Below are 57671 nucleotides of genomic sequence, written 5' to 3' on the forward strand. Positions count from 1 at the left end.
CAGGTTTTATAATTACGAAAAAGCGCTCTCGTTATTTATTAGAGAGCGCTTTTTTAGTATCTCTAATCCAATAGAGACAAAAGATTTAAATCTTTCCCCACATTAAAATCCGCTTGTAGGGGAAAAAAAATGGACGCTCATCGGGCAAGACTTGAAATAATTTTTGTTGATACCTTTGCACAAACTGCTCATAGGTTTGACTATCTAATTGCGATTCATAAGCTGTGAGTAATGTGCCACGATACCATTCCACAACGGCTTCTCGTGAAGGCAATACATGGCCGTAAATTTGTAACTTCACTTGTTGCTGGACAAAGCCTAATTTATAAAGTAGTTTGGCGTATGCTGATGGAGTCAGTACTTCCAAGCGTCGCGTATATCCCCCTAATTCTTGACTAAACTCTTTGGCTGTCTCCACTGCTAACTGATGCACTGGTTCATCGTCCATCGTGGGAATTTGTACAGCTAACTGTCCACTGGGTTGCAGCTTGTCTCGCAACTTCTCAAATAAAGCCTCATGTCCTGTCAACCACTGTAAAGCAGCATTAGAAAACACAACATCGAACTTTCCTTCACCTGGGCTGTCTTCAATACGTCCTTGCTCAAATCGCAACCTATTACCTGCAAACTGACTAGCCACAGACAGCATTTTCTCAGAAGCATCAATGCCCAATGTCTCTTTAGCTGCTAATGTGTCATGGAGATACTGGGTTAACTTTCCTGTTCCACATCCTAAATCTAAAATTCGTAGGTTCTCTTGGGGTTGTACCAAATCTACTAAGTCATAAAACGGACGACTTCGTTCTGCTTGAAATCGTTCATATTGTTCTGGATTCCATTTGTCTGGCATTTTGATACCCTAGATTGCATTTCTTGATTTTGAATTTTTTATGACTAATTATTTCCGTTCTAATGTTGAGGCTATGGCTAGCTACGTTCCTGGTGAACAGCCACCACGGGGAACACAGGTGATTAAACTCAACAGTAATGAGAACCCCTATCCACCTTCGCCTGCGGCGTTAGCAGCACTACAAGATATTGATGGTGAATGGTTGCGGCGATATCCAGAACCCCTTGGGGGAGAATTTAGAGAAGCTGCGAGTAAAGTTTTAGGTGTTCCTAGTGATTGGCTCATTGTTGGTAATGGCAGTGATGAAATATTGAGTATAGTCATTCGTGCCTGTACTGAACCGGGACGGAAGGTGGTCTATCCTATGCCTACTTATGTGCTTTATCGCACATTAACTCAGATGCAGGCGGCGGACATTTTAGAGATTCCCTATCAGGAAAACAATGTTTTACCAGTGGCAGAATTGATTGCTGCTGATGGTGCGGTGACATTTATTGCTTCTCCTAATAGTCCATCTGGTCATATTGTTCCAAATGATGACTTACGAAAGTTAGCTAGTGAGTTATCTGGAGTTTTAGTCATAGATGAGGCTTATGTAGACTTTGCTGAGGAAAGTGCCTTGGATTTAGTTCAGGAGTACGAAAATGTGATTTTGATTCGGACACTTTCTAAGGGGTATTCCTTAGCTGGATTGCGTTTGGGGTTTGGTGTAGGGAATCCCAAATTATTGGATGGATTGTTTAAAGTCAAAGATAGCTATAACATTGATGCGATCGCCTGCAAAGTTGCCGCAGTGGCCATTACTGACCAAGCTTATAAAAATTCTTGCGTGGCTAAGGTCAAAGCATCTAGAACTCAGTTAACAAAAGACTTAAAACAATTAGGTTTCCATGTGTGGGATTCCCACGGCAATTTTTTACTGACTAAGCCCCCTGAAGGAAACGCCGAATACCTCTATCAAAAACTCAAAGAACAGAAAATATTAATCCGCTACTTCCAGCAACCAGGACTAGAAGATAAACTACGCATCACTGTAGGTACTGATGAGCAAAATCACATCTTAGTAAGAGCGTTGAGGAATTTGTTGCGATAATTCTACTGATTAAGCTGATGCCAGACAAAACAAAAGTACGAAAACTGGCTGCTTGATACTCAAATCTTTGCGGTAGGCTCCCGCACTAGCTAAAGCTACAACCCAAATGACAGTATTATTTGTGGCATTAGCTAATCGCTTTTGCATCCGATTCTTTTGCTTTTCTAATGGTGAAGTTCATTTTTAAGAGCTATGAACTAATAATTTTTTAATTTCCTCTGGAGAATGGGCAATTAAATCAGCACCGTGAGTTTTTAATTCCTCCTCAGTTCCATAGCCATAAGTCACACCAATTGCCGTCAAATTGTGCAGCTTGGCTCCGATGATATCGTGTTGGCGATCGCCTACCATGACCACAGTAGAAGGTGTAAGATTTTCTGTGATTAAAATATGCTGAATCAACTCACCTTTCACAGTTCTTGTTCCATCAAGTTCGCTACCATAAACAGCATCGAAAAGCAACGATAAATCAAAATATTCAATAATTTGCTTTGCATAAATGTGAGGTTTAGAAGTTGCGACAAAAGTTTGATAACCAGCAAATCTGATCTTTTGGAGAATATCTATAATTTGGGGATAAAGGGAATTTTCAAATAATCCAATCGTCGAAAAACGACGACGATAAAGGGCGATCGCCTGATCAATCAAGCCGTTATCTGAAGTTTCCAGTAGCCGAGAAAAACTCTCTTTAATGGGAGGGCCGATACACCATAGCAACTCATCAGCATCAGGTGGTTTGTAACCTAATTCCGATAACGCATACTGAATACAGCGAGTAATACCCAATTTGGGGTCTGTCAAAGTCCCATCTAAATCAAACAAAATGGCGGAATAAGGCATTTTTTCGGGAGGGTGTAGGGGTGTGAGGGTGTGGAGATGTGAGGTGTAGGGTGTAAAGGGTGTTACTTTTGAGATATGGAAATTGCTGATTCAGCAACTATCTTGATGGGCTACGCTGATGAAAAAAGCCTTCTGCACTGAGCAATGCAATTCCTAAAGTCACAACAGCAATTCCCAAACTTTGAATCAGGTTTAAATTTTCGCTAATCGTTATCCAGGCGACTAAGGCTGTCAAAGCTGGACTACTAGAGCCGACGATAGACGCTTTAGTTGCGCCAATCATGCGAATCCCTAAGTTATTTAATGTGTGTCCAATAAAACTAATCACACCAGAAAAAATACTGCCAATCCACAGGGGTGTCCAATCAAGTTGAGAACTGGAAGGGGAGAAAATTAGTAAGTTCACACCAGAAAGCAACAGAGTAGAGGTAAAACTGATCCAAGTGAAAGGAACAGGATGGAATTTTTCCAGACATATTTGGGCGATGACGTTATAAAAAGCATAAATCACGCCAGCGCTGAGACTAGCGAAAATGCCGATCACCACTGTATTACTGCTATAACTGGTAGAAGATTGGGGTATTGTCAGCACGCCGCCTATGAGGATCATACTCATGACTAGCCATCGGAAGGGTGTGGGGCGATCGCCAAAAAACTTCCAAGCCAGCAGTGCTGTAAATACTGGATAGGTAAAGAACAAAGTCAGGGCGATACCTGTGGGAATTAAGCCAATAGCAACGTAAAGTGCAGCAATATACACAAACATCAGTATTCCACAGCCCACAGCTTGGATGAGAACATCAAAACGTTCCCGCCTGAATAAGTCTTGAATTTCTTTCCCCGCCGATGGATATAACTTCAATGCTAGAGTTGCCATGAGTGGAACTACCAGCAACATTCGCATAAACATCAGCAAAAAAGAATTTGGCAAATCCGGTTTTACATATCCACCTAAGACAAATACACCAAGCACGAGATGTTCGGAAAACAAAACTCGCACGGTGACATTATGAATCGTCAAAAAAAAGGAGGACAGAAGAACCGTCAGCATTATTTTTAAGAGTCTGGCTTTTTTGCTTGCAAGGATGGTAGCAGAGAAAATTCATCATACCATTGTGCAAGTTTGGGATAATTGGAAGCTCCCAAATCAAAGATATGTCCGGTTCTTTATACCCTTACTGCTTTGAGTCGTGAGGAAAGGGCAGAAAACATACATAGCTGCCTCCTGCCCTCTGCCTTTCCTAGTAAAACTACTTACTAGCAACTGCTAATTCAGGAGACGCAACTTGGGTAAACTGGTTAACCGGACGTGGTAAACCCAAATTCTCGCGCAGAGTCCGTCCTTCATACTCGGTGCGGAACAAGCCCCGGCGTTGTAATTCAGGGACTACCAAATCGACAAACTCATCCAAACCACCAGGAAGCCAAGGCGGCATAATATTAAATCCGTCGGCTGCATCGTTGACAAACCAGTCTTCTAACTGGTCAGCAATTTGCTCTGGTGTACCTAAGATGGTGCGGTGTCCCCTTGCGCCAGCAATCCATAAATATAGTTGACGGATGGTTAAATTTTCTCTGCGCGCCAAGTCAGTAATTAACTGCAAGCGGCTCTTACCAGCGTTGGTATCTGGTAAATCTGGCAATGGCCCATCTAAAGGATATTGAGACAAGTCATGTCCACCAACCAAGCCAGAGAGCAATCCTAAGCCGACGGAAGGATGAATCAAATCTTGCAGAATTTGGTATTTCTCCTGCGCTTCTTCCTCAGTTCTACCAATCACCGGAAAGACTCCAGGCATAATTTTCAGGTGGTCTGGTGAGCGTCCGTATTTTGCCAGTTTCCCCTTGACATGAGAATAAAATGCCTGGGCTTCTGCCAAAGTTTGCTGGGCGGTGAAAATTGCCTCGGCTGTTTGCGCTGCTAATTCTTTTCCAGGTTCCGATGAGCCAGCTTGCACAATCACCGGATAGCCTTGGATGGGACGAGCTACATTTAAAGGGCCACGAACTGAGAAATGTTTGCCTTTGTGGTTAGGAATGTGTAGTTTGTCATGCTCAAAATAAATCCCCGATTCTTTATCGAGGATAAAAGCGTCATCTTCCCAACTATCCCAAAGCTTGCTGGTTACTTGTAAAAACTCTCTGGCTCGTTCGTAGCGAATGGCGTGTTCTAGATGTTCTTCTTTGCTGAAATTTTGGGCTGCGGCTTCAGCAGAGGAAGTAACAACATTCCACCCCGCACGACCACCACTTAAATAATCTAATGAAGCGAACTTACGGGCGATGTGAAAGGGTTCTTCGTAGGTGGTGGATGCGGTGGCTACTAAGCCAATATTTTCTGTAACTACAGATAGGGCTGATAACAAAGTTAAGGGTTCAAAGTGGACACTAAATTGTCCCGAACGACTAAAGGCTTCTTTCCCCTGTCCACGATCCCAGACGGCTAGACCATCGGCGAGGAATACCATATCAAATTTGCCTCGTTCAGCAGTCTGCGCCAGTCGTTTGTAATGCTGGAAATTTAACCCCCCATCTGCCTGGGATTCGGGGTGTCGCCAAGCTGCTACGTGATGACCGGAACCTGGTAAGAATGCACCGAGTTTAATTTGTTTTTTATTAGTCATATTTGATGAGGAGATGAAGGGTATGAGGAGATAAGGGAGAAAATTAGAGAAAAATTTCTACTTTTCTCCCTGCATTCACTCCTTCCTAAGTACAAGGTTGCCTAAAAGGGTAGGGTTTTTAAACGCAGAGGTACGCTAAGGAAAGCACAGAGGTACGCAGGATTTCGTTACGAACTTGCGAAATTCTGTACTAGGAAACTAAAGCTGGTTCGCGGCGGTTGTATGCAGATGAATCACCTTTGATAGCTTCGCTCTGCTTACCATCGATACCAACAGGGATATCACCGACAATGGTCACACGTTGGACATGACGTGGTTGATTGCCGTAATCTGCGATCGCATAATGTTGAGTAGCGCGGTTGTCCCAGAAGGCTACATCACCCTCTTGCCAACGCCACCGCACGGTGTTTTCTGGACGGGTGACGTAAGCTTGCAGCAATTTCACGATTTCGTCGGATTCATTTTGTGATAAACCACGAATGCGGCGCACGAAACCACCAATAAATAACCCACGTTCCCCTGATTCAGGATGGACGCGGACAACTGGGTGTAAAGTTTCATACACTGTTGAGGTGAAGACAGCCCGATAAGCTCTGACTTCTTCTGGCAGATCAACTGTTGCGGCGGCATAGTCGTAGGCGTTGCTGTGTACTGCCCAGAGTTGATCAGCAAGATTACGTAGATGAGTTGGTAAATCTTCGTATGCAGTCACAGAGTTTGCCCAAATGGTATCACCACCAGATGGGGGAATCACTAGCGCCCGCAATACAGAACCAAGCGGTGGACTGTCTACGAAGGTAACATCCGTATGCCAGTTATTCGCCCGCGCCACAGTTTTGCCGTAGTTCAAATCCAGCACTTCTGGATTATCTGGTAGCGAAGGGACGGTAGGATGTGCTGTAGTCACTTCCCCAAACCGACGCGCAAAGGCTACTTGTTGATTAGCATCGATGTTTTGACCACGGAAGAAAATGACTTTGTGTTTAACTAAAGCTTTGCGGATATCGCTGATAATTTCGTCGCTGAGGTTAGCACTCAAGTCAACACCAATAATCTTTGCACCAATACGTCCAGCAATTGGTTTGATATCAAAGTATTGTGAACCCATATGTTATGTTCTCCAAAAAGTTTTTACTAGTAATTGGTCATTGGTCGATAGTCAATAGTCCATAGTCCATAGTCCATATTTATTCTTCTTTGCTCCCTCTGCTCCCTCTGCTCCCTCTGCTTCCTCTGCTCCCCTGCTCCCTCTGCTCCCTCTGCTCCCTCTGCTTCCTCTGCTCCCCTGCTCCCTCTGCTCCCTCTGCTCCCTCTGCTCCCCCTGCTTTACTTCACACCCCTGGGGTAGAACCGCCATCAACGATAATCTCGGTTCCGGTAATGGATGCGGCGAGATCAGACACTAAAAATAGCGCCAATGCTGCAATTTCATCTGGTTGGGCGATTCTTTTTAAAGGAATACTTTGGAGACTTTCTGCTTTTGCTTGCTCTACAGTAATCCCCCGTGCTTGGGCATTTTGTCTGGCTAAAGTCTCAGCACGCTCGGTAGCTGTAGCACCGGGTGAGATGGCATTAATACGAATGTTGTATTCGGCTAATTCTTTAGAAATGCCTTTTGTGAAATTAAGCAAAGCTGCATTTGATGTCCCACCAGCGAGGAAGTTAGGACGAGGGGTGCGTCCTGCACCGCCGATTATATTCACAATCCGGCCATCACCCCGGCTTCTGAGATGGGGTACAACGGCTCTGACAAAGCGAATGTAACCCAATAATTTTAAATTCCAAGCATCCAAAAATAAATCATCAGTGGAGTCAAGGAATGATCCAGCACGGGCTGAACCAGCGTTATTAATCAAGATATCAATCTGCCCAAACTGTGCCAGTGTGCTTGATACGACTCGATCAACACTTTCGGCTTGAGTCAAGTCAGCACTAATAGAAATGACTTTTGCGCCAGGAGTGGGTAAGGATTGGATTGCACTAACGGCATTTTCTAACCGTTCTTGGCTACGAGAGGCGATCGCTACATTTACACCCTCACTATAAAGTGCTTTGGCAACGGCTAACCCAATCCCCGCACTTCCGCCTGTAACGATCGCTGTTTTACCTGTTAGGTTTAGTTCTAAACTCATGGAAATTGCACTCCGAAAAATAAGGGATTGGGAACTGGGTTCTACAGTTATTAGTGTTTTGAGTTGTTCACTGTTCACAGACATCAACACGATCTTCATCTCCGGCTTTAGTACCCTCTAAATATCCATAGTCAAAGGGATAAATCGAGATTGGATAATGTGGGTGAATGGTACCTTGTGGGCGATCAATGATGAGATTACTGGTAGTTAATAGCTGATCTAGCTTTTGCCAAAAGCCATCACTCTCTTTTATCTCCAGCACTTAGGATTACGGTAATTTCCTCAATAGCATTGCCATAAACTACGGTAAGTCGATAGGTTTATAGTATTAAGTGATAAAAAACCTACCATAGACGACCATTAAGAAGCAAGCACTCTCATCAAAGATTTGTGTCATTTTTGCCGTCAGTCAGACAATACAAATGTATTATCATTCCTCTACCATATAGCCGTAGTCACACAGGCTGGGTGTTGATTACATCTCTAAACTGCACAATCCTCATGAGGTTTGTTGACTGTTGACTGTCAACAAAAAAACTATGCTAATTAGTATAATTTTTGCTATATCTGACTTCAGTTCGTTGGCGTAGCATCTTATAGAGAAGACAATTTTATAAATTATCAAGCAATCCAAATAAGCAAAGTTATTGTATAAATTTAGAATAATAAACTGTTCTAGAATTAACTAAATGAACTACCAGCAATTATTTAGAGATCGCCTGGCTGTGTTGGCGACAATGCACCAAAAAGAAAAGGTAATTGCACCATTATTAGAACAAGAGTTAGGTATGAAGGTGATAGTACCACCGGGTTTTAATACAGATATTTTTGGCACATTTACCAGAGAAGTTAAACGCCCAGGAACACAAATTGCCGCAGCGAGATTAAAAGCAGAGAAAGTCTTAGAATTGACTGGAGAAAATTTAGCGATCGCTAGCGAAGGTAGTTTTGCCCCCCATCCATTAGTACCCTACATTTACTCTAATAGAGAAATAATTATTTTGTTAGATAAAATCAATGATATAGAAATTATTGGTGAAGAATTTTCTACATATACAAACTTTAACCATCAAGCTGTAGAGAGTTTAGATGAGGCATATACTTTCGCTCAGAAAGTTGGTTTTCCAGAACATGGTTTAGTTGTTTGGTTTGAAAACTCAGAAAATAAATGTCATGAGATCATTAAAGGTATTACGCAAGAAACAGCGTTGATTGAAGCAATCAATTTTGGTCTAAAAAATTCACTCAATAGGAAAATAAATCTTGAGACGGATATGCGGGCAATTTACAATCCTACTCGCATGAAAAACATTGAAAAAGCTACTCATAATTTGCTCCAAAAAATAAGCAGTTGCTGTCCACAATGTCATACCCCTGGGTTTGAAATTACTGAAAGAATCAAGGGATTACCTTGTGAACTTTGTCATACGCCAACAACCCTAACACTAAGAGCAATTTATCAGTGTAAAAAATGCGGTTTTAGACAAGATAAACTATTTCCTAATGGCATAGAGTTTGCAGATCCATCTCAATGTGTTTACTGTAATCCATAATAAGCTGGGCTATGCTAAATCCAAGGTAACTGGTAATTCAAAGTTTAACGAGAATAGTTTAAATTTTGTGTAATAAATCCCCCCTTGCCAGGTAAAACATGGGGGGAGTATGGAGCTAAAGCCCGGTTGGGCAATCGGGCTATTAGTTATTTAGTATTTATTTGCTTTAATTTAATTCCTCCTAAAGATAGATAATTCTAATTTGTGTATTTCTGCACGAGATTTTAATCATAAAAAATCTCCCCTTGCATTGTAGCAATGGGAAGATTTAGATTTTAATTTCGTCAGGTGATCGGAATATTTACTTATTTAGTATTTATAGCCTTATTTCCAATTCCACCAATAGATAGATAAATAATACTTTGAGTGCATCAAAAATGTATATCTCAATACAAGCAGGGAAATAGGATTTTTATCAATTTCAGCTATGACTGTTGACAGTCAACAGTCCTTATTAGTAGTTATGAAATTTAGATGTGCATTAGCTTCCTATAGATATTCAGCAGTTTTTCAAAAAACATGATCATGAGCAAATCATAGTAAAAAATAGTTTACTTATCCGGAATAACTCGCTGATAAGCTCAATGGCAATTGAACTATAAAAGTAGTTAAGCTATGACCACTCGTAACTTCAACTGTACCTTGAATACACTGTACTAGTTTTTTCACGAGTGATAATCCCAAACCTGTACCGCTAGTTCGTTGATAATCATTTTGAGGAATTTGGTAAGATTGGTCAAACACGGATAATTTTTCTATTGTTTTATTGTATGTAAATCGGTAGAAAGGCTCAAAAATACGAGATTGTTCTGTTGAAGGAATTTCTACTCCAGAGTTGTTAATTATAATTTGAAAATAAGGAGATGAAGAAGCTCTGTATAAACCAGATTGAGCATCTTCTGGTATTAAGCTTTTTTGGTTCTGTTCAAAATGTACAGTTACGGTAATGCGCTCACCGGGAGGAGTATATTTACAAGCATTAATGAGGAGTTCTGAGATGATTTGACTAAGGATACTTTTGTCAGAAACTAAAGCTGGTAAATCATCAGAAATATTAACTTGTAAAATCTGTTTTTGCGCTTGGGTAATTTCCTGAAAACTGTTAATAATCTCGGATAGCAAAGATTGGAGATGGATATAAGTGATATCTAAAGGATAGCCTTCTGTATCAATTATTCGCATATTAATTAAATCATCTACCAAAGTTAACTCCCGTTCGCACTCATAACGTAAAATACCCAGGTAACGAGACACGGATGCAGAAGTAGAAGCGGTGGCTGATTTCAAAAGACCCTGCTGATTCATGACATTCTCTAGCATAGAAATGGCCATTTTGATATTTGATAATGGTGTTCTCATTTCATTAGAGGTAGATGCTAAAAAATCTTCTTTCAACTGGTTAAAGCGCTGTATTTCTGCCATTTGAATTTCCAGTTGTCGATTACGTTCAGCAGAGAGATTGCGTTCTTCTGTAAGTCGGCGTTGAGTGTCATCCCGAAAAACCATGACTGCGCCAGTAATGTCACCGTTGTTGTTGCGTAGGGGTGTAGCACTATCAGCAACTGGGATCATTGTGCCATCTTTAGTAATTAACATAATGCGATGACCGACTGTCGGCGAAACGCCATCGCCTAAATAAACCGTTGTTTGTTTTTGAATAGCCGAGATGATAGGATTTTGAATAGAATTGAGAGTTTGTTCATCAATTAACTGGACGACTTCGGTTAAATTTCTGTCTTGTGCATCATCAAATTGCCAACCGGTAAGTGCTTCTGCAACTGGATTCATATACTTGATGTGCAACTGAGAATCAACCACCAGTACACCATCTCCCATAAATCGCAGCACGGAACTCAAAAATTGCTCACGTTCATAGCGGTTGAGAGCTGTTTGAATAGCGACGTAGAGTTCTTTTTCTCTGATGGGTTTGAGGATGTAGCCAAAAGGGGATGTGAGCGTTGCTCGTTCGACAGTGCTTTTATCAGAATGTCCTGTCACATATATGATGGGAATTTGTAGATTCTGCCAGATTTTTGCGGCTGCATGGATACCATCTTCTTCACCTCGTAGCCTGATATCCATCAAAATTAAGTTTGGCTGTAGTTCTGTCGCTTTATCTATGGCTAACTCTGCGGAATCTGCAATATCTACAACTGTATATCCTAAAGACTCTAAACTTTCTTGTAAGTTAATCGCCAAGATATATTCATCTTCCACAATCAGCACTCTGACCGCTTGGATTTTATTGGTCTGTGAACAGATGCTAATCATGCTTATACCCTACCTGTCTTAAAAGAAATTTTAAATTCAGTTCCTGACTGACTCTGAATTTCTAATTTGCCTCTTAACTGCTTGACTAAACCTTGAACAAGAGTTATACCAAGTGTTTTGGTCTTTTTGCTATCGAATTCCACAGGTAAGCCAATACCATTATCTCGAACAATAAGTGTCAATGTGCGATCGCTTTGTTGGTATAAACGAACTTGAACTTCACCTTCCCGATGATCAGGAAAAGCGTATTTCAAGGCATTAGATACCAGTTCATTGATAATTAAACCGCAGGGAATGGCGGTTTCCAGGTCTAAGCTAGTCTCTTCAACTTGAATACTCAGTTGAATACAGCTGGATTTAACATTATAAGAGTCAAATAGGTGCGTTGTTAAATCCGGGATGTATTGGGCAAAATCTATATTCGCTAAATCATTAGAACGGTAAAGTTTTTCATGTGCCAAAGCAATTGAAGCGATGCGGTTTTGACTATCTCGCAGGATAGCGTTAGCTTGGGGGTCTTGAGTACGTCTACATTGCATCTGTAACAAACTGCTAACGATTCCTAAATTGTTTTTCACCCGATGGTGAATTTCTTGCAGTAAGACTTCTTTTTCCTTGAGAGATGCCTTAATTTTCTCCTCTGCTTGCTTCTGCTCGGTGATATCTTGTTGGACAGCGACAAAAACGGTACCATATTCAGGATGTTCAAAAACAGATGCTGTCGCTCGACACCAGAAAGGGGTACCATCTTTTTTAACATTTTGGACGTCATAGATAGTTTCACCGTGTAGCATAGCAGCAGCAGCGATCGCCTCATAAATTTCTGTCGCGCTGGTATGCTCATCTTCATAATTAATAATGGAGATATGCTGACCAATTAATTCACTAACTTCATAACCAAATATTTGGGCAAATTTGGGGTTAGTATAGACAATCATGCCATCACTAGCGCGGACTAAGCATAATCCCTCTGCTATATTACGAGTGACGACAGCTTGTAACTCTAGCATTTGTTGGGCGCGCTTTTGTTCGGTAATATTGATACTACTGCCGATAATGCGATAAATATTTAAGTTTTCATCTCTTAAAGGAGTCAGGTTAGTAATCCACCAAGTATCCTGATTTTTGAGATAGAAGTTTTCTTCATAAGTAATAGTTTCTCCCGCCTCTACACAATCCTGATAATGCTGCCGCACAGATGCCGCTAAAATGGGCGACAGTACCTGCTCTGGGGTTTTGCCTTGCAATTCATGAGAGCGAAAGCCTGTTAGTTGCTCATGAGCCGGATTTAAACCCATAAAACGAAAATCATCATCTACAACATCCACAACAAAAATACAATTGCCAACGCCATCATAGATACTGCTTAAAAAATGCTCTTTCTCTCGCAGTGTTTGTTCTGTTTGTTTGCGGTCATTAATATCTATGATCACACCCAACATTCTTACAGGGTTGCCTGTTTCATCATAAATTCCGTGTCCTTTCCCCGCCAGCCAACGCACACTGCCATCAGGACGAATCACCCGATATTCTGCTTCAAAATTGCTATGCTGTTCTAGAGCATTAGCCACACTCTGCTCAACGCGGTTAATGTCATCTGGGTGAACAACTTCACGCCACGCTTGATAACTTGCTGTTGATGTTTCTGGATTTAACCCTAACAAACGATAGTGGTTATAGTTCCAGATGACTTCATTAGTGTGAAGATTCCAGTCCCAATTACCAATGTGGGTATATTCTAGGGTCAGTCGTAATTGTTCTTCACTTTTAGTTAAAGCTTCTTGGGCTTGTTTGCGGTTGGTGATGTCTTGAGCCGTTCCGTACAGACCAATTACTTGTCCTTGTGGATTAAACTGTGCGTGTCCAAGGCCTTCAACGTAAATCATAGAGCCATCGGCCTTGAATGCACGCAGAATCAATTTGTAAGATGCCCCTGTGGATATTGCCCGTTCCACCGCTTGGTGTAGTTTCTGTTGATCCTCCGGGTGGTAAAGTTGGAGATTTTCCTCATAGCTTGGTGCTGCCAATGCTGGATCTCGCTGAAATAGCTCAAATAATCCCTGTGACCAAGTTATTTTCCGGGTAGCTAAATCATAATCCCAGTTACCAAGACGAGCAACTCGCTGGGATTCTGCTAGCAAGGCTTCACTTTGGCGTAGTGTTTCTTCCGTGTGTTTAATGTCGGTTACATCAACAATCAGTCCGTCCCAAGCTACACGACCATCTGGTAATCGACGGGGTGTGGAACGTAATTGAACCCATTTCCACATACCACTGGGAGTGCAGACTCGTAGTTGGATGTCAAATACTGAGAGATGACGATATGACTCCTCAACAGCTTGCACAAAGCCGGGAATATCTTCTGCACATAACTGACGATAAAGCAGAGTCGCATCTGCGAGGACATCTTCTGCTCTCACTTCCATTAATCTTTCAATTCCAGCACTAAAGTAGGAGAAGCGATCGCTCCCATCCAATTCGCGGACAATTTGATACACTGCCCCATTAGGTAAATTATCGCCAATACTACGCAACATCGTTTCTCGCTCATAGAAGGCGATTTCTGCCAGTTTACGTTGACTAATATCTGTAACACGGACTAAATTTATTGCCTGACCAGCAACGCAAATCTGTTTAATGGCTAGATTTCCCCAAAAGGAATCACCTTGCTTGGTTATGTATTCAATTTCTTGACCCCAAAATCCTCTGTGATTAATTTCTGCAACAATGCTAGTTAACTCATCATGGGTAAACTGTCGTTTTTGCAAAGTTTGACCTTCAATACCAATGAGTTCTGCTTTACTAGAGGCGGCAAATAGTTCCACAGCCCTTTGATTGCAATCAGTCGTTAACAGTGTTGTAGTGTCTACAAGAAAGAGAGCATCGGCAGATTCATTATAAATACCTGCTAGTAAGTCCCGACTATGGACAATTTCTAATTCCGCCAGTTTGCTATCAGTAATATCTTGAGTTGTACCCAGAACTTTAGTAGGGCGATTATTTTCATCCCTAGCAAATACTACTTCCCGCGACCTTAACCACCTCCAAGACCCATCTTGATGTTTCATGCGACACTCAGTCGTTAGCACTTCGCCATCGTCGGCATTTTGCCAGTATTCCAGGTTACGCTCCAGTAGGGGTAAGTCATCGGGATGCAAAACATCCAAGAAAAATTGAGCGCCTCGTTGCTGAATTTCTTCTGGTGCATAACCCAATATCTCCACAGATTGGTGATTGAGATAAACATTACTTCCGACTATTGGGTCAAAAATGTATAAAAGCTGGGGAGAATGACTAATAACTTGCTCAATAAAATGTTTACTCTCCCGTAATTCTGCCTCAATTCTTTGCAGTTCATGCTGTGCGACTTTTTGTTCTGTAATATCTTTGGCAAGGACGAATTTTGCTGGCTTCCCCAACCAAGTGATGAGATGGGAGTTAATTTCCACATCTATTAAGGTTCCGTTTCTTGTACAGTGTTTTGCTTCACCTACGTAAATAACGGCAGAGAAAACGTCAATATCATTCAGGGAGCGAAAAAAAGCAGGAACTTCTTCACGGGGGCGAATATCTAGAACTGTCATTGACAGAAATTCTGCTTGAGAATAGCCATATTTGTAAATTGCTGCCTGATTGACAGCCAAAAAACTTAGAGTTTCTGGATCAAAAATCCACATGGGATTGGGATTGTTCTCAAACAGCAATCGATATTGAGTTTCTGAACGTATCAAATCTAATTCAATACTTTTACGTGCAGTAATATCACCCAAGGAACCAACCAATCTTATGGGGTTGCCTTGTTCATCCCAAACCCCTTTAGCCCGTGAACGAAACCATTTGTAGCTACCATTTTTGCACCGGAGACGATACTCAGTGTAATATGATGGAACTTCCCGACGCAGATAAGCTGCTTGAGCAGCCATCACTCGCTCATAATCATCAGGATGAATGCGGATACTCCATTCATCATCAAAGCTACTCATTTCATGACGTTCATAGCCTAGCATCTCAAACCAACGGTCTGAACGATAGGTATGATTAGTCAGTATATCCCAGTCCCAAATGGCTTCATGAGTACCGGCGATCGCTAATTGCCATCGTTCTTCACTTTTGCGTAAGGCTGCTTCTGCTTGTTTGCGTTCACTAATATCAATATTAGTGGCTGTGACGACCCAACAGTCTGCTTTTGGGTCGTATCGAGAACTATGGGTAGCAGCAATCCAACGCAAAGAACCATCTTTGTGCTTGAATCGGTATTCAAAATCGAATGTTTTGGCTGCAAATATATGTGCAAACCCAGGCATAATTACTGTTTCTGCATCGTCAGGGTGTACTTGTGACAACCACAAGTGCTTATTGCTGAAAAATTCCTGCGATGGATAACCAAAGACTGTTTCACAACCTACAGAATGATAGTCATATTCCCAGTCAAAATTGGCAAATACTCGAAAACTCACGATACAAGTACTGATTGCGCTATTGAGAATATCATTGAATCTTGCTTTTGAGGTTTGATACTGAGCATCCCTTTGTAACAGCAACTGAGACATTTGCTCTCGTCGCACTACTTCTTGTTCTAGTTGCGCTGTTTTGACTTCTTCTAGTGTGACCACACATAGCACCTGTCCCTGATCATCAAGCACAGGCAAATGGCGAATTTGATGCTGATGGAAGCGTTGTAATATATTTGGTAAATTCTCAAGCTCTGCTTCATGCACCGTGATGACAGGTTGGCTCATGAGTTCTCCAACTGTCAAGTCTGCAAACATCATTTGATTGGCAATTCCTCTCAAGACATCTGTTTGCGTCAAAATCCCGCTTAATTCATGCTTGGCAATAACTAGCACACAACTAGTTTGGGCTTGATACATTTGCGCGATCGCTTCAGCCACTGGTATATTCGATGCCATCATGACCAGTGGTTTTTGCAGATTATGATCAAACAAATGTAACCGGGGAATATTCATCAAGACTATTACTGGAATCAGTTCCTGTAGTTAATAATTTTCCTGCTGAGTTAGTCAAAATATAAGAGACTTTTTCATTTATTTACAGAGGTTTGAAACAAAGTTTATTGCGCTGCGCGTGTCAGTTGTTATTTGTCAGTTGTTGAAAGGATCTGGTTTAATACCCCATCCCAAGAGTGGGTGGTTTTTAGGCGTTTTTACCACTGACCACTAACAAAAACTCTATTCCCTGATAGGTGGGGCAAAGTTGACTTGATACAGCACCAAAATTACTCAGTCTCCAACCAAGAAAAATCCCCCTGTGTGGAACAAACAGAGGGAGATGGTATGGTGTGAGGAGCAAACTGAATGTTTGCTTAATATTCAGGGTATCAAGGGATTGTGACGTAGTTATCACAATGTGATGAACATGATGTAACACTACGGCATGGCAAAAACTTAGCCTTCAGGTAATATCTATTGATAATGAAAATCATCTACAACATTGAAGAAGGCAGTTCCGATGAAAGAGGTTTCACAGCCAAACAGGAAAGATGTCTTTTTCCTACACCCTCATACCCTTACACCCCTACACCCCTTTCAAGTCAGAAGGAGACTGCCCTCGGCCTTAGCTCTGAGATAAACGCTGCAATTCTTCACCTGCTAATAATTGATGCGCCTTGGCTAAAAACTGGGGAATTTTATCAGCGTGGGGACTGTATCTGAGGCATGGCTGTAAGTCTATTTCGTTGAGTTTATCGGCTTTGTTACCAGGGAACCAGTGACTAGCATTGCCCAATAAGTTGTACCGCATTTTGGCATAGTCTACTAAATCGTAGGTAGTAGCTAGATTTAACAGCCATAAAATCACCCGGATATTTACTTGTCCGGGTGTTTGTTCCCATTGAGGTAAATTGGTTTCCCAGGTTTTTACCCAATTTTCTCCCAAAGAGGCGATCGCTGCATCTTCCAACCTCGCTAAAATTGGCGGTAAAATCTCTGATGCCCGGTTTATTAAGTCCAATGTCTGCAAGTGTTCATCAAAATCTTGGGGTTTAGCTGCGCCTAAACTCAAGGTATGCACTTGAGAATGACTCAAACAAAATAAATCATTAAATACCATCGGACTTAAAGGGGTGCATAAATCCACTAATTTTTTCGGCGGATTATAAAGCCGACCTCCCTTATCTGTGGGGCTAATAATAAATAACCCCATATCATGACGGGTAGCCGCTTCAATTGCTGGCCAATTCCATTGATTGATGTAATACCAGTGCAGGTTCACATAATCAAATTGGTTGGTATTAATTGCCTGGACAATTACATCCGTGGAACCGTGGGTGGAAAAGCCGACAAATCGGACTTTCCCCTCTGCCTGCAACTGTCGCACGACATCCAAGCAACCCCCAGGACGTACACTAAAGTCTAATAATTCAGCAGTATTAATTCCATGCAGCCCTAGTAAATCTACGTAGTCTAGCTGAAGATAACTCAATGATTGCTCAAAAGTTTTGCGGAACTCTTTCGCATCAGCAACAGGCGCAAGTTTGGTTTGGACAATTAACTTTTCGCGGGGTAATTTGGGTAGTATTTTACCCAACTGCATTTCCGAACTACCATAACCACGGGCAGTTTCAATGTGATTAATTCCCACCTCCACAGCTCGATGAATAGTCGCTTCCAGATTTGCTTGCTGATCCGCCGGAATATCCGAGTAACTAACATCTTGCCATTTATATTGGTATCTCATGCCGCCGCAAGAAAATACCGGCATCTGTAATTCTGTACGTCCAAATCTTCTGTATAGCATTCAGTTAAATAGCAGCCCTATAGCCGTGATAACAATTCAAAACTCAAAAAAGGGCGTTGCTGAATAAAAGTATGATTTTTTCACGTAGTAGACCCTTTGCGGCTACTCTACGAGTTCTCCGCACGGTGGCGCAGAGAGTAAGAGTTTGAGAAATGGAATTTTTAACTTCCATACCTCAATTTAGCAACGCCCAAAAAAGAATAGTAGGTTGGGTGTAGCGATAGCGTAACCCAACAAAGTTTTGAGAATGTTGGGTTCCTCCACCTAACCTACACCAGTCTAGGTTTTTAGGCTTAACCGAACTGTATTTCCTTATAGCTGTCAAAAAGAGGAAAAGGGGCAGGGGGCAGGGGGCAAGGGGGAAGACCGGGACAGAGCTTGGACTCCGCCCCGTATAAGCGTCCTATAAGGACGGGGCTTGTACCCCGAAGTTCTGAGCGCCGGAAGCCGGCGCTCAGACTTCTCTTCATGTTCCGCTCCGCTCCACGCATGGGGAAAGGGCTTGCTCCCCCTGCTCCCTGCTCCCTGCTCCCTGCCTCTTCCGGTCACTAACAAATAAAAATATAGGGGTATTAAAAAACACCCCTATACTCATGGATTAACCTGATCATTCTCTAAGCAGCATTTTGCAATTCAGCAGTACGTACTGATAACTGCTGTGTTTGATTACCCCGTTGCAATCTCACTTGTAGCGCTTGACCAAGACGGCTGTTTTCCACTACATTCTGTAACTGTTCCGCAGTGGTGATTGCTTGACCATCTACTTGCAGAATCACATCACCGCGTCGGATACCAGCATTAGCAGCCGGGGAGTTAGGTACTACTCGAATCACCAAAACACCGTTAACTTCGGGAATTGCAAAAGCCGAATTGGGGTCAACGTTATTTTGTTGAGCTAATTCGGGTGTTAAAGTTGCCATTTGTACACCTAAGTAGGGGTGAGCAACTTTACCGTCCCGTTCCAATTGAGTAGCGATCGCCTTAGCTTTATCAATAGGAATGGCAAATCCAATCCCCATCGCATCAGCACGAATGGCGGTGTTAATCCCAATCACTTCACCCTTGTCATTTAACAACGGGCCACCAGAGTTACCAGGGTTAATGGCTGCGTCAGTTTGGATAAAATCTAAACGCTTATCAGTAATCCCCACTTGGGCGCTAGAACGTTTGAGGGTGCTGACAATACCCAAAGTCACAGTATTATCAAAACCCAAAGGATTACCAACTGCGATCGCCCAGTCGCCCACCTGGACATTATTAGAAGAACCCAGAGGTGCAACTGGTAGACTATTACCCGCGTTGATTTTCACCACCGCTAAATCTGTGACTTCATCAATGCCTTGCACCTTACCATCAAAACTACGGCCATCTTTCAGGCGAACAGTCACGCGATCGGCCTTATCCACCACATGGGCATTAGTCAAGATTAAGCCACTTTTATCAATGATAAATCCCGAACCTAGACCACGCATTTGTTCTGGTGGCAACTGTCCCTGAAAGCCTTCACCAAAAAAGCGCCGAAAAAATGGGTCTTCCAAAAATGGATCTACCCGGCGTGTAATTGTACGCTCGGTATCAATCCTTACTACTGCTGAACCAACACGATTCACAGCAGCTGTCACAAAGCTACTATTACCGATAGCAGCCGTTGCTGGTGATTGTCTTTGAGCAACTAGTTCCGGCGCAGATCCAGTTGTACTAGGATTAGGTGCAGGCTCGGCTTGCGATGGCAAAACACGCAGACTGCTAACCGTTAACACAACTCCTATAAATATTGCTAATACATGGGTACCGAGTTGGCGTATAGACCTGGATAATTTGGAAAATCGCATATTCACAACCTAATCTAGAAGTCTAAATCTTGCCCAATTTAAAATTATTTTGACAAATTTGCCTACTAATCCCTACAACCTCACTTTCCTGCCTAAGTGTCAACTAGCTATAAGAATCGGATGTGATAATTTGAAAAAGTCTGAGTATCGGTAGGGTGGGCAATGCCACCCTATCATGACCTTGGTGGGCATTGCCCACCCTACTTATCAAAAATCAAGTACTGATTCTCTAACTTTAATTAAAGTTAATTGAATATTTAACCTCATAGCTATTGTAGAGATTCCCACTTCCGAGGTTCGGGTTTTACCAAAGGAATAGGGATGAGGAGGAAGCAGAGGGGCTAGAACAAGTGTTAGATTTTTGGGTGTTCAATTCTCCGAAGTGGTTGACCATCTCTAGGCTAGGATCTGAAGTATTACCAGCGCTATAATTCCCTATGAATCGATCCAACCAACTAGCTCAAGAATCCTTGCCTGTGCCTCAAAAAGTTGAAGAGTCTCACAATCATGATGCAGAACACGATCACAAACATCATACTCACGAGCAGGCAGAATCGGTTCATGCTCACGTTCATAGCGAAGAATCTCTGCGGCGAATTGTCAATCGGTTATCACGTATAGAAGGACACATTCGCGGTATCAAAACAATGGTGCAACAAAATAGCCCTTGTCCTGACGTTTTATTACAAATCGCGGCCGTGCGGGGTGCATTAGATAAGGTAGCGAGAATCGTTCTCGATGAACATTTAACAGAATGTATTGCCAGAGCTTCTAAAGAAGGCAATATAGCAGAAGAAATTGAGCAACTTAAAGCAGCTTTAGATAGATTTTTACCTTAGTTTTTATATGTATTCCCGACTTTTACAATAAGTCGAGAATCGATTTTTTTTAGTAAGTTAAATTATAGGAAATTTGGACTAATCCAGTATCAAAGCTTTTCACCTCTTGCAACTGAAGTTTTGTTTCTATGGTTGGGTCTTTGAGAATTAGGGGAATACCACTACCTAAAATTATTGGATGTATTGAGAGAATTGACTCATCGATAAAACCATGTTTTAGAAAAAAATGAATTAGTTGTGCGCCGCCAACTAACCAAATGTCTCGACCATTTGATATTCGTAGCGTTTTGATAAAATCTTCCCAATCGCTATTTATATACTTTGCACCATTATTTGTTTCCCCTGAGTATGTTTTAGAAAATACAAAGACTTCCTGATCTTGGTACGGATATTCTCCAAAGGTTAATATTTGCTGATATGTCTTATTACCCATGATTAGTGTGTCAATTTGGGCGATAAATTCTGTGTAACCGTAATCTTGATCAGTAAATAACCAATCGATATCGCCTGAGTCTCTGGCAATATATCCGTCAAGACTAGAAGCAATAAACAAAGTAATTTTTCGCATAGTCTAGGTGAAATTTTTCTACACTAGCTTAGTAAAACTATCAAATTTCTCTTTTTGCAGTATAAGTAATTTACTTAAAAATTAGCACAGTATATATGTCGATAGGGTGATGCGTTTAATTATAAGTCATTGACAAGATATGAAAGTTTAGGAACTGCTTTTTAATGAATGACCTAGCCTTACCAGAAAGCATACAAAGTATTTTAGATAAACACATTAAGCCAGATGCAGTCTTTTCGGCAATATTGCCAGTCGTGGGAGATGTATTAGGATGCGATCGCTGTTTTCTTTACCTGAGAAATCCCCAAACTCGCCTTGGTAAAGTAGCTTATTGCTGGCGGCGACATCAAGATATTCCCGATATGATAAACTCCGAATGGAATTTAGAGCCAGCATCATTACCTGAAGAAGATCCCTTATTTGCGGCTGCACTGAGAACTGAGGCTTCTGTTTATGTTGAAGATGTGGAAACTGCAAGCCCCAAAGTTGTAAATAAAGAATTTGAGCGCAAGAACTTTGGACATCGAGCCTTGATTCATGCTCACCTGTGCCAAGATGGTCAACTATGGGGAATTCTACAACCTTGTGTCTTTGGTGAAAAACGCATCTGGTCAGATTTTGATCATGCTGTCATGACTCAATTGGAAAGAGAGTTAACGCCTTTAGCCATTACTTACGTCACAGCAGAACAGAACTCGATGTGAATGTAGCTTGATGCTTATGGAAAATCAGGGAAGCGATCGCATAACTTTTTCAGTGGTAACATCTCAACAGAAAATAGACTGTAAATAAACCATCGATCGCTTTTCTTTTAACATATGACTATAGAGAATTACCAATTTAATTATTCCCTAACTAGCAATACTGATAAACCTGTGATTCTTTTACTCCACGGTTTCATGGGGAATGTTGAGGAATTTGACGCAGCTATCGACTTACTGGGTGATGATTTTTCTTATCTTAAACTTGACTTACCTGGACATGGTAAAACTCAAGTGTTTGGTGGAGACGAATATTACTCAATGGCAAATACAGCGCAAGGCTTAATTAATTTACTAGATAAATTAGAAATCAGTAAATGTTTTTTAGTCGGCTATTCAATGGGTGGAAGATTAGGTTTATATCTAGCCCTACATTTTCCCGAACGTTTTTATCAAGTAGTCTTAGAGTCAGCCTCCCCAGGTTTAGCCACAGAAGCAGAACGATTAGATAGAGTTAAACGCGATGCCCAAATAGCGAGGAAATTGGGGAGAAGTTTAGCAAAAACTGATTTTACAGCATTTTTACTCAATTGGTATAATCAGCCTATTTTTGGCAATATAAAAAATCATTCATGGTTTGAGAGGATGGTAGAAAGTAGATTGCAAAACCATCCCCATGAGTTAGTTAAATCATTACAATTTATGGGAACTGGTAGCCAGCCATCTTTATGGGAAAAACTGCAAAAGAATCAAATTCCTTTACTTTTACTTGTTGGTGAACATGACGAAAAATTTATAGACATCAACATCAAGATGACAAAGATAGCCCCATCATCTCAACTAAAAATCATTAGTAATGCTGCACATAATGTTCACCTTGAGAATACCTTAGAATTTGTGCAGCAACTTAAGGTATTTTTTACCAAGTCAGTTCCGAGTGATGACCAATGACTATTGACTAGTCGTTGTTAATTCTTCTTGCAACATTTTCTGATAAATTCTAGGCAGAGAACGACTAATAGAATTTGTCTCTATGCCATAACCTAAACTTGTCCAAGTGGGGGAGAGTCGCCGCAAAACGTCATTGATTTTGCCTTGGCGCAATAGTTGAGAAATATCCACCCCCCAAACCCGCGAATCATTTAGCCAACGGTAAACGACCAAATCTTGATATTCTGGTTCAAAACTATAGGAAGACCAAAACATCATTTGTGATGGTTTGGGGTGATAGCGGGGGGCTATTTCAAACCAAGTAGTATTAATGATTTGATACCTTCCCGCCGCAGTGGAACAATTACCTGTGTTTGGGCCTGTGACGATAGTGACGCATATTTCAGGATGCTTACTCAGATCAGTTACCTGTTTTCCACCGTATAACAAAGAATACGGACGGTTTCCATTGGCTTCACTCGCGGAGATGGTTCGCATTAAAGCGCGAATATGGGGATCACCGCCTTTCATTACCAAAGGTGGTAAGTTATTTCCAAAGATGGGATCAGAAGGCGATCGCAATTCTCCAAATATATACCATTGAAATAAATACACAAAGCCGAGAAGTGCGGCTATAGGGCCAATGAATTTTTCTGCCCCTTTGAGTTCAAAGCCTTTCAGATTCTCACTCCTTGCAAATTCGCTCTTTAATCTAACAACAAAAATAGACGCACTAATTCCGGTAAAGTTCAAAAATGGTCATTAGTCATTGGCTTTAGACTATGGACTATTAACTAACACTGTTGAAATAATTCTGTAAAAGTTTTGGAACTAGCTTCTGGTTTAGCGACAATCTCAACTATTTTATTACGTGCGTCTGACTCAAACAATGACTCGACGCAGACTTGAGCTACTTTTTGTCGAGGAATACTACCATCAAATAAAGTATCAGCACTTTGCATAACGATCGCATCTGAGTTATCCTCATTCTTCAAACCACCGGGACGAACTATCGTATAAGTAAGTCCGCTTTTTTGCAGATACTCTTCCGCTTGTTTTTTCCATACCAGAATTAGCCAAAATAAGTTCAATGGATGGAAAAATTGGGATACACACAAAGAAGTTACTAGGACAAAATTTTCAATTCCCTTGGCTTTTGCCACATCCACTAAATTTTTAGTGCCTTCAAAATCTACTTTATAAGGCCCGGTAGGGTCAAAACTTGGTTTTGCGCCAGTCGCACACAACACCACTGTACTATCACCCAAGGCCGCAGTTAGACTAGCTGGGTTTAACACGTCACCCACCACTAATTCTGTATCAGGAGGCAAAATAGCTCTAGCTGTTTGTTCATCTCGTACCAAAGCACGTACAGGAATATTTCGCGCTATCAACTCTTGGACGATGCGGCGACCTGTTTCACCTGTTGCCCCTGCTACAAATGCTTTCATGATTAACGCTATCCTGGGTAACTAATGTATAACTGCTCTGTATATTGTAGTGATTCCATGAAGTTCATGACAGATTCATAAGGTTTCGGTCAAAATAGGAATTTAGTGCTAAACCACCCATACAGCCTGGGAATTATTAATACAGACAAACGCCAAATTAGAGGGGAACGCATTGATGCTTTCAACAAACGGCGAATATCAATCTTTGGATATCACAGAAACAACTGTGCCTGTTGTTCCCAATTTCCCAGAAACTGAGGATGCAGACACAGGATTGAGTGCTGGTACACTAAGTAAATTTTACGGTCGCTATAGCGACTCGATGGAAATGTATGCTCCAGCACAAAAAGTTGCTGAGTATCTGAATTGTCACGCTTCTTGGTTTACACGCTGTGCCGAACCGATGAAAGTGCAACCTCTAGGAGAACATGGTTATGCTCTAACTATTGGTCGTTTTGGCTCTTTTGGTTATGAAGTTGAACCAAAGATTGGTTTGGAATTGTTACCTCCACAAGAGGGTATTTATTGCATCCGGACAATTCCCATTCCTGATTATCAACCACCTGGTTATGATGTAGATTATCGAGCTGCGCTGCAATTAAGAGAAGATTTTGGTGAACACACCGTTACAAAAGTTGAATGGGAATTAGATTTAACCGTTTGTCTCCACTTTCCCCGGTTTATTCAGCGTTTGCCTAAATCTTTAATTCAGTCTACAGGCGATCGCTTACTCAACCAAATTGTTCGCCAAGTTTCCCGCCGCCTAACTCGCAAAGTTCAAGAAGATTTTCACCAATCTGTTGGAGTTCCTTTTCCTGGTAATTGTCAGAAAAAGCGGTAAGTTAATAGTCAATAGTCAATAGTCAATAACCGATGACTAATGACTAAGAGAAGACCAAAAAATAAATTATCCCAGGTTGGCGGGTTGGTAGGGTGCGTCAGTACGAATAACTTTTGGGTATAGTTAGGTTTTCCCAAACTGACGCACCCTAAATTTTGGATATTTTTTTATCTGGAAGTCCCTAAGCTTGAGTCAGGATTCTTTGGACAATCTGCACACCAGTGATAGCCTGCCAAGTAAAGAGTCCTAAAATCACAAAGTTGATTAAAATATGACTTACCCGCGCCCAGTTTGCTCCTTTCTGCATATAAGGAGATAGAGCTGCGGAAAATGCAATTAAACCTGTCATACCTAAGCCCGCTAGTAGGTGGGGTCCGACAAACAATTTACCGTTATTAATGTAAGTAACAGCCATACCACCAATCGCACCTGCTACCATCAAAGCTAAAAGTATCGATCCTATTTGGTAGTGTCTGACATTGTATCTACCTTTAATCAGTTCTTTCTTTTGTTCCCCTTGAGCATTCCTGGTACGCTGTAGCTGTAGTCCCAAGTAAGCCGCATAGAGGGATAAAGCTAATAATACCCACATCATCAATGGGTGAAAGAAGTTTAGCCAATATTTAGTCGAGGCAGACAATTCCAGATTCATCGTGTTTTCCCCAATCCTTAAATCTTAATAAAAATTAGCATAACTCTAAGTTAGGTGATTGAGGCCACAGAGTGTGAAGATGATTGTTGAGCACTGTGAGCATAGCTGCGCTTAACCCAAGAGGAGCAACTTAGAGTGGTAGCGGGGCGTTGAGCAACTTGCTGAGAAAATAATATTGACTGTTGACTTTTGACTAAATAACTAATGACTAACAACGATGTTTTGCTGCTAAAGGTGGCGAAGAGTGGCGATATCAAGGGATTGGGTGCGCTACTGGCTGCTGGTGTTGGGGTGGATGTATGCGATCGCGACGGAACTACAGCGCTGATGTTTGCTGCTAATCTAGGGTATACGGAAATTGTGCGATCGCTTTTAGATGCGGGGGCTAATGTTAATTTAGCCAGAAAACGCTATGGTTTGACGGCTTTGATGTTAGCGGCTAGTGCTAATCAAGTTGATATTGTGCAGCTGTTAATTTCTAGAGGTGCTGCTGTTAATGCTACCAATGAAGATGGTAGTACGGCTTTAATGGCAGCAGCCATTAAAGGTAATGTAGAAGTGGCGCGGGTTTTGTTAGCGGCTGGCGCTGATGTCAATTTTAGGAGTATAGTCCAGATTCTCAAGCAGGCTGGGGCGCAGGAGTAATGAATCAATTCAAAATTCAAAATTCAAAATTCAAAATTCAAAATTTTTAGGGAATTATGACTTAAATTTACTTATTGTTCAAAACTCTTGATATACATCTTGACAGGAAGTAAAAATAACGTTATTTAATTAAATACTAAGGTAAGGAGGTATCAAAAACCATCTCAGAAATGACAAACTAAAGATATAAATTTAGGTGGAAACTTTTTGACGTGGCTATCGTCGAAAATACGAAGAAATTGAAACACCGAAGTAGACCAGGTAAAATATTTTTGCTTTAAAGATATCAAAAAAGCAAAACTTAAGAAGTAAATATACTTTCTACTTTTACCTCGTCCTCCCCCCGGCGTTTCCTACTGTGCTAGATATGCTCAATATATAGTTTTTCATTTCTGAGAACAGTATTATAACTATCAGTTTATGGGTATCTTAGTAAACGCCAAAATAGTATAGAATATCAACTTTTTCAGTACTGAGAAATTAAAAGTCTCAAGCTCTACCTAATAGCATTTTAGTGGTAAAACTTGAAATTACTCAACAACCGTTACTTCAGGGAAATTTGTGGCTAGGGCTTGGTTGTCAATCAGGTATTTCTCATGACTTAATTGCCGCAGCAATCAACCAAATTTTTCTAGAAAACCAACTTGATCAAAAAACAATTACAGGTATTGCCACTATTAACACAAAAGTTTCAGAACTGGGTTTAGTGGAATTTTGTCGCTTGTTTCAATTACCGTTAAAAACTTTCCCGGCAGAAATGCTGGCTAAAGTCGCCGTTCCCAACCCTAGCGGAGTGATTGCCGAAAAAGTGGGAACTCCTAGTGTTGCCGAGGCGGCGGCTATTCTTGCAGCTTCAGCCCATCAAAAGCAGGAGTCGGGGGTGAAGTTGTTGGTTCCTAAAAGGATTTTTCGCCTACCGGGACAACCAGGAGTGGTGGCGATCGCCGTTGCTCAAGTATCATCAAGCTAAAGTTCGTAGTAAGTAGCACTCACCGTGAGAAATTACTCCACAGACAAATTCATCGCTCACTACGAACACAAAATCCATCTGGCATTAACTACCTTGATTCGGCTGCTCGCAGAAGATAATTAATCAGGCTGGAAACAATAGACAACACAATTGATCCCAAGAAAGCAGCGACAAAGCCTTTAATCTGGAAACCAGAACCAGGTGTGAGAGCGCTGGCTAACCATAGGGTTAAAGCATTGATGACAAATGTAAATAAGCCGAAAGTCAGTAAGGTAACGGGAAATGACAAAACGCTGAGAATTGGTCTGACTAAGGCATTGACTAACCCAATTACTATTACGGCCACTAGAGCCGCGACAAAACTCTTAACAATGAATCCAGGGACAATATGGGCTGTAATTAGTAAAGCTACCGCAGTAGCCAGCCACGTCAATAAAAAGTGTTTCATTCGTTGTTGTTTGGCAAAAATCAGCAATCACTGGAAGAAGAATTACATAAAACTAATTTTCGTTGTTCTCGTTGTCAGGAACGAAATCAACGCCGAGTCAAGATAGCCATTGAGGATTCAAAACTCTGCTCAATACGACACTACTGCTAACTTGTTTGAGTCTATCGTCTTTGAGGAGATGAGCGCCGCAATAACGCCTCCCAAGTAGCACCACCAGCCACGCCGTCAGGTTCTATACCATAGCGTTTTTGAGCAGCTTTGAGCGCTTCCTCAGTCTGAACCCCAAAGTATCCATCTACACCACCCTTTAAAAAACCAAGCTGACTCAATCTTTGCTGTAGCTTGGTAACTTCGGAATTCTTCATTCCTACACGCAAAATCGGCCAGCCTTCAGAGGTGTATTGTATACCAGAAATTCGTTGAGCAGATGGTGTAGGGCCGAAACGTGGGGTGGAAGATGGTCGTTGAGGGGTTTGTTGCCTTGGGGTTGGCGTTGTTGGTCTGGGAGGTGTAGGTCTAGGATTAGCTAGTCTAGGTTCAGGTCTGGTGTTAGCTGGTGGATTGGGTGTTGTTGGTCTGGGGTTAACGGTGGGAGTTGTAACAGGTTGGGTGGGGACAGGGAAACCAGTGGTTGAACTGGCTGGTGGATTGGGTGTTGAGTTTGGTACAGAGGTGACTGGCGTACCTATTGCTTGACTAGGAAACAACCTTTGCCAAGTAATAGCATCGACAATACCATCTGGAGTTAAGCCAGCTGCTTGTTTGAACCCAGACACAGCATTGGCCGTATTCTCGTTGTAGACTCCATCGATTGCACCTGAGTAAAAGCCCAAAAGCCTCAGCGCCGCTTGAAGTTCCGAGACACGTTCACCTTGACTACCAATTTTGAGGGTAGGCCGGTTGATGACAACTTGTTGGGCAATTTGTTGTGGTGGGGCGATCGCTACTACAGCCAACGAGTCAACAAACATAGTTGTAGAGGATAACATAAGTAGCCAATAAAACTTGCTTGTGCTGAAATAGCAAAATGCCTTTTGTGGTTTTAAGTAACTGATAGTTGCTCTCAAGCAGCCTTTCATAGAAATTGCTCTCAGAATCTTCTGATGCTAATATTACTGCCGTGTGAGGTAATTGAGTAGTCTTTTTTGGGTAATGAGTGGTGAGTAATGAAGGGATTAAGGCTAAGGACTCAGAAATCTTTTAGGGTAATCAGCCAAGATGTTTGTCACTGTAGCTTACAGGTTTCTAGTTACATCTCGGCTCAATATCTACTTAATTAATTGCTCGATTAATTGCCTCTTCTTGCCCGACTAAAGACACATATGGTTGCTGTAAATACTGCTGCGCTGACCTCAAAGCGTCTTGAGCAGTTACAGCAGCAATTAGTTCTTGAAATTCTCTGTCAAAGTCAATTCCTAAACCCAAAATTTCATACCAACCGTAGATTTGAGCAATTTGTCCGTTAGTTTGTTTACCTAAGGCATATTGTCCCAATATTTTGTTTTTAGCAGCCTGTAAGTTGGTTGTAGATACTTCTTTGCTACAGAGTAGCTCTACTTCTGTCCGTAATCCTTCTAAGGCGATGCTGGTATTTTCTGGCGCTGTACCCATGTAGACTACAAATGATGCTGGATAAAGTCTCGTGGGGTAGAATGCTGAGACTTCATAGGCTAACCCCCGCTTTTCTCGCAATTCTACGAACAAGCGGCTAGAAAGACCGTTACCTAAATAAGTAGAAAGTAATTTGAGGGAGGCATAATCAGGAGAACTTACTGATGGGCCTAAATAACCCAACATGACGATAGATTGCTGTGTTTGTACAGGCTTTAAGCGGTGCTGGGGGTTAACTGAGATTTCTGGTAAATTAACTACTGCTGGGGCTACACTTGGTGTTTGCCAATCACCGAATACTTGTTCTACTAAGGCTACTACTTCTTGTAGGGTGATGCGACCAGCAACACTAATGACTAAATTATCTGGACGGAAATAAGTTTGGTGATACTCTACTAAATCTGCCCTGGTGATGCTGTTCAGGGTTGTCTCATCTCCTAATACTGACATGGCGTAGGGATGATTTTGATACATTACCTGCCGCATTTGCTCAAAGGCCAGGGTGAAAGGCTGTTCTTTTTGGGAGCGAATATCTTGGAGTGCTAAACGTCGTTCTAGTTCAATTTGAGTTTCGGGGAATGTAGGCGATCGCAATATCCGCCCCGCTAATGCTAAAATTTCGGGAAAATCCGATGTTACCGTCTTCAATGACACAAGAAAGTAATCAGTAGAAGTATCTGCACTCAAACTTGCACCCACAGATTCTACTTGTTCGGCTATTTCCAAACTGGAAAGTCCCTCACATCCCTTAGTCATCAAAGCAGCCAGCAAATGGGCTAACCCCGCCTGTTCTCGCTTTTCGTAGCAACTACCAGCACGGATAAAAATTCGCCCAGCAATAATATCTGCGGCTGGATTTTCTGCTACCAGCAAGACAATGCCATTGTCCAGTACAGTGCGATGAATAGGAGATTGAGCGAGGGATGGTTTCACAGTTTGGGTCATTTGTCAGTTATCAGTTGTCAGTTGTCAGTTGTCAGTTGTCGATTTCTTTGCAGCCAAGGACTACTGGCTACTGACCACTGACATTATTCATTAGGTTTAAGGATGGTAACAGCGTAATTCTGGGGAGAAAGATGCTGTGTAGCTAATTGTTGCAGTTCTTGTGTATCAAATGATTGAATTTGGTGTGGATATGTGACTGCTAATTCTGCTTGAGCGATGGTGTTGTAGTAGCCATAAAGCCCTGTCAGCTGGTTGGGGGTTTCTGTAGAGAAGGCGTACTCGTTGCATAAAAGTCTGCGGGTACGAGCTATTTCTTGTTCGCTAACACCACTGGTTTGGATATCATTTAAATGACTCAGAATTAAATCCTCGACTTGTTCTAGGTTTTCCGGTTCCAACCAAGCAGTAACTGTGAATAAGCTCGATTCACATTGCAGAGAAAAATTACTGCAAATTCCTTGGACTAATTGTAGTTCTTCTCGCAAATCCCTGACTAGGCGAGAAGTCCGCCCTTCTGCTAATACCACTGACAACAAATCTAAGCCGTAGGCTGTACGCAGTTGTTCTACTCCTGGTACAACCCATGCCATCAACAATCGGGCTTGCTCTATGCGTGGTAAGCTCAACTCTTGACGTTGAATTCCCTTAATTATTGGCTTCGGTGTGGGGTTGATTTGTGGACATTCAACAGGCTCAGAAAAATTCTCAAATGAACTGTTTACCAGTTCCCAGGCTGGTTGTTGGGCAATACCTCCAGCAATCACTACTGTCATATTTTCCGGTTGGTAGTGAGCGCGATGAAAACGGCGCATAGCCTCTGGTGATTGCTGCATCAGTTCTTCCTCAGTACCCAGAACTGAACGCCCATAAGGATGGTCTTGGTAGATGCTTTGCGACAAACACTGAAATCCTACCCAGTCAGGATCATCATAGCAAGCCCGAATTTCTTCTAGCACTACATCTCGCTCTCGGCTAAACTCATCATCTGGAATTGCCGCATTCAATAGTAAATCTGCCAAGTAAGGTAGGGTATCTCCCAAGTAAGGCGCGGCTGTAGTCAAAGAGTAATTAGCATAATCGTAGCTGGTAGCTGCATTACTGACTCCACCTCTATTCTCAATTTGATGGTCGAAAGTTCCTGGGGGTAAGGTCGCCGTGCCTTTAAAAATCATGTGTTCTAGAAAGTGTGCCATTCCAAACCAAGGTTCTGGCTCACGAATTGCTCCAGCTCTCACCCAAACATCCGCCACAACTACAGGCGTAGTGGGGATTTCTTGATGAATAAATGTTAAACCATTGTCTAATCGAAATACTGAGGCTGGAAACACAGGATTGGCAAGTTGTTGTTTTGACAAGGTTTTGTATCTTTAACCACAATTTAACTTTGATGTTTGTGATCTTAACTCTGAACGATCGCCAAATTCGCATCAAGTTATACAGAATGCTATATTCATCAGCAGGTAAAAGTAGCCCCTAATGCTCTAAATGTTGGTTGAATTTGTTGCGTCTGTGTTGACAAGCTTTAAATTCTGCCATCCAGAAGATTATTTATTTTTACTTAAAAATTACTTATATAGCTAGGGACTAGAGACTGGCGAACCCCGAAGGGGGGACTGGGTGAAAATTCTTGTTGTGTCTAGGTTGTATCATCTATTGATGTCCTAACACCACTGGCAACAGCTATATTATTTATAAATTTTACTAATAAATAATTAAAGCTCCCAGAGTTTTAACTAAACTTTGGGAGCCAAAGATTTTGAGTTCACCGCAACGCCGTTTTACCTAAGTTTATGACCTGGTTAAACCAGGTGGGTACCGATTTTCCTCGTTTAAAGTTTCCGGGTACACGCCCGGTATACTGCCACGAGAGACGTTTGGTTCCCTTTTTCTTAAAGACATAGATCAAAAAACTTGATGGCAGTCACCAACGTCGCAGTGCAACTCACTCATTATAGCTTTCAAAAACAGGTTCTACCAATTCAAAATGCAAAAATTTCTCTCTTTGCTTTCCTAACTGGGATACCAGATGGATTCTATGGTTTGAGCAATCGCCTGGGCGGTGGTTTGGTCATGATTATTTAACAAAACTGTGACGTGTCCGAGTTTGCGCCCTGGGCGAGATTCTGTTTTGCCGTACCAATGAACGTGAGCTTGGGGAATGGCAGCTAGTTGTTGGCGCTGGCTTTGGTAATCACTTTGGGAGTTTTCATAGCCTAATAGGTTGACCATAACTGCACCAGCGCATTGCAATGATGGGTTTCCTAACGGTAGTCCACAAACAGCTCTCAGGTGTTGCTCAAATTGGGAGGTTGCACACGCATCCAAAGAAAAATGACCAGAGTTGTGGGTACGGGGGGCGATTTCATTGACTAAGACTCGACCATCGGCGGTGAGAAATAACTCGATCCCAAACACACCAACCACTTCTAGACTATTTAATAGTGTAGAGGCGATCGCTTCTGCTGCTGCGGCTTGATTGGGTGTAATATGAGCAGGTGCTATGACTCGTCTACATACTTGTTGTACTTGCTGTGTTTCCACTACAGGATAGATGACAATTTCTCCATCTACAGAACGGGCAGCAATTACAGCTAGTTCCCGTTCAAAGGGGATAAATTCTTCTATTAAATATGTAGTGTTGGTCTTGTTATTTAAGTCTATTTTCTCTTCTAACGTCGCTAAATCATGAATGATAAACGTACCTTGTCCGTCATAACCGTGGCGGCGAGATTTCAACACTAAGGGAAAACCCAAACCATCTATTTTGGATATCAGATTTTCTTGGTTTTCTAGTGCAAAAAATTGAGGAACAGGTAAACCTAAATCTTTTAAATAACAACGTTGATGATATTTATCTAATAGAGGTGATAAAGCGTCTAACTTTGGATGGAAACAAACACCTTGATTTTCTAATAAAGATAAAGCCTCTAGATTGACGAATTCGTTTTCAAATGTGATAACATCACTCTTCTGAGCTAAAATCTCTGTAGCATAAGCATCATCAATATTTGCCAAAATAATATCCTGAGCAATAGATACGGCAGGATCATTACTGCTAGGAGTCTGCACTATCAATTCAACCCCTAATTTATTCGCTGCGCCTCCCATCATCCAGGCCAGCTGTCCGCCACCAATTACACCTACACGCTTCATTGACATCCCAAAGAATCACGAGTTTTTACACCAGTTTTTGTATTTACTCCGCTAGCTTTGGTACAAAGTTCTTTAATTTGTGCTTTATCCAAAATTGCATCCGTAAAATCTGCGCCTTCTATGTTCACGTTAGCGAATATGGCACGGAGTAAAAGAGCTTCTTTAAGAACGACATCACTTAAATTAGCCCCTGTTAAGTTTACCTGATCAACCATCGCATTCGTTAAATCTGCTCCCTGGAGATTTGCTTGTGTCATCACGGAAGCACTTAAGACTGCACCACGTAAGTCAGCACCGACAAAGTTAGTCATTTCCAGATTGGCGTTAGAAAACTCAGCAGCTTGCAAACTTTCACCAGCAAAGTTGTGCCTAGATAATTCGGCATTACTAAATGATAGAGGATGAGTCCAGTCGGCTATAGCTGGGTAGGGAAAGCAAAGTACAACTATCCCCAAAATTAAAGTTATTGCTTGCCAGTAAAACTTTTTGATGATTGCATTTACAACTACGGCATTTTTTATGACCACTTGCAGCTCTTCCCCCATTTTCTAGCTGTTTTGAATCACCTACTGCTTAACATTTTGTCACAAAAGGCCGATGTTAGCCGCCTATATCCAGAAATTTATGACTAAAAGCTGACAGATAGTTAACCAGATATAACCTGAGGTACTAGCTAAATTAGGACTGGAAGAAGATATATAAAATATTGAGTCAATGCTCAACTGAATCAATGATTTTTTGATTTACAATTCTTGATTTTTGATGGCGATTTTTGCGATATAAATATTTTTATTAGTGATGAGGCAATGAGTTTCGACAAACCAGAGTTGATTGCTTACAGTGAGGAGGTATATGCTTGCTATTCAATTTACATTTGTTTACTTTGTTTTTTCGTAGGTAAAGTTTATTGTCTTTTATGTTTACCAGGAAAAATTGACTGTTAGTCTATTAATTAAGGTGAGCGTTAGGCAATGAAATGAGCATGAATACTATTATATGTTTCTGATGCTTAATCAGCTCCTATAAGTACTCTTAATCGTAATTCCTTAATGAACTGTTAGCTAGCTATATATTCTCTCAAGCTTTATTTTTACCACGTCAACAAATTCAACAAGCCGAATAAGTAACAGCAATTATGACACACTACTCTATTGAATGGATCGAAGCATGGTGCCAAGAAAACGGCTGGACAGAATTATTTGAAGAAAGGAGAAACCACTATTGGGCTTTCCCTCCTGGCTGCGTCATGCCCGAACCAATTCCTAATCACGTCCTTAGAGGGATTAAAGCCGAAAAAGGATTAACATTTGATGAAAGGTTATGGTCTATATCAGCCGTAGTTAGCACAGTCTTAGCGGTTGTTTCCACCTTTGTACTGCGGTGTCCTATGCCGTTGGTATTTGCCTTTGCTGTCAATGCGGTTACAGTAGCTCAACTGGAACCAGAAGAGGTTTAAATTATCAAATTTGAAACCTGAATTGATTTATGACTGCTCTGGGAATTTCTTCATCCAAGGGCAGTTTTTAAAATGTACAGGCTGTAGTGTTAACAGTATTCATAATTATGAACCCATTCTCCTTGGGGAGAAAGTTTTAAACTTCTCTAGTTAGCATTGCACTGAAACCGTGTTCTAATTTCTCAGGTTGTACCTGACGTAAAGGAATTTCAATCCAAAATTCTGTTCCTTTGCCTATTTCAGACTCACACCGTAGGACTCCAGAATGTTTTTCAACCACAATTTGGTAACTAATTGATAAACCCAAACCCGTACCTTGACCAACAGGCTTGGTTGTGAAAAACGGGTCAAACAGCTTTGGCATCACCTGTTGAGTAATACCTGGGCCGTTATCAGCGATTCTAATTACCACCCGGTTATTATGATTTATTTCAGTACGAATTGTAATTTGGGGGCCGTTAGTTGTCAGTCGTTCATTATTCGTTGTTTTACCATTTACAATTGACCACTGACCACTAACCACTGACCCTTCTAAAGCATCAACGGCATTATTAATAATATTCATAAATACCTGATTTAACTGTCCTGCATGGCACTCCACTAAAGGTAGCTGTCCATATTCCCTAATAATTTTAATATTATAAGATTGCGATTTAGCCTTAAATCGATTCTGTAAAATCAGCAGAGTACTTTCGATTCCTTCATGAATATCTACCTCTTTCATCTCTGCTTCATCCAGTCGAGAAAAATTGCGTAAGGATAAAACAATTTGTTGAATTCGCTGAGACCCCATTTTCATTGAACTGAGGATTTTAGGAAGGTCTTCTTGTAAGAATTCTAGGTCTATTTCTGCAATTTTTTCTTGAATTACTGCACTCGGATTGCTTAACTCTTGTTGATAGAGATGGATTAATTCTAAAAGTTTTTCTGTATATTCATTGGCATGAGTAATATTGCCATAGATAAAACTAACTGGATTATTAATTTCATGAGCTACTCCAGCTACTAGCTGACCTAAGCTAGACATTTTCTCAGTTTGAATCAGTTGGGCTTGAGTTTGCTGTAGTTCCTGTAAAGCTTTTTGCAATTCTAATTCAGCTTGTTTGCGTTCGGCAATTTCTAATTCCAAACGCTGATTCATGTTAGTTAACTCAGTATTTTTCATCAAGGTTTCCCGCGATTGGGATAACTTACCTGCCATATCATTAAATGATTGTGCTAGGTCTTCAATTTCATCACCTGTGTGGATGTTTAAGCGATAATCGAAGTTACCTGCTGCAATTTCTGCCGTACCTAACTGTAAATTTTGTATAGATTTGATTGTTGGTTGCCAAATGAGGATAAATTTCCCAATCAATAGCATTAAAATTATTGCCACAACCACTATAGAGATGATTCTCTGTACTTGGTAGAGGTTTTGTAAGTCTTGCTCTAATAAAATTCGCTCTTGATAAGCACGTTGAATTATCTGTTCCAGAAATAACTGAATATCTTGATTAAAAGAATTAATTGCTCTAAAATACTGCTGAGAATCTTCTAGATATGTGGGACTAGCACTACGTTGGGTTAGTTGTACTGCCATATTGTCAAGCAATTGATGCCGCCGACGAATTAGAGCAATTTCTGGTGAGTTTGGCATTAACTGTTCTACTTGATTTAAGGAATCAAGAAACTCGGCGTGCAGTATTTCTGTACTTGTGCTTTTAGTTTTGAATAAAACAATATCTTTGAGGACAATTATTTCCGACTTTAAGGTATTGTTTGTTTCTAAAACGGCCTTTATAGTTTGAGTAGTTTGGTAACTTTTTTCGCGGACATTCTGCCTAATTTGCTGCACAACTACAGTATTGCCGATAAGAATAGCCACTACCAGTCCGACAGATATAGTAGAACCTGTGAGAAGCTTGGTGGAGATTTTCATTTTTTCGGGATGGATATTAAGTTGAGTTCTTGACGGAGTTGTTGAATAGGAGCATAGTGGTCTGGGCTGACAAGAGTATAACCGGCTGATTCAGCTCCTAAAATATCTTTCATCCCTTCTGGGGTACTAATAAAAACTTGCTTTAGCTGTTGAATCAATTCTGGTGCCAATTTTTGGGATATTACTATGGGAAAATTAGGGATGGGTGCAGATTCCCAAATTAATCTATAGTTTTGTAGTGTGAGCTTACGACTGTTTTTGAAGGTGATGTAAGAAGAAACATTAGTTGCAGCTGCATCGACAGAGCCATTTTCTAATGCTGCTATACTTTTGCTATGGTTGCCCACATAGATGACGGTTCTAAAGTCCTTTTGAGGATCAATACTTTGTTTACTAAGCGCTGCTAGTGGCATGAGATATCCAGAGGTAGATGATTTATCTACAAAAGCAACGCGCTTGCCTTTGAGGTCTTTTAAGGTTTTGATAGAACTATCAGCTTTGACAATAATACAAGCGCGATACCAAGGTTGGCCCGTATGTTTGTCGATGGAAGTCACTAATGGTTGAATTTCTGCACCCCTATCTACTGCCTCAAGATAAGCTACAGAACCTAAATAAGCAAGGTCTAGTTTGTCTTGAGTCAACCATTCTATAATTTCTTCGTGATCTTTAGCTATGAAAAAATCGACTTGTCGTTCCAGGGATGTTTCTAAGTAATCATTCAGGGGTTTGATGATTTGCTGTTGTTCTGTGAAATTTTGGGTAGATAGTACACCGATTTTTAGTTTAGGTAAATCATTTTTATTGGCAGATGATAAAGAGGTATTATCGTAAACTGTACCTTGTCTTTCCCTCGTCCTTCTTACTACCCTAATATCGTCTGTGGCTTTCTGGGATGAGGTTTTGTTTACAAGAGATTGATTGTTACTAGAGATATTATTATGACAACCGATACTAAATATATAGGCGATCGCAGTTACAACAACAAGCTGGCTACTGAATAACCTTTTTCTACTAATCAGCCACTGCACAGCTTTTTCCATAGGATTTTTTTTACTCACATATATAGCCCAAAGTAATTTTCAGGGTTTGGTAGTTTCTGGGAAATTAGCTAGATATATCTTTCCCTCAAAAAATGCCGTCGTAACACTAGTATCGCAAAGTGGAATATCTTCAGGAAAAGCTGCACCACAAAAATTCAAAATGAATACATCATGTTTATCTACACCATGCTGTACTTGTTAAAAAATATCTGTAGATAAAAACATCATGCAGATGATAGTGTTCCACCCAAGGTAGCTGATGAGCTATCGCTCTTGGTGCAGAAATATTAAGATAATTTATACCAATTTGAAAAAAGAATGCGACAGATATACAGCCCCAAACCCTTGTCCTGTCTTGATTCTTAATTTTGAATTTTGTTGGCGTACCCCTCCGGGGAAGCAAGCTACGCGGTAACGTCTCGTAGAGAAGCCTTCCCGTAGGGTAGTTTGAATTTTGAATTGCTATTACTTTATGAGGATTTTCTATACAAGCCGCTAAATTGGCAAAGGATGATCACACAATTGCCAATAAGCGGCATTATTTTCATCATCAGGTAGGCAAACGCCCTGTAAATATTTTGAGGCCGTTGCTGATGAAGACCTCAAGATAAAAATATGCCAGTGATAAATAAATCGGAGAAGCCCGCGCCGTGCTGCTAAGGCAGTTGGCGGCGGGAGTTCGTTACGCTTGTCGGGAGTAGTATTCCACAACTAGCAGTTCGTTAACTTGCAGCGCCACCCATTCACGTTCAATGACACCATTAACTTTACCAACCAACTTGTTTTTATCAAACTCTAAATGGCTGGGGAGGTTAGCTAAACCCGGATATTGTAGGTTATTTTCTACCAATTTCCGTGATGGTGCTTTGTCTCTGACAGCGATTTCTTCGCCAGGACGGCATTGGTAGCTGGCAATGTTGACTACACGACCGTTAACTGTGACATGACCATGATTTACCAGCTGACGAGCGGCTGGAATTGTGGGAGCCATACCCAAACGAAAAACCGTATTATCCAAGCGCATTTCTAACAGTTGCAGCAGCACTTGTCCGGTAGAACCAGTTACACGTCTAGCGCGACGCACATAGCGTAACAGTTGCTTTTCAGTCAAACCGTAGTTTAAACGCAGTTTTTGCTTTTCTTCTAGACGGATAGCATACTCAGAGCGCTTTTTGCGGTTCTGACCATGCTGACCTGGTGGATAAGCGCGTCTAGCGCTCTTACGAGTTAATCCTGGCAAATCGCCCAAGCGACGTACAATTCTAAGACGTGGCCCTCGATATCGGGACATGAGTTTCCTTAATTTAATCCTGTTTAATTTTACCCAGACATACTATTATAAGTACCTGGAAATCACAAATGCAAAAATCATTGGTCAGATCAGCAAAATTTTACTTTATATTTGCTGTTTTACCTGATTGTCCGAAGATTCGCTGCACATTTGAGTTAGCATAACTTTGGGTGTTTGGAGAACGGCAATGTGCAGAAAACAGGTTTTTGGGTCGGAAGAACACAAATTAGCTCTCAAAACTCGTCTCATGGGGTTGACAACACCAGTTCTGGCCATAGCTGGGCTTTTGGGAATGAGTATCCCCAGTGTGGCTGTTACTGCTTCTTACAGTAATGATTATCGTGCCTGTACGGGTAGACTCATCAGTGTGGGTGTGACTGCACAAGCAGCAGCCGAAGGCTGTGCTACGGCATTACGTCCAACAGATTTATCTGCTTGTGTGGTTGATATTAGCAAAAAGACGCAGATACCTGCTGTAGATGCGCTTTCTGGCTGTAGACGGGCTAGACAGCCAAAGGATGTAGCTACTTGTGTAGTCGCTGTAAGTAAAAATACTGAAGGAGCGGTTAATCCAGATGTATTGAACTACTGCGGTCGCAGTTTATTACCTGTGCGTTTTGCTCAGTGTGTTGTCGGGTTGCGTAGTGAAATCGCTCTAGCGCCTAATGTGGCTCTGGATACTTGTATTGATGGAAGCGATCGCATTAGCGGATTTACTCCTCCATCAACTTTACCAAATCAACAACCTGGAACACAGTTCAACCCTACTTTTGAGACTCAACCAGTACCAGCAAATCCTAGTAAATAAGTAGTAAGTGCTGAGTGCGGCGCGTTAGCCCATTCAGCACTTAATCTGTTTTCAGGAAATTTTCAGTTGACCTTCTTTATAGGCTTGGCGGAGAGCGATCGCTTCTGCTACGATCTGCTGGGCGCTTAATCCTTCCTCATCCATCATTTTTTGGAGTGTTGTCCCAGTTTGTTCTGAGGCTTCGTGAATAGGGGGAATTTGGCAGTATCTACCACCATTCTTTAATCGTCGCCAAATACTGGGTTTTTGCGGTCTAGCCGCTCTGGGGGTACGCTGTTTTTGAATTAATGTGCGTACAGTTTCTTGATTAATTACACTTAAATCTAATAGTCTATCGATAACTTTTTGATACTGTTTACTTCTTTCTGCTAACTGATATATGGTTCTCGGCTCAACTTGATCAAAGTCTTGCGGTGCAAACTTGCCAAAGGTGGCAGCAATCTTGAGGTATTTCTTTTCTTCTCCTTGCCAACCTTGATTGCAAAGTAGTTTTTTATACTCTTTTAAAGAAAGATTTTGTTTCTGTTCAGCTAACCAAAAAGCGTGATGTAAAATTGCCTTGGTGACATCAGCAAGGGTTTGAAAGGAAAAATCTGCGTTTGCTTCAGAATTTTCTTTAGTGTATGGCTCAAACTGGTGTGAATCAATTGGTGTTGCAGCTACACCCTGCATTGGTGTCATCATAGTAATGATCTCACAGTAGGGTTTTTTTAGTAGGCGATCGCCCAGGCTTAAAATCTAATAAGTACAATTGTACTATAAATCCCCTAAAAAACCCTAATGATGGCAAGATTTTTTGCAGATGAATCAAACCCTTGATATGCAAGACAAGCATAAAGCAGAGCCAGTGTATTGGGTGGCTCTGCTAAATTGGTTAATTTTTGTAAGTACTGGTAGGGATTGAGTTTGGTGCTACTGCCAGATGTAGATGAGGATAAACAAAATAATCCAGATGACATCGACGAAGTGCCAAAACAAAGAAGTTGCGTTTACGCCGAAGTGACCTGTATCGTAGTTACCAGGAATGAGCGATCGCACAAGAATAATAAACTGTAACAAGATCCCTGTAAAAACGTGCAAACCGTGGAACCCTGTTAACAGGTAGAACATTCCTCCGTATACGCCGGAGGTAAAGCCAAACTCCAAATGACTCCATTCAATGGCTTGTCCTACCAAAAAGTAGCTACCCATCGCCATTGTTGCTGACAAAAAGATGCGGAATAACCGCAAATTTTCGCGTTTTAAGGCAAGTTCCGCAAAATAAATCACAAAACTACTAGCAACTAACACCACTGTATTAATTGCCGGGTCTTTAACTTCTAACCCCTCCACGCCAACAGGTAGCCAGTTAGGAGTAGTTGTTTTGTAGACGATATATCCGGCGAAAAAGCTCAAGAAAATGACACTTTCAGATAGTAAAAAGACAATAAAGCCGAACATTTTATTGCCTTCTTCATCATGACTGTGTTCATGACCAGCGTTATGAGATAAAGAACTATTCATAGGGGTGTAGGGGTGTAGGGGTGTAAAGACTTGAGAAAAGCTAGGCAATTTCATTGAACTTGAGATATAACAAATCAAAATTCATTTAATGAAAGAGCCTTTGATGCAGTCATATCGAGATTTGAAGGTTTGGCAAGAGGGAATGAATCTTGCAGAATCTTGCTACAAAGCAACAAAAGCATTTCCCAAAGAAGAAACCTACGGAATGATTTCACAAATTCGGCGATCTGCTGCATCAATCCCAGCTAATATTGCGGAAGGCTACGGAAGAAGAACGCGAGGGGAGTATATGCAGTTTTTGTACATTGCCCAAGGTTCTTTAAAAGAGCTAGAAACACATTTATTATTGTCGCTTCGTGTTGAACTAGCTCCATCGGACATTATTAATCCTGTTTTCCATCAATGCGAATCAGTCAGTAAGCTCTTATTATTTCTGATTCGCTCATTAGAGAAATAGGGGTGTAGGGGGGTGAGGATGTAAGGGTGTAGGGGGGTGAAGGAAGAATTTACTTTTAGTCTTTCCCCTATACCCCTATACCCCTATACCCCCATACCCCTTTCCGCCGTCAATGGTTCTGATTTGCCGTAACCATAAGGTTCAGAAATCACAACGGGGATTTCTTCAAAGTTCTCTACAGGTGGAGGAGAAGCCACCAACCACTCCAAACCAATAGCGCGCCAAGGATTATCTGGTGCTTTCTCACCGTGCATCCAAGAAACCACCATATTGAAGATGAAGGGTAAAGTAGACATACCTAACAAGAATGCACCAAGACTGGCAACGATATTCCAGCCTTCATATTCTGGTGCATAGGAAGAAACTCGGCGTAGCATCCCTTGTAAACCTAAGGGGTGCATGGGGAAGAAGTTGAGGTTAGTACCGATGAATGTCAACCAGAAGTGTAGTTTACCCCAGCCTTCGTAGTACATTCTGCCGGTCATTTTGGGGAACCAGTGATAGAGGGCTGCATACATACCCATCGTCACAGTTCCGAAGAGGACGTAGTGGAAGTGTCCAACGACAAAATAAGTGTTGTTGACGTGGACATCCACGGGTACAGAAGAAAGCATAATGCCGACAATACCGGCGAACACAAATAAAATTAGTCCACCCAAGGCGAACAACATGGGGGTGTTGAGTCGAATTTTTCCGCCCCAGATAGTTGCAACCCAAGCAAATACCTTAATACCTGTGGGAACAGATACTAACATCGTTGTCAGCATGAAAAACATCCGCATCCAAGCAGGTGTACCACTGACATACAAATGGTGTACCCAAACAATGGCGCTAACTACGGCAATTAACATCGAAGAAATTGCCACTACCTTGTAACCAAATAATGGTTTACGAGAGTAGACAGGAAAGATTTCTGAGAAGATACCGAAGATGGGCAAAATGATGACGTAAACAGCCGGGTGGGAATAGAACCAGAAGTAATGTTGAAACATCACGGGATTTCCGCCCTTGCTGGGGTCAAAAAAGCTAGTCCCCACCGTAATGTCTAATAACAGCATCACCGCACCTGCTGTCAGGGCTGGTAAGCCAAATAATTGGATAATTTGAGCGCTAAATACTGCCCAAACAAACAAAGGCATCCGAAAGAAGCCCATTCCTGGCGCACGCATCTTAACGATGGTGGTCACAAAGTTAACTGCCCCCATAATTGAGGACACACCGGAAATAGCAACAGCCAATAGCCAAATTACTTGACCATTAATTAACTTACCTGTGGGATTCTGGAGACTGACTGGGGGATAAGCCCACCAACCAGATTGGGCTGGGCCACCAGGGACAAAGAAACTAGCCATCAAGAGAATCCCGACTACGGGAACCATCCAGAAGGCGGCGGCGTTGAGGCGAGGAAATGCCATATCCCGCGCCCCAATCATCAAGGGTACTAGGTAGTTAGCTAGCCCAACGAGTGAGGGGAATGTCCACAAGAACAGCATCACAGTGCCGTGCATGGTGAACATTCCGTTATATACGGTGCGGTCGATGAGGTCTGATTCGGGGGTGATGAGTTCTCCTCGCAGTATCATGGCGAAGATACCGCCCACGAGAAAGAAGATAAAGGAGGTTACAAGGTATTGGATACCAATTACCTTGTGGTCATGGCTAAAGCTGAAATATTCCTTCCAGCCTCCGGGAGATGGGTGGTGAGGCTTCCCCGCAGGGAGTTGAACGCCGTCTATGGGGATGTTTGTCATGGGTGAAGTTTTGTTTTAGGGGTGTGGGGGTGTGGGGGTGTAGGGGTGTAAGGGTGTGGGGGTGTAAGGGTGTGGGGGTTTTCAACCAGGGTAATTAACTACAGGTGCGGGGGCTGGTGCTACGGTTTTCCAACCTGTTTTGACTTGCTGAGTGATGCTTTGTGCATATTCGGCAGATGCTTGGTTGTAGGCAGTGCCGGGTTTGTGGCTGGCTATTTTGGCCAGCCATTTGTGATACTCTTCGGGAGATTCCACAACTACATTGGCCTGCATGGTGGCGAAGTATGTGCCGCTATATTGAGAGTCGGTGAGGTGATATTTACCTTTGCGGATGGGGGTAAATTCAAAGTCGATGTTGTGGTTGGGGATGATGTCTTGCTTGAGGCGGAAGGCGGGAATATAAAAGCCGTGGAGTACATCTTCAGAATGCAGCGCCAATTTTACCCGGCGATCGCTTGGTAAATGTAACTCGGTGCTGGTAACATCCTTTTCGGGATAGTGGAATACCCACGCCCACTGTTTAGCTAGAACATCAATCTGTTCTTCCGGTTCAGCTAAACCATCGTTGGTCGCTGCATAAGCTGATTCCATCCCCATTGGGTTATGCAGGTGTACTAATGCTGTCGGCCCTTGAATGCCCATTTGTTCATAGATTTGGTAGCTATAGGTGGCAATCCAAACTACTAAGAGGATGGGAATAGCTGTCCAAACTACTTCTAAGGTGATGTTACCTTCAATGTGGGGGCCATCGCTGTAGTCGTTTTCAGCTGCCCGATGGAATAGTAAGGAATAGAACAGAGTGCAGGTAACACCAAGGAAGATGAATGCACCGAGAGTTACCAAGAAACTGAACAAATCATCAATTAAGACGGACTCAGCCGCCGCTTGGGGTGGTAGCCAGGTGTAAGCTAGTTTACCTATCCCTAAACTAGTAATAGTCACAGCGATCGCGCCTATTACCAATGTCACAAGGTTGAAAAATTTACGGATTGTCATGGTTAGTGGTCAAAGACTCTAGAATTACTTGAGGATGGTGTTAAGGTCTTCGCCTAATCGCAATAAGCTATCTGCTGTGTTGTGTATGCCAAATTCAGCCGCTAACTGCGCTCCTAATGTGCCGTGGAGATACATGATAAACATGATGGCTACACCTGCGGCTAAATAACTCCACTGCACTTGTGTAACTTCTCCCACAGACCAGACATAGCGTTGCCATGCCCGCCATAGGGTCATGACAGCAATGAGACCTAAAAGGAATACTCCACCTACGCCATGCCAAAGCATTGTTTGCATGGCTTGTAATCCCCAGGTACTTTTGATTTCGGGTGCTGGTGCAGCGAGAAACATTTCATAAAAGCCAGCAGCTACTGTGAAAAATGTGATGATGGTGGAGCCAACCATGTTGTACCAGCCCACATCAAATAAGTTTTCCCGTTCTACAGTAATCGCCAAAAACTTGAAAACCCATTTGTCCCAAGGGAATAGTACGGCAACGATATCAAAAGTAATGCCGATGATGAACAAACCCAAGGTTAAATGCACTAAGTTTGGATGAATGGGGATTGTGTAAGGTAGCCCATTTGCCCCTAGTTGGACGTTTAATTGGTCAATTAATTCTGAGTTCATGGCAGAAGTCCTTCCTTTACCGCTTCAACAACTGGTACGGTGTGCAGTCCATATATCCACACCAGTTGATCACCGAGATATACCTGCAAGCCAACTATTATGGTTAACACCAATCCTGCAACCAAGTAATGAAAGGGGATTTTTAGGGGGTTGCGGAGACGAATGACGTAGCGCCATGCTGTTAGGGCGGCGATAATTCCCGAAAGTGACCAGCCAAGTAAGGTATGTAGATTCAAGACTGATTTAACTACTTCGTAAGGTTTTGCTAAACCAGCTTCAAACTGACCAAAAATAATCGCCACAAAAATGGCGATCGTTGCCACAAACATATTCCACCAACTCACTTCAAATAGGCGAGTTTTACCAGTTAAATAACCAATCACATCACAAGCAAACGCAAACAATACCATCGCAATTACGAAGTGAACAACGATGGGATGTATCGTATCTGGATAAGGTAAATTGTGGTCGTTCAAAGATGTAAGAAAATCAAACATTGCACTCTCCTAGACATATCTACTGCACCGCAGCTAAACTTCAATGATTGACATTACTCACATAAAAATAGGCATTCACGTATGACCAGAATTTGTTTATCAGATTTGCGAAGCGAAGTCCGGTCACTCCAGTATCAGCCCTGCTATCAACAAATTGGGTGAGGCTATTATTTATAGTCAATGATTGAGGTGAATTGATTTGTTCATATTGATACGCTACAACAGCGATTTTTAATTTACCTAACAAAATTGCTGTTGTCCGGCTATTTGGTGAGACCTATCTATTAGCTTAAGGATTTTTTCAATAGTTGTCAAAAGTAATTGCAACAAATTGATAAAAATATTGTCGCTAGCAAAGATAAGGGTTTTATAATGTATATTCCCTGGCTATTTCACTATATTGCATAGATGAAATATTTAAATGTGCAATAAAAACTTCTACTAATTATTAATTTGTAATTAACAATACAATAGCTATTTTATAAATAGAAAAGATTAATCAATAAAAACATATTTAGTATGTTTTATATTGTTGAAAACCTAAATCATTTATACGAAGTTTTAATATGTCTATAAACATTCGATTTGATTTAAGACTTACGCACCCAGATTTTCTGTTGAGACTGGGTGTAAGGGTGTAATACCAATTCTCTATGAAGTTGCACCAATAAATGATGTAGAGACGTTGCATACAACGTCTCTACAGTCCAGAATAAATGGCGTAAGGGTATAAGGATGTGAGGCGAATGGCACTAAGATAAGCGCAAATCTTTAAGGTATAAGCCTTTCAGGGTGTAAGGGGGTAAGGAAAACATCTAATAATTAAATCAAGATACCTCATAAATACTGTTCTTCTCATCACCCTTACACCCCTATACCCCTATACCCAGTTACAGCAGGAGTTTCATGTTTTCTTAGTGCCATTCGGGTGTGAAGCTTTCAAACATTTATACCCTTAATCTTCCGTTTTCGTGCGTAAGTATCTGTAGGTTGGGCAATACCCACCATATCCGTTGGCGGGCATTGCCTACGTATAATTGATCAATCAAATAGTAGCCCTGTCGTTTAAAGCTCTTTTACTTAACAACAGAGACACAAAGGTACAGACAACATCATTTAGATTCGGACAGTAAAAGTTAAACAGGGAGGTTAAGTCTCTCACACCACATAAATTAACTTAACCACATTAAGATGTTTGTTGGTGATTGTAATCTCTGCACTACTAAACGTAAAATCAAGTTGGCAATCTATTTTTTCACTCAGCCTTTAGACACAGCTTATAAACATAAGGCTTTTTCCTATTTGCAAAACCTAATTGCTAGTGAAGAGATAACAAATGTCTATTGTTATTCTCAATGGGCAAGAAAGTTTAATTTTTAACGATGTACATGAATGCCTGGCGCATAAGCTTCAATGACTTTGCCTGTGCGGGTACAACTGATCATCAAGTAATCACAACTTGGACATTGTGTTCTTGTTAGTTCGCTCTCTGTAATATAATAACGTTCAGCATTATTACCACAATTAGGGCAGTAAATTTTTTGTATTATTTGCATTGAAAAATCCCTGGTTTTAACTATTTTGATGCTATTTTCTAAATGAAACCAAAAAATATTTTGGTTTGTATAACCTAACAACCAAAAATAAATATGGCTGTTTATTTAACTAAAATTTTACATTTGAACAATTTTATTTACTTAAACCATTATCTTAGTATTTTGGTAATTTCACCATCTTACTTGGGATATATTGAGTTAGTGTGCTGAGACAATTTTTCATGGATATTGACTGATCCCCAATGTTAATGCTTTGAGTTACACCATGACTGTCTACGAAAAATACACAAAAACGGTATCCTTGTATTCAAAGTTTAAAAGCTGGAAAATACTGTATCTTTAGTAACAAAATATTTTTCTTAAGCTTCCCTTAATGTTTAAGCAGCGGTATCCTCAGGAGTATAGTTGAAGCAAAATTTACCATCCTACTGATTCAAGATATTAGTTATATTTGCTAATCTAGTGGTTGGTAATGGGTAATGGGGAGTAGATATTAGTGTTTTAATTATCTATTACCCACAACTTTTTCTTGATAGATTTTGGGAATTAGACATGAGAGGGATGGAAATAGTCGTAAATGGCTTGAGCCAGATGTGGGCCTATCCCTGGAACTTCGGCTATTTGTGAAGGTGTGGCTTGGCGAATATAGTCAACGGAGCGAAAATGAGCTAGCAACTGCTTTTGGCGGTGGTGTCCTAAACCAGGGATTTCATCTAAGCGCGATCGCTTCAGTTTATCACTGCGTTGCTGACGATGGAAACTCACAGCAAAGCGGTGGGCTTCATCCCGTAGTCGTCGCAACAACTGCACCCCTGGTTGTTCAGCATCAGTTTTTAAGGGTTGGGATTCCCCTGGTAAGAAAATCTCTTCGCGTCGCTTTGCTAAACTGATCACCCGCAAGTCTTCTAATAAGTTCATCTCTTGCAAAACAGCAACCACCGATGATAGCTGACCTTTACCGCCATCAATCATAATCAAATCAGGCCAGTCAGGATTTCCTACCCGCGATAATTGCGGATCTTCTGCATACTTGCGAAAGCGTCTTTGGATAACTTCCGCTAAACTGGCAAAATCGTCGGAATGTCCGATGGTGACAGTGGGATTTTTAATTTTGTAGTGGCGATAATTTTGCTTGGCGGGTAATCCGTCGATGAACACAACTTGGGAAGCTACCGCATTAGAACCTTGAATGTGAGAAATGTCATAACCTTCGATGCGGTGGGGTAAATCTGGTAAATCGAGAATAGTAGCTAAATCTTGAGTTGCTTGGTGATTGCGATCGCCTAATTTCTGCATTCTTTGCAATTCATACTGGGCGTTACGCTCTACCATCTCAATTAATTCTGCCTTAACTTGGCGCTGGGGTGTGAAGATTGTCACTTTTCTTCCCTTACGCTGGGTTAAGACATCGGCTAGTATCTCAGCGTCTGGTAACTCATGCTGGACTAAAATTTCTGCGGGAATTTCTACAGATTCCGCCGTTTGGTAATGTTCTTCTAGTACCCTTTGTAAAATAGCCCCTGGTTCAGCATGGGATTCAGCCACAAAAGCCAAGCGTCCCACCAATTGACCAGCGCGAATCTGGAATAATTGGATGCAGGCGTGTTGTGCGTCAGCTGCCAAAGCAATGGCATCCCGTGAAACCGTATCATCTGGTAAGGAAACCTTCTGTTCCGCCGTCAAAGACTTTAACCCAGCAATTTGATCACGAATCCGCGCCGCTACTTCAAAATTCAACGCCTCCGCCGCTTTCTCCATCTGTTCACTCAAGATATCAATCAATTCCTGAGTCCGTCCCTGAAACACCATTGCCACTTTCTGCACAGTTTTGCGGTATTCTTCTGGGGAAATCAGCTGTTGACACACACCAGGACACCGACCTAAATCATAATTTAAGCAAGGACGGTCTTTAAATAATGGCTGTGGGCGTTGTCGTAGGGCAAATATCCGCTTAGATATACGTAATATTTCCCTTAACAACCCAGAATCCGTATAGGGCCCGTAATATTTATCTTTTTCTTTACCTAGTTGTCGTTTTCGGGTAATGAAAATGCGCGGATAGTCTTCTGACCATGTAATACAGACATAGGGATACTTCTTATCATCCTTGAGCAGCACATTAAAGTATGGCTGATGCTGCTTGATTAAATTGGCTTCTAAGGCCAAGGCTTCAGCTTCGGTATCGGTGACAATAAACTCAATTTCTGTCACCAACTTGGCCATGGTGGCTATGCGTTCAGTTTTGTTGTACCCTTCGCGGAAATAGGAACGAACCCGCGATCGCAATTTCCGTGATTTCCCTATATATATAATGCGATCGCTCCCATCTCGCATGAAATAAACCCCTGGTTCCGGTGGAATTTCGGACAGACGGGCTTCTAAACGCTCTGGATCTTTCACCAGTGGTAGTATCTGAGCAGATGTTCTCACAATCTCCACCAGGTAATCTTACAAATTTACCTATACTTATTTTAAGAACAATTACTGCTTTGTGCTGAGTATACAGATTTTTATCAAGCAAATATAAAGTCAAAATTTACTATATTGTTAGTTTACATTTATACCAAGCTTTATAGATTTAGGATTTTCCGATTTTATATCTCATGCAATATTTTTTTAAGTCAATTTTTCTATTTCATAATCAAAATAAATAGTTTAAACAAATTGCCAAACAATATATAAATTTACCAATGCAGTAGTTTTCATAGACTGCACAAACTAAATCATAGAACAGTCTTTTGTCTAGCCTTTAAACAATGTAAGTCTTGCCTCAAGGCGGTTACAGCTAATGTAAATATAGTTTTCATGCAGTTTTAGTCAAGCCTAAACTATGAGAAATAACTTTATTTTTTTATGACCATCTAATTCTATAACGCATTCTTTAGCAAAGTAAAGAATATATGAAGCACTGATATTATTCCAGTTTTAAGGCTATTCTCAATTTTTATATTCATGAGTTTTATTAAGAATTTGTATTTTCAAATTAAGCAGATTAACGGATTCACATCTTTTCAGATTGTGAATATGATCGTCGATATAAATATTTACAGAGTTTTTGGAGTCCCAATTACATGAATGTTAATGACTTTGAAAATTACTACAAAGATGCTATGGCTGAAGCACTCAACGAACTTCAATCTGCTGTTCTGCTATTAGAACAGGTGCAACGTAAAATTCACATAATTGGCAGTTCTGTACAAAATTTAAATGAAAATATGGAAGAGTTTATTAATAAACAAAAAGCGCAATAAATCTATAAAAGCTATATGCAATTAACAACTAATTCCTGAGAAATTTTTATAAGCAAAGCATTCAGATTTATAGGTTTAACAAAGTAACCACGAGCGCCCAAATCGATAGCTCTTTTTTGATCAACTTTAAAAGCAAAACCTGAAACAACGATAACTGGTATCCTGGCAAATTCTTGCTGTTGCTGGATTTGCTCAAGTAAATAGTATCCATCAACATCTGGTAATTTCAAGTCCAACAAAATCAAGTCAGGCTGAAATTTCTCTATGGTTTTGAAAAAATTGGAGCCATCCGATAAACTTTGGACATGATATCCGCTATAACTCAGATAATCACTTAATAACATCCTATTGATATCATTATCTTCGACAATTAAGATCCGTTTTAGAGGCTGCAAATGAAATTGATGAGATTTTGTCAGTAAATGTACTGTCATTTTACCTACGGCTTTCGGCTAACAATGAAAAACCTTCGTTAAATACTGAAATCACTTGTGTTCAGAAATAATCAGATACATTTTAGAAAATAAAACTAGATAATGCCAATTCAGAGATTCAGCAATAAAATTTTGATTTCTAGCAGTAATTAGTAATTTTAGTTTAATATATAAAATTCAGCAAAATGCCATATTAATCCTTTAATTAGGTTGCTTTATTTCCACAAGTATCAATCCAATACTGTAAACTATGGGTTTTCAGAGTTTCACGTAAATATACTTACTGATTTTCCTGATTAGTAGTATTGATAACTGTTATGAGCATCAATGAGTCAGATTAAGAATGGGTAAAAAAAATGGGCTATTAGCCCCTTTGCTGAAATTTATTTGCTCTGAAAATCTAGAAATTGTCTTCTTTTGTTTCTTTTTTCAGCAAGCCCTCAGTATCTGTAGTGGACTGACATGACTAAAATGTTGCGATCGCCACTAGGGTGAGCATTGCCTACCGTATCATGGTTGTGGTGGGCGATGCCCTACGTATATTTATTGATCTTTCGTTTTCATGGGTAATTCCTAGATTAACAAAATGTCAGGGTTTTAAATCCCCGGCTTCTATCAAGCCACAACACGTAATTGCGAATTGCGTTGGCGTTAGCCTACTCTACGAGTTCTCCGCAGGCTATTGCGAATTGGTTTAAATACCGATGGCTTTTTGTTGTTGATAACGTTGTTTAAAGAGTTGCTGCTGTTTTTGATGATCCACGATTGGTTTAACATAACCCACAGCATGACGCTCAAGAGGCGTAATCTTACCCGTTACTAAATACTCCGTATCCATTGACCTCAATTCAGGTACCCATTGACGAATATATTCTGCATCCGGGTCAAATTTTTGTGATTGGCTGGCGGGGTTAAAAATCCGTAGTGGCTTGGGGTCCATCCCACTAGAAGCACTCCATTGCCAGCCGCCGTTGTTGGCTGATAAATCACCATCAATCAGCTTCTGCATAAAGTATTTTTCTCCCCATTGGGGATTAATTAATAGGTCTTTGGTGAGGAAACTGGCGACAATCATTCGACAACGGTTGTGCATCCAGCCGCTTTCGTTCATCTGGCGCATGGCTGCATCAACGATGGGATAACCTGTCTTGCCCTCACACCAAGCCTGAAAATGTTCATCATTGGTTTCCCAAGGGAAATTCTTGAAGGTTGCGCGGTAAGCACCATCAGCTAATTCTGGGAAGTTATACATGGCGTGTTGATAAAATTCCCGCCAGGCTAATTCTTGTTGCCATGTGCGAATAGAGGCGGTAGTTTCTTCACTGCGGCTATTTTCTAAAGCTTCTAAGGTTGCTTGCCAAACGGTGCGAATGCCAATGACACCAAATTTTAAGGCTGCACTTAGCTGTGATGTGCCGTTAACCGCAGGAAAATTGCGCTGTTCTTGGTATTCGGTGATGGCTTTGGCTGTAAATTCTGCTAACTTTGCTTGAGCTGCTGCTTCCCCTGGGGCAATTACCAAGTCTGCATCCCAGAAAAATCCTAAATCTTTCGCCGTGGGTAAGGCTTTTACTCCAGCTTTTTGAGCAAGTTCCTGCTCAGATTCTGTTAGTCCTTCGACATTGTGCAGGGTTTCTACTGGTTTAGCTTTAGGTTTGCTACTCCAATTTTTCCAAAAGGGGGTGTAAACGGTGTAAGGTGTGTTACTACCTGAACGGATTTCATCAGGGGAATGGAGTATTTGATCCCAGTTGTGGGTAAGACATTGGATACCTTTATCTTTAAGGGTAGCAATAATGGCGCGATCGCGTGTTTGTGAATATGGTTCCACATCCCAATTCCAAAACACAGCTTTGGCGTTCAATGTTTCTGCTAAGTGAGGGATAGCTTGCACTGGGTCACCATGCAGGATTAATAATTGGCTTCCTGCTTGCACATATCGCTGTTGCAACTCCTGTAAACTACCAATCATGTAAGTAACTCTAGCAGGGGCAACATCATCCCTTTCTAAAATATTAGGGTCTAGACAAAATACCCCCACGACCTTAGAACTTTGTTGTCTAGCGGTAGCTAGTCCTATATTGTCGGTAATACGTAAATCGCGGCGATGCCAAAATAAAACTAAGTCAGACATTTTCTAATTTTTATAGTTCGCTTGTACTAGATTAGACCTAGTAGTATTATTGAACATCATTCTGCTGACAAATTTCTTGGGGATTGGGGATTGGGGATTGGGGACTGGGTAAAATTTATGCTTGATTACCAATTATTAATTACTACAACTCCACTATGTCTATCGGAAATAGTGGCTTATTGTTTGAAGATGGGTTAAAGTTGAGTATACTCTTCTTAACACTTAATTTGTTATTCTGTCATGGCGACTTTGTTACTGGAAGACGGCACAATTGAGAGCAATTTAGATGAGATAGCTCGTGAACTTGCCCCATTGGGAGTTTACATCAAGCACTATGACCCTGGTACATCTATACTGTTTCCTCATCTTTTAATACAGGATGCTTTGACAGATAAAGAGAAGTGTCACATTGTCGATTTACACAACAGTGTGTTTGAGTTTATTCAGCAAGAAAATGGTTATCTTTGGTGTGATTTGCTGAATGTGCATCCAGGTTCGCCTAATCTCCAAACTTTAATAGCTACCTACGCCCAGTATCATACTCATACTGCGCCCGAAGCATTATACGCTTTGGCAGGTGAGATGATTTTTGGTTTTGTCAAAGCCGATGGTAGCCAAGTACAGCTTTTAGTCCAGTCCCAAGATTATCTTCATATTCCTTCTGGGGTAGAACATTGGTGTAGCCTGACTGCATCTTTAAGTTTTAAAGCCGTGCGTTATTTCACAGCAGCAGATGGCTGGGTTCCCAATTATACTGGTACTCAGTTAAACGATAGTTTAAATAAATAGAGTTAAAAGGTTACTATATCCAAGACTCCGTGATTGGCATCTAAGGTGACAGGTACACCTACAGGTAGGCTGGCATTTTGTTCACCATGACCAAAGGGTAAGTCGGAGACAATGGGAATACCCAAATCGGCCAGGCGATCGCGTAGAACTTCTTCTGTGTTAAAACTAGGTATATTTGGGGCTGCTTCGCATCTGGTGAAGCTTCCTAAAGCAATACCTTTGACTTTTGCCAAAACACCACTTAAACGCCACTGCGTCAGCATTCTATCGATACGGTATGGTGCTTCTGTGACATCTTCCAAGGCTAAAATTACGCCATCAAAGTTAGGTTGAATCGGTGTGCTTAAAAGATGGGTAGCCACCGTGAGATTACCAGGCAGCAAAATGCCAGTAGCCACACCACCGCCCCAACCGCAGCCTTTAAGGGGTGCAATAGCTCGTCCTTCTACCAAATTAAATAGGCGCTCAGTTGACCAGTCTGGCTCATCTGCTAAGGTTGTGAGTACAGGGCCGTGAACACCGGATATACCTGCGTTATAAAGACTCCACAGCAAAGCCGTAATATCAGAAAAGCCTATCAACCACTTTGGGTCTGAGTTGATTTGCCAATGCCAATCTTCTAAGATGCGTGTGCTACCAAAACCACCTCTGGCGCAGAGAATACCGCGACAATTAGGGTCTTGCCAAGCAGAAGCTAACTGATGACGACGCACTTCATCTTTATTAGCCAGATATCCCCAATGATGATCAATATCTGAACTAATTTCTATACGATAACCCCGCGATCGCCAAATTTCTACACTCTGCTTCAAAGCCGCAAATTCTCTTAAAGCACCACTAGGGGCAATAACTTGCAGTAAGTCTCCGGGTTTGAGGGGTTCAGGTAAGATGGTCGATTTCATCAATAATTTTTGCAAAAGTCAAAATTCATACTGAGTAGTAATCAAAAATCTTAGCTGAGAGATGATTACTCAATACTGTTTTAATATATATTTCTTTATGGGAATAACCGGAAAATGAGTGTAAGGGTAAATGATTGTTTTTGGTTACGGGTTTTTCCTGTGATTTTGAATTCCCAGAAGGGATTGACAGCTAATTATGTTATGAATATCCAAATTTGGGTATCCCAAATCACACAATTTTTCCGTCATTTAATTAGCGCTAATAGTCGGATTGGTTTACTGAGTATCTTTTTGAGTTTGTGTCTATTATTTTTATCTGGTTGCCAAGGTACAGTCAAGCAGGAGAACGGAGTAATTCATTTAACACTGTGGCAAGGAATCAACCCGCCAGCAAATCGAGATGTATTTGAAAAATTAGTTGCAAAATTCAACCAGACTCATGCGGATGTGCAAATAGAATCTATCTATGCAGAAGGATTGCCTAAAATACTGACGGCAGTTGTGGGTAATGTGCCTCCTGATATCTTGTTATTTTATCCACAAACTACAGGTCAGTTAGTAGAGTTAGGAGCAGTCCGCCCTTTAGATGACTGGCTAGACAAATTGCCAGAGAAATCACAGATTGTTCCCAGTCTATTTGAAGAAATGCAGTTAGACGGTCACATTTGGTCAGTCCCACTGTACACCGCGAATATGGGTGTTTTCTACCGTCCTCGGCTGTTTGAGGAAGCAGGAATCACAGAAATACCAAAGACTTGGGAAGAACTACGACAAGTTGCTAAAAAATTAACCATAGACCGTAATGGTGACAAACGACCGGAACAATATGGCATACTCCTACCCTTGGGAAAAGGAGAATGGACTGTTTTTAGTTGGTTGCCATTTCTCTGGGGTGCGGGAGGGGAAATAGTCACAAATAAGCAACCCAATTTAACTAGTCAAGCTGCTGTCACAGCCTTACAATTCTGGCAAGACCTTATCAAAGATGGTTCAGCCATGCTTTCGTCGCCAGAACGAGGTTATGAAGAAGATGCTTTTGTTGGGGGTCGTGTGGCGATGCAAATTACAGGGCCTTGGACTTACATCATGAAATCTAACATTGATTATCAAGCCTTCCCTATCCCTAGCAATATTAAATCAGCTACAGCAATTGCTGGCAGTAATTTTTATGTTATGAAAACTCAGCCAGCAAGAGAAGAAGCTGCACTCAAATTTTTAGAATATGTTTTAAGCGAAGAGTTTCAAACGGAATGGAGTATTGGCACGGGCTTTTTACCTGTGAATATTAAAGCTGCTCAAAGTAAAGCTTATCAGCAATTCATTCACAAACAACCAGTTTTAAAGGTGTTTCTAGAGCAAATGTCAGTAGCACAAACTCGACCGATAATTTCTCAATATAATCGTTTATCTGATAGTCTTGGTCGAGCGATAGAATCAAGTTTATTGGGTGAATCAGTGCAACAAGCTCTCCAAACATCTCAAAAGCGGTTAGAACTTATTTGGGTTGAGAAATGACTATAACCTGCGTATTGTATTATACGAAGGTTGGTTTAGTCTGAGAGAAAATTATGCTTACATTACCTATGCCAAGTTTTTTAAGTAGTTATTGGGAAAGTTCATTCAACTTAAAACAGCACATCCAAGAGTTTTTACAATTAGATGCAGAAATATTAGAAACAAAACTAGAATTCGGTCAGCAACAAATGGCTGAATTAGGTCACAAGGATTTTGATTGGGAACAAGCTACAGCCTTTTATCGAGATAAAGTAGGGGAAGTTTACTTATTTGAATTGGGTGCATGGCATCTAGCTAGTCATGATTACATTGGTGATACCTTACGTCTGATTGCTGATCATGCTCACGGTTGTGTGTTAGATTTTGGGGGAGGTATCGGAACTCATGCTATTGGTGCGGCTCTTTGTCCCCGTGTTGAGCAAGTAGTTTATTGTGATATAAATCCGATTAACTTTGATTTTGTCAAGTATCGAGCTGAGAAATTGGGTCTGAGTGAAAAAATTATTTTTTGTGTAGAGATACCCCCACAAAAAACCTTTGATACTATCATGTCCTTTGATGTTTTAGAACATTTACCAGACCCAAGTCAACAGTTACTAGAGTTTCATCAGATTTTGGCAGATGAAGGTAAGATGATTCTCAATTGGCATTTCTTTAAAGGTTTTAATCAAGAACATCCTTTTCATTTAGATGATCCGCAGGCGATAAATACATTTTTTAAAACCATTCAAAGTAATTGCTTAGAAGTTTTTCATCCTTACCATATTACGGCTCGTTGCTATCGTAAATGGAAGTAAAGTCCTGATTGGGGAATGGAAGATATATTTTCTCTAATCTAGGACTTACGCATGAAAACGAAAAATCAAGGATTTGGAGAAGGGTGTAGAGGTGTCAATGTTTAAAACCCTTACACCCCTATACCCTTACCCCCTTACACCCAGTCTCAACAGACAACCTGGATGCGTAAGTCCTATAATCCTCTGCTTTCCCCAAGAGTTGTTGATTAAAATTTCATCAGGATGTTCTTAAACC

At 41.2% G+C, this 57671-nt stretch carries 52 protein-coding genes, 1 other RNA gene and 1 pseudogene (1 of these 54 running past the window's edge); 15 read left to right on the forward strand and 39 right to left on the reverse strand.

Going from position 1 to position 57671, the window contains the following annotated elements:
• Nucleotides 1–85: 85 nt before the first annotated feature.
• Nucleotides 86–850 carry a methyltransferase domain-containing protein gene (locus tag ACM5QX_RS11485; protein ID WP_011321013.1) on the reverse strand — a complete coding sequence of 255 codons (765 nt, stop codon included), beginning with the start codon at nt 848–850 and terminating at the stop codon, nt 86–88.
• 40 nt (nt 851–890) lie between these two features.
• On the opposite strand from ACM5QX_RS11485, the gene hisC reads away from it, so the two are divergent.
• The gene (gene hisC / locus ACM5QX_RS11490) at nt 891–1943 is read left to right on the forward strand and encodes a histidinol-phosphate transaminase (RefSeq protein WP_414753618.1); all 1053 of its coding nucleotides are present in this window, start codon (nt 891–893) and stop codon (nt 1941–1943) included.
• Nucleotides 1944–1952: 9 nt separating this feature from the next.
• On the opposite strand, the gene ACM5QX_RS11495 is transcribed toward hisC, so the two are convergent.
• From ACM5QX_RS11495 to ACM5QX_RS11525, 7 genes are all read right to left on the reverse strand, one after another.
• The gene (locus ACM5QX_RS11495; protein ID WP_185478833.1) at nt 1953–2090 is read right to left on the reverse strand and encodes a hypothetical protein; all 138 of its coding nucleotides are present in this window, start codon (nt 2088–2090) and stop codon (nt 1953–1955) included.
• A 36-nt stretch (nt 2091–2126) separates the two neighbouring features.
• Entirely contained in the window at nt 2127–2783 is a 657-nt protein-coding gene (locus ACM5QX_RS11500) for an HAD family hydrolase (RefSeq protein WP_414753619.1), read from the reverse strand.
• A 97-nt stretch (nt 2784–2880) separates the two neighbouring features.
• Nucleotides 2881–3834 carry a DMT family transporter gene (locus tag ACM5QX_RS11505; RefSeq protein WP_414753620.1) on the reverse strand — a complete coding sequence of 318 codons (954 nt, stop codon included), beginning with the start codon at nt 3832–3834 and terminating at the stop codon, nt 2881–2883.
• A gap of 199 nt (nt 3835–4033) precedes the next feature.
• Entirely contained in the window at nt 4034–5407 is a 1374-nt protein-coding gene (locus ACM5QX_RS11510) for an LLM class flavin-dependent oxidoreductase (RefSeq protein ID WP_414753621.1), read from the reverse strand.
• Between the two features lie 190 nt (nt 5408–5597).
• Nucleotides 5598–6515: a TauD/TfdA dioxygenase family protein gene (locus ACM5QX_RS11515; protein WP_414753622.1), complete on the reverse strand. Its 918-nt coding sequence runs from the start codon at nt 6513–6515 to the stop codon at nt 5598–5600.
• 223 nt (nt 6516–6738) lie between these two features.
• On the reverse strand, nt 6739–7539 hold the full coding sequence (locus ACM5QX_RS11520; protein WP_414753623.1) for an SDR family oxidoreductase: 801 nt from the start codon (nt 7537–7539) through the stop codon (nt 6739–6741).
• Nucleotides 7540–7606: 67 nt separating this feature from the next.
• Entirely contained in the window at nt 7607–7801 is a 195-nt protein-coding gene (locus tag ACM5QX_RS11525) for an inorganic diphosphatase (RefSeq protein ID WP_414753625.1), read from the reverse strand.
• Between the two features lie 427 nt (nt 7802–8228).
• Here ACM5QX_RS11525 and ACM5QX_RS11530 point away from each other — a divergent pair, with 427 nt between their 5' ends.
• On the forward strand, nt 8229–9092 hold the full coding sequence (locus ACM5QX_RS11530; protein WP_414753626.1) for a DUF6671 family protein: 864 nt from the start codon (nt 8229–8231) through the stop codon (nt 9090–9092).
• 555 nt (nt 9093–9647) lie between these two features.
• On the opposite strand, the gene ACM5QX_RS11535 is transcribed toward ACM5QX_RS11530, so the two are convergent.
• The 4 genes from ACM5QX_RS11535 to ACM5QX_RS11550 all read right to left on the reverse strand — a co-directional run bounded on the left by ACM5QX_RS11535 (nt 9648) and on the right by ACM5QX_RS11550 (nt 19951).
• Nucleotides 9648–11363, reverse strand: coding sequence for a response regulator (locus ACM5QX_RS11535; RefSeq protein WP_414753627.1), 1716 nt, complete (start codon nt 11361–11363; stop codon nt 9648–9650).
• Between the two features lie 2 nt (nt 11364–11365).
• Nucleotides 11366–16330, reverse strand: a complete 4965-nt coding sequence (locus ACM5QX_RS11540) for a PAS domain-containing protein (protein WP_414753722.1) — start codon at nt 16328–16330, stop codon at nt 11366–11368.
• A 607-nt stretch (nt 16331–16937) separates the two neighbouring features.
• Nucleotides 16938–18119 carry an aldo/keto reductase gene (locus ACM5QX_RS11545; protein WP_414753628.1) on the reverse strand — a complete coding sequence of 394 codons (1182 nt, stop codon included), beginning with the start codon at nt 18117–18119 and terminating at the stop codon, nt 16938–16940.
• Between the two features lie 614 nt (nt 18120–18733).
• The gene (locus tag ACM5QX_RS11550; protein WP_011321001.1) at nt 18734–19951 is read right to left on the reverse strand and encodes an HhoA/HhoB/HtrA family serine endopeptidase; all 1218 of its coding nucleotides are present in this window, start codon (nt 19949–19951) and stop codon (nt 18734–18736) included.
• 437 nt (nt 19952–20388) lie between these two features.
• Here ACM5QX_RS11550 and ACM5QX_RS11555 point away from each other — a divergent pair, with 437 nt between their 5' ends.
• Nucleotides 20389–20790, forward strand: coding sequence for a metal-sensing transcriptional repressor (locus ACM5QX_RS11555; protein WP_414753629.1), 402 nt, complete (start codon nt 20389–20391; stop codon nt 20788–20790).
• A 49-nt stretch (nt 20791–20839) separates the two neighbouring features.
• Here ACM5QX_RS11555 and ACM5QX_RS11560 read toward each other — a convergent pair whose 3' ends face one another.
• Nucleotides 20840–21358, reverse strand: a complete 519-nt coding sequence (locus ACM5QX_RS11560) for a dihydrofolate reductase family protein (RefSeq protein WP_414753630.1) — start codon at nt 21356–21358, stop codon at nt 20840–20842.
• Between the two features lie 164 nt (nt 21359–21522).
• Here ACM5QX_RS11560 and ACM5QX_RS11565 point away from each other — a divergent pair, with 164 nt between their 5' ends.
• Both ACM5QX_RS11565 and menH read left to right on the forward strand, forming a co-directional pair.
• Nucleotides 21523–22062 (forward strand): GAF domain-containing protein, encoded by a 540-nt coding sequence (locus ACM5QX_RS11565; protein ID WP_414753631.1) that lies wholly within the window; start codon nt 21523–21525, stop codon nt 22060–22062.
• Between the two features lie 114 nt (nt 22063–22176).
• Entirely contained in the window at nt 22177–23010 is an 834-nt protein-coding gene (menH, locus tag ACM5QX_RS11570; protein WP_414753632.1) for a 2-succinyl-6-hydroxy-2,4-cyclohexadiene-1-carboxylate synthase, read from the forward strand.
• Here the strand turns inward: menH and ACM5QX_RS11575 are convergent, their stop codons facing one another.
• Together ACM5QX_RS11575 and ACM5QX_RS11580 are read right to left on the reverse strand one after the other, a co-directional pair.
• Nucleotides 23011–23634: a glycoside hydrolase family protein gene (locus ACM5QX_RS11575; protein ID WP_224311589.1), complete on the reverse strand. Its 624-nt coding sequence runs from the start codon at nt 23632–23634 to the stop codon at nt 23011–23013.
• A gap of 149 nt (nt 23635–23783) precedes the next feature.
• Nucleotides 23784–24440 carry an SDR family oxidoreductase gene (locus ACM5QX_RS11580; protein WP_414753633.1) on the reverse strand — a complete coding sequence of 219 codons (657 nt, stop codon included), beginning with the start codon at nt 24438–24440 and terminating at the stop codon, nt 23784–23786.
• A 175-nt stretch (nt 24441–24615) separates the two neighbouring features.
• On the opposite strand from ACM5QX_RS11580, the gene ACM5QX_RS11585 reads away from it, so the two are divergent.
• Nucleotides 24616–25281, forward strand: coding sequence for a DUF1997 domain-containing protein (locus ACM5QX_RS11585; RefSeq protein ID WP_011320994.1), 666 nt, complete (start codon nt 24616–24618; stop codon nt 25279–25281).
• Between the two features lie 181 nt (nt 25282–25462).
• Here ACM5QX_RS11585 and ACM5QX_RS11590 read toward each other — a convergent pair whose 3' ends face one another.
• Entirely contained in the window at nt 25463–25933 is a 471-nt protein-coding gene (locus tag ACM5QX_RS11590) for a DUF4079 domain-containing protein (RefSeq protein ID WP_190567957.1), read from the reverse strand.
• A 204-nt stretch (nt 25934–26137) separates the two neighbouring features.
• Here ACM5QX_RS11590 and ACM5QX_RS11595 point away from each other — a divergent pair.
• Together ACM5QX_RS11595 and ACM5QX_RS11600 are read left to right on the forward strand one after the other, a co-directional pair.
• Nucleotides 26138–26530: pseudogene (locus ACM5QX_RS11595) on the forward strand (ankyrin repeat domain-containing protein); the annotation flags it as partial.
• Between the two features lie 562 nt (nt 26531–27092).
• Nucleotides 27093–27548, forward strand: a complete 456-nt coding sequence (locus ACM5QX_RS11600) for a cobalamin biosynthesis protein (RefSeq protein WP_414753634.1) — start codon at nt 27093–27095, stop codon at nt 27546–27548.
• An 88-nt stretch (nt 27549–27636) separates the two neighbouring features.
• On the opposite strand, the gene ACM5QX_RS11605 is transcribed toward ACM5QX_RS11600, so the two are convergent.
• The 7 genes from ACM5QX_RS11605 to ACM5QX_RS11635 all read right to left on the reverse strand — a co-directional run bounded on the left by ACM5QX_RS11605 (nt 27637) and on the right by ACM5QX_RS11635 (nt 34250).
• On the reverse strand, nt 27637–27996 hold the full coding sequence (locus ACM5QX_RS11605; RefSeq protein ID WP_414753635.1) for a phage holin family protein: 360 nt from the start codon (nt 27994–27996) through the stop codon (nt 27637–27639).
• Between the two features lie 161 nt (nt 27997–28157).
• Nucleotides 28158–29075 (reverse strand): peptidoglycan-binding domain-containing protein, encoded by a 918-nt coding sequence (locus ACM5QX_RS11610; protein WP_414753636.1) that lies wholly within the window; start codon nt 29073–29075, stop codon nt 28158–28160.
• 193 nt (nt 29076–29268) lie between these two features.
• On the reverse strand, nt 29269–30552 hold the full coding sequence (locus tag ACM5QX_RS11615; RefSeq protein ID WP_414753637.1) for a M16 family metallopeptidase: 1284 nt from the start codon (nt 30550–30552) through the stop codon (nt 29269–29271).
• An 83-nt stretch (nt 30553–30635) separates the two neighbouring features.
• Nucleotides 30636–31880, reverse strand: coding sequence for a M16 family metallopeptidase (locus tag ACM5QX_RS11620; RefSeq protein ID WP_414753723.1), 1245 nt, complete (start codon nt 31878–31880; stop codon nt 30636–30638).
• A gap of 430 nt (nt 31881–32310) precedes the next feature.
• Nucleotides 32311–32494: non-coding RNA, 6S RNA (ssrS, locus tag ACM5QX_RS11625), on the reverse strand.
• A 68-nt stretch (nt 32495–32562) separates the two neighbouring features.
• Nucleotides 32563–33705, reverse strand: a complete 1143-nt coding sequence (locus tag ACM5QX_RS11630) for a 5-(carboxyamino)imidazole ribonucleotide synthase (protein WP_414753638.1) — start codon at nt 33703–33705, stop codon at nt 32563–32565.
• The gene (locus tag ACM5QX_RS11635) at nt 33702–34250 is read right to left on the reverse strand and encodes a pentapeptide repeat-containing protein (protein WP_414753639.1); all 549 of its coding nucleotides are present in this window, start codon (nt 34248–34250) and stop codon (nt 33702–33704) included. The genes ACM5QX_RS11630 and ACM5QX_RS11635 overlap by 4 nt, the downstream gene beginning before the upstream one ends.
• 590 nt (nt 34251–34840) lie before the next feature.
• Here ACM5QX_RS11635 and ACM5QX_RS11640 point away from each other — a divergent pair.
• Nucleotides 34841–35161: a hypothetical protein gene (locus tag ACM5QX_RS11640; RefSeq protein ID WP_011320985.1), complete on the forward strand. Its 321-nt coding sequence runs from the start codon at nt 34841–34843 to the stop codon at nt 35159–35161.
• A gap of 136 nt (nt 35162–35297) precedes the next feature.
• Here ACM5QX_RS11640 and ACM5QX_RS11645 read toward each other — a convergent pair whose 3' ends face one another.
• The 4 genes from ACM5QX_RS11645 to rpsD all read right to left on the reverse strand — a co-directional run bounded on the left by ACM5QX_RS11645 (nt 35298) and on the right by rpsD (nt 39416).
• On the reverse strand, nt 35298–37082 hold the full coding sequence (locus ACM5QX_RS11645) for an ATP-binding protein (protein ID WP_414753640.1): 1785 nt from the start codon (nt 37080–37082) through the stop codon (nt 35298–35300).
• The gene (gene phnD / locus ACM5QX_RS11650; protein ID WP_414753641.1) at nt 37079–38125 is read right to left on the reverse strand and encodes a phosphate/phosphite/phosphonate ABC transporter substrate-binding protein; all 1047 of its coding nucleotides are present in this window, start codon (nt 38123–38125) and stop codon (nt 37079–37081) included. Before phnD ends, ACM5QX_RS11645 begins: the two co-directional genes overlap by 4 nt.
• A gap of 495 nt (nt 38126–38620) precedes the next feature.
• Entirely contained in the window at nt 38621–38836 is a 216-nt protein-coding gene (locus tag ACM5QX_RS11655) for a hypothetical protein (RefSeq protein WP_414753643.1), read from the reverse strand.
• Nucleotides 38808–39416 (reverse strand): 30S ribosomal protein S4, encoded by a 609-nt coding sequence (gene rpsD, locus ACM5QX_RS11660; protein WP_011320982.1) that lies wholly within the window; start codon nt 39414–39416, stop codon nt 38808–38810. Before rpsD ends, ACM5QX_RS11655 begins: the two co-directional genes overlap by 29 nt.
• 187 nt (nt 39417–39603) lie before the next feature.
• Between rpsD and ACM5QX_RS11665 the strand changes: the two genes are divergently transcribed.
• Nucleotides 39604–40224 (forward strand): hypothetical protein, encoded by a 621-nt coding sequence (locus tag ACM5QX_RS11665; RefSeq protein WP_011320981.1) that lies wholly within the window; start codon nt 39604–39606, stop codon nt 40222–40224.
• Between the two features lie 51 nt (nt 40225–40275).
• Here ACM5QX_RS11665 and ACM5QX_RS11670 read toward each other — a convergent pair whose 3' ends face one another.
• Nucleotides 40276–40908, reverse strand: a complete 633-nt coding sequence (locus ACM5QX_RS11670) for a hypothetical protein (RefSeq protein WP_414753645.1) — start codon at nt 40906–40908, stop codon at nt 40276–40278.
• A gap of 228 nt (nt 40909–41136) precedes the next feature.
• Entirely contained in the window at nt 41137–41727 is a 591-nt protein-coding gene (locus ACM5QX_RS11675) for a cytochrome c oxidase subunit 3 (protein ID WP_414753646.1), read from the reverse strand.
• An 88-nt stretch (nt 41728–41815) separates the two neighbouring features.
• On the opposite strand from ACM5QX_RS11675, the gene ACM5QX_RS11680 reads away from it, so the two are divergent.
• On the forward strand, nt 41816–42184 hold the full coding sequence (locus tag ACM5QX_RS11680) for a four helix bundle protein (protein WP_414753648.1): 369 nt from the start codon (nt 41816–41818) through the stop codon (nt 42182–42184).
• 83 nt (nt 42185–42267) lie between these two features.
• On the opposite strand, the gene ctaD is transcribed toward ACM5QX_RS11680, so the two are convergent.
• From ctaD to uvrC, 6 genes are all read right to left on the reverse strand, one after another.
• Nucleotides 42268–43935 (reverse strand): cytochrome c oxidase subunit I, encoded by a 1668-nt coding sequence (ctaD, locus tag ACM5QX_RS11685; RefSeq protein WP_414753649.1) that lies wholly within the window; start codon nt 43933–43935, stop codon nt 42268–42270.
• Between the two features lie 81 nt (nt 43936–44016).
• Entirely contained in the window at nt 44017–44931 is a 915-nt protein-coding gene (locus tag ACM5QX_RS11690; protein ID WP_414753650.1) for a cytochrome c oxidase subunit II, read from the reverse strand.
• A gap of 24 nt (nt 44932–44955) precedes the next feature.
• Complete coding sequence (locus tag ACM5QX_RS11695; RefSeq protein ID WP_011320976.1) at nt 44956–45561, reverse strand: DUF2231 domain-containing protein; 606 nt, start codon at nt 45559–45561, stop codon at nt 44956–44958.
• On the reverse strand, nt 45558–46058 hold the full coding sequence (locus tag ACM5QX_RS11700) for a DUF2231 domain-containing protein (RefSeq protein ID WP_011320975.1): 501 nt from the start codon (nt 46056–46058) through the stop codon (nt 45558–45560). Before ACM5QX_RS11700 ends, ACM5QX_RS11695 begins: the two co-directional genes overlap by 4 nt.
• A 1376-nt stretch (nt 46059–47434) precedes the next feature.
• Entirely contained in the window at nt 47435–47614 is a 180-nt protein-coding gene (locus tag ACM5QX_RS11705) for a hypothetical protein (protein ID WP_041457016.1), read from the reverse strand.
• Nucleotides 47615–48160: 546 nt separating this feature from the next.
• On the reverse strand, nt 48161–50044 hold the full coding sequence (uvrC, locus tag ACM5QX_RS11710; RefSeq protein WP_414753652.1) for an excinuclease ABC subunit UvrC: 1884 nt from the start codon (nt 50042–50044) through the stop codon (nt 48161–48163).
• A gap of 641 nt (nt 50045–50685) precedes the next feature.
• Here uvrC and ACM5QX_RS11715 point away from each other — a divergent pair.
• Nucleotides 50686–50865: a hypothetical protein gene (locus tag ACM5QX_RS11715; RefSeq protein WP_011320973.1), complete on the forward strand. Its 180-nt coding sequence runs from the start codon at nt 50686–50688 to the stop codon at nt 50863–50865.
• Nucleotides 50866–50876: 11 nt separating this feature from the next.
• Here the strand turns inward: ACM5QX_RS11715 and ACM5QX_RS11720 are convergent, their stop codons facing one another.
• Nucleotides 50877–51299 (reverse strand): response regulator, encoded by a 423-nt coding sequence (locus tag ACM5QX_RS11720; protein WP_011320972.1) that lies wholly within the window; start codon nt 51297–51299, stop codon nt 50877–50879.
• Between the two features lie 694 nt (nt 51300–51993).
• A complete protein-coding gene (locus tag ACM5QX_RS11725) occupies nt 51994–53433 on the reverse strand; it encodes a deoxyribodipyrimidine photo-lyase, 8-HDF type (protein WP_414753653.1) in 1440 nt (479 codons plus the stop codon).
• A gap of 240 nt (nt 53434–53673) precedes the next feature.
• Here ACM5QX_RS11725 and ACM5QX_RS11730 point away from each other — a divergent pair, with 240 nt between their 5' ends.
• Nucleotides 53674–54222, forward strand: coding sequence for a 1,2-dihydroxy-3-keto-5-methylthiopentene dioxygenase (locus ACM5QX_RS11730; RefSeq protein ID WP_414753654.1), 549 nt, complete (start codon nt 53674–53676; stop codon nt 54220–54222).
• A 2-nt stretch (nt 54223–54224) separates the two neighbouring features.
• On the opposite strand, the gene ACM5QX_RS11735 is transcribed toward ACM5QX_RS11730, so the two are convergent.
• The gene (locus tag ACM5QX_RS11735; RefSeq protein WP_414753655.1) at nt 54225–55124 is read right to left on the reverse strand and encodes a S66 peptidase family protein; all 900 of its coding nucleotides are present in this window, start codon (nt 55122–55124) and stop codon (nt 54225–54227) included.
• A 201-nt stretch (nt 55125–55325) separates the two neighbouring features.
• On the opposite strand from ACM5QX_RS11735, the gene ACM5QX_RS11740 reads away from it, so the two are divergent.
• The gene (locus ACM5QX_RS11740) at nt 55326–56639 is read left to right on the forward strand and encodes an ABC transporter substrate-binding protein (protein WP_414753656.1); all 1314 of its coding nucleotides are present in this window, start codon (nt 55326–55328) and stop codon (nt 56637–56639) included.
• A gap of 53 nt (nt 56640–56692) precedes the next feature.
• Nucleotides 56693–57436, forward strand: coding sequence for a class I SAM-dependent methyltransferase (locus tag ACM5QX_RS11745; RefSeq protein ID WP_414753657.1), 744 nt, complete (start codon nt 56693–56695; stop codon nt 57434–57436).
• A gap of 206 nt (nt 57437–57642) precedes the next feature.
• Here the strand turns inward: ACM5QX_RS11745 and ACM5QX_RS11750 are convergent, their stop codons facing one another.
• Nucleotides 57643–57671: the 3' end of a glycosyltransferase family 4 protein gene (locus tag ACM5QX_RS11750; RefSeq protein ID WP_414753658.1), read on the reverse strand. The gene runs 1048 nt beyond the window's last position; the window shows 29 of its 1077 coding nt (coding positions 1049–1077); its start codon lies off the right edge, out of view — the gene reads right to left on this strand; it ends in the stop codon at nt 57643–57645.

The organism is Anabaena sp. CCY 9910, from assembly GCF_963920875.1.
GTDB lineage: Bacteria > Cyanobacteriota > Cyanobacteriia > Cyanobacteriales > Nostocaceae > Trichormus > Trichormus variabilis.

Bases quoted from the DNA above. Each gene is read 5' to 3' on its own strand.
- ACM5QX_RS11725 (WP_414753653.1), bottom strand. From the start codon at position 53,433: ATGTCTGACTTAGTTTTATTTTGGCATCGCCGCGATTTACGTATTACC.
- ACM5QX_RS11670 (WP_414753645.1), bottom strand. From the start codon at position 40,908: ATGATGACACCAATGCAGGGTGTAGCTGCAACACCAATTGATTCACAC.
- ACM5QX_RS11505 (WP_414753620.1), bottom strand. From the start codon at position 3,834: ATGCTGACGGTTCTTCTGTCCTCCTTTTTTTTGACGATTCATAATGTC.
- ACM5QX_RS11590 (WP_190567957.1), bottom strand. From the start codon at position 25,933: ATGAATCTGGAATTGTCTGCCTCGACTAAATATTGGCTAAACTTCTTT.
- ACM5QX_RS11530 (WP_414753626.1), top strand. From the start codon at position 8,229: ATGAACTACCAGCAATTATTTAGAGATCGCCTGGCTGTGTTGGCGACA.
- ACM5QX_RS11580 (WP_414753633.1), bottom strand. From the start codon at position 24,440: ATGAAAGCATTTGTAGCAGGGGCAACAGGTGAAACAGGTCGCCGCATC.
- hisC (WP_414753618.1), top strand. From the start codon at position 891: ATGACTAATTATTTCCGTTCTAATGTTGAGGCTATGGCTAGCTACGTT.
- ACM5QX_RS11495 (WP_185478833.1), bottom strand. From the start codon at position 2,090: ATGCAAAAGCGATTAGCTAATGCCACAAATAATACTGTCATTTGGGTT.
- ACM5QX_RS11740 (WP_414753656.1), top strand. From the start codon at position 55,326: ATGAATATCCAAATTTGGGTATCCCAAATCACACAATTTTTCCGTCAT.
- ACM5QX_RS11520 (WP_414753623.1), bottom strand. From the start codon at position 7,539: ATGAGTTTAGAACTAAACCTAACAGGTAAAACAGCGATCGTTACAGGC.
- ACM5QX_RS11555 (WP_414753629.1), top strand. From the start codon at position 20,389: ATGAATCGATCCAACCAACTAGCTCAAGAATCCTTGCCTGTGCCTCAA.
- ACM5QX_RS11535 (WP_414753627.1), bottom strand. From the start codon at position 11,363: ATGATTAGCATCTGTTCACAGACCAATAAAATCCAAGCGGTCAGAGTG.
- ACM5QX_RS11720 (WP_011320972.1), bottom strand. From the start codon at position 51,299: ATGACAGTACATTTACTGACAAAATCTCATCAATTTCATTTGCAGCCT.
- menH (WP_414753632.1), top strand. From the start codon at position 22,177: ATGACTATAGAGAATTACCAATTTAATTATTCCCTAACTAGCAATACT.
- ACM5QX_RS11485 (WP_011321013.1), bottom strand. From the start codon at position 850: ATGCCAGACAAATGGAATCCAGAACAATATGAACGATTTCAAGCAGAA.
- ACM5QX_RS11730 (WP_414753654.1), top strand. From the start codon at position 53,674: ATGGCGACTTTGTTACTGGAAGACGGCACAATTGAGAGCAATTTAGAT.
- ACM5QX_RS11585 (WP_011320994.1), top strand. From the start codon at position 24,616: ATGCTTTCAACAAACGGCGAATATCAATCTTTGGATATCACAGAAACA.
- ACM5QX_RS11700 (WP_011320975.1), bottom strand. From the start codon at position 46,058: ATGTTTGATTTTCTTACATCTTTGAACGACCACAATTTACCTTATCCA.
- ACM5QX_RS11560 (WP_414753630.1), bottom strand. From the start codon at position 21,358: ATGCGAAAAATTACTTTGTTTATTGCTTCTAGTCTTGACGGATATATT.
- ACM5QX_RS11615 (WP_414753637.1), bottom strand. From the start codon at position 30,552: ATGACCCAAACTGTGAAACCATCCCTCGCTCAATCTCCTATTCATCGC.
- ACM5QX_RS11640 (WP_011320985.1), top strand. From the start codon at position 34,841: ATGACACACTACTCTATTGAATGGATCGAAGCATGGTGCCAAGAAAAC.
- ACM5QX_RS11715 (WP_011320973.1), top strand. From the start codon at position 50,686: ATGAATGTTAATGACTTTGAAAATTACTACAAAGATGCTATGGCTGAA.
- ACM5QX_RS11680 (WP_414753648.1), top strand. From the start codon at position 41,816: ATGAAAGAGCCTTTGATGCAGTCATATCGAGATTTGAAGGTTTGGCAA.
- ACM5QX_RS11565 (WP_414753631.1), top strand. From the start codon at position 21,523: ATGAATGACCTAGCCTTACCAGAAAGCATACAAAGTATTTTAGATAAA.
- ACM5QX_RS11500 (WP_414753619.1), bottom strand. From the start codon at position 2,783: ATGCCTTATTCCGCCATTTTGTTTGATTTAGATGGGACTTTGACAGAC.
- phnD (WP_414753641.1), bottom strand. From the start codon at position 38,125: ATGGAAAAAGCTGTGCAGTGGCTGATTAGTAGAAAAAGGTTATTCAGT.
- ACM5QX_RS11610 (WP_414753636.1), bottom strand. From the start codon at position 29,075: ATGAAAGGCTGCTTGAGAGCAACTATCAGTTACTTAAAACCACAAAAG.
- ACM5QX_RS11550 (WP_011321001.1), bottom strand. From the start codon at position 19,951: ATGCGATTTTCCAAATTATCCAGGTCTATACGCCAACTCGGTACCCAT.
- ACM5QX_RS11515 (WP_414753622.1), bottom strand. From the start codon at position 6,515: ATGGGTTCACAATACTTTGATATCAAACCAATTGCTGGACGTATTGGT.
- ACM5QX_RS11735 (WP_414753655.1), bottom strand. From the start codon at position 55,124: ATGAAATCGACCATCTTACCTGAACCCCTCAAACCCGGAGACTTACTG.
- ACM5QX_RS11545 (WP_414753628.1), bottom strand. From the start codon at position 18,119: ATGCTATACAGAAGATTTGGACGTACAGAATTACAGATGCCGGTATTT.
- ACM5QX_RS11665 (WP_011320981.1), top strand. From the start codon at position 39,604: ATGTGCAGAAAACAGGTTTTTGGGTCGGAAGAACACAAATTAGCTCTC.
- ctaD (WP_414753649.1), bottom strand. From the start codon at position 43,935: ATGACAAACATCCCCATAGACGGCGTTCAACTCCCTGCGGGGAAGCCT.
- rpsD (WP_011320982.1), bottom strand. From the start codon at position 39,416: ATGTCCCGATATCGAGGGCCACGTCTTAGAATTGTACGTCGCTTGGGC.
- ACM5QX_RS11510 (WP_414753621.1), bottom strand. From the start codon at position 5,407: ATGACTAATAAAAAACAAATTAAACTCGGTGCATTCTTACCAGGTTCC.
- ACM5QX_RS11605 (WP_414753635.1), bottom strand. From the start codon at position 27,996: ATGAAACACTTTTTATTGACGTGGCTGGCTACTGCGGTAGCTTTACTA.
- ACM5QX_RS11635 (WP_414753639.1), bottom strand. From the start codon at position 34,250: ATGGGGGAAGAGCTGCAAGTGGTCATAAAAAATGCCGTAGTTGTAAAT.
- ACM5QX_RS11690 (WP_414753650.1), bottom strand. From the start codon at position 44,931: ATGACAATCCGTAAATTTTTCAACCTTGTGACATTGGTAATAGGCGCG.
- ACM5QX_RS11645 (WP_414753640.1), bottom strand. From the start codon at position 37,082: ATGAAAATCTCCACCAAGCTTCTCACAGGTTCTACTATATCTGTCGGA.
- ACM5QX_RS11695 (WP_011320976.1), bottom strand. From the start codon at position 45,561: ATGAACTCAGAATTAATTGACCAATTAAACGTCCAACTAGGGGCAAAT.
- ACM5QX_RS11705 (WP_041457016.1), bottom strand. From the start codon at position 47,614: ATGCAAATAATACAAAAAATTTACTGCCCTAATTGTGGTAATAATGCT.
- ACM5QX_RS11745 (WP_414753657.1), top strand. From the start codon at position 56,693: ATGCTTACATTACCTATGCCAAGTTTTTTAAGTAGTTATTGGGAAAGT.
- ACM5QX_RS11540 (WP_414753722.1), bottom strand. From the start codon at position 16,330: ATGAATATTCCCCGGTTACATTTGTTTGATCATAATCTGCAAAAACCA.
- ACM5QX_RS11630 (WP_414753638.1), bottom strand. From the start codon at position 33,705: ATGAAGCGTGTAGGTGTAATTGGTGGCGGACAGCTGGCCTGGATGATG.
- ACM5QX_RS11675 (WP_414753646.1), bottom strand. From the start codon at position 41,727: ATGAATAGTTCTTTATCTCATAACGCTGGTCATGAACACAGTCATGAT.